Source organism: Paraburkholderia sp. (assembly GCF_004298475.1).
GTDB classification, from domain to species: Bacteria; Pseudomonadota; Gammaproteobacteria; order Burkholderiales; family Burkholderiaceae; genus Paraburkholderia; species Paraburkholderia denitrificans.
This window is the reverse complement of the sequence record NZ_SCRP01000031.1, coordinates 1-57,671: the sequence shown is the minus strand read 5'-3', so window position 1 is coordinate 57,671 and position 57,671 is coordinate 1. Positions and strand designations below refer to the sequence as shown.

General features: G+C 62.6%; 48 protein-coding genes and 1 pseudogene (1 of these 49 running past the window's edge). 25 read left to right on the top strand and 24 right to left on the bottom strand.

The features are described 5' to 3' along the window. The 9 genes from EPN59_RS15180 to EPN59_RS15140 form a co-directional block, all read left to right on the top strand. Positions 1–3,487, top strand: partial view of a tetratricopeptide repeat protein gene (locus tag EPN59_RS15180; protein WP_293039012.1) — the 3' portion only. Its footprint begins 467 nt before the window's first position; 3,487 of the gene's 3,954 nt are visible here — the last part of the coding sequence; its start codon lies beyond the left edge, outside the window; its stop codon occupies positions 3,485–3,487. Between the two features lie 117 nt (positions 3,488–3,604). Then, positions 3,605–4,150 (top strand): penicillin-binding protein activator LpoB, encoded by a 546-nt coding sequence (locus tag EPN59_RS15175; RefSeq protein WP_293039014.1) that lies wholly within the window; start codon positions 3,605–3,607, stop codon positions 4,148–4,150. Between the two features lie 52 nt (positions 4,151–4,202). After that, positions 4,203–5,636, top strand: coding sequence for a PelD GGDEF domain-containing protein (locus EPN59_RS15170; protein WP_293046320.1), 1,434 nt, complete (start codon positions 4,203–4,205; stop codon positions 5,634–5,636). Continuing rightward, the gene (locus EPN59_RS15165; RefSeq protein WP_293046317.1) at positions 5,629–6,639 is read left to right on the top strand and encodes a hypothetical protein; all 1,011 of its coding nucleotides are present in this window, start codon (positions 5,629–5,631) and stop codon (positions 6,637–6,639) included. Before EPN59_RS15170 ends, EPN59_RS15165 begins: the two co-directional genes overlap by 8 nt. Further along, positions 6,636–8,330 carry a GT4 family glycosyltransferase PelF gene (pelF, locus tag EPN59_RS15160; protein WP_293034611.1) on the top strand — a complete coding sequence of 565 codons (1,695 nt, stop codon included), beginning with the start codon at positions 6,636–6,638 and terminating at the stop codon, positions 8,328–8,330. The genes EPN59_RS15165 and pelF overlap by 4 nt, the downstream gene beginning before the upstream one ends. Further along, positions 8,330–9,700: an exopolysaccharide Pel transporter PelG gene (gene pelG / locus EPN59_RS15155; protein ID WP_293034610.1), complete on the top strand. Its 1,371-nt coding sequence runs from the start codon at positions 8,330–8,332 to the stop codon at positions 9,698–9,700. The genes pelF and pelG overlap by 1 nt, the downstream gene beginning before the upstream one ends. A 52-nt stretch (positions 9,701–9,752) precedes the next feature. Beyond that, the gene (locus EPN59_RS15150; RefSeq protein ID WP_293046314.1) at positions 9,753–10,694 is read left to right on the top strand and encodes an endo alpha-1,4 polygalactosaminidase; all 942 of its coding nucleotides are present in this window, start codon (positions 9,753–9,755) and stop codon (positions 10,692–10,694) included. A 184-nt stretch (positions 10,695–10,878) separates the two neighbouring features. Beyond that, positions 10,879–12,480 (top strand): methyl-accepting chemotaxis protein, encoded by a 1,602-nt coding sequence (locus EPN59_RS15145; protein ID WP_293034810.1) that lies wholly within the window; start codon positions 10,879–10,881, stop codon positions 12,478–12,480. A 102-nt stretch (positions 12,481–12,582) separates the two neighbouring features. Further along, the gene (locus tag EPN59_RS15140; RefSeq protein ID WP_293034808.1) at positions 12,583–12,897 is read left to right on the top strand and encodes a hypothetical protein; all 315 of its coding nucleotides are present in this window, start codon (positions 12,583–12,585) and stop codon (positions 12,895–12,897) included. A 236-nt stretch (positions 12,898–13,133) separates the two neighbouring features. Here the strand turns inward: EPN59_RS15140 and EPN59_RS15135 are convergent, their stop codons facing one another. Beyond that, on the bottom strand, positions 13,134–14,036 hold the full coding sequence (locus tag EPN59_RS15135; protein WP_293034814.1) for a LysR family transcriptional regulator: 903 nt from the start codon (positions 14,034–14,036) through the stop codon (positions 13,134–13,136). Between the two features lie 103 nt (positions 14,037–14,139). Here EPN59_RS15135 and EPN59_RS15130 point away from each other — a divergent pair, with 103 nt between their 5' ends. The 5 genes from EPN59_RS15130 to EPN59_RS15110 all read left to right on the top strand — a co-directional run bounded on the left by EPN59_RS15130 (position 14,140) and on the right by EPN59_RS15110 (position 18,101). Continuing rightward, positions 14,140–15,342, top strand: a complete 1,203-nt coding sequence (locus EPN59_RS15130; protein ID WP_293034806.1) for an MFS transporter — start codon at positions 14,140–14,142, stop codon at positions 15,340–15,342. 32 nt (positions 15,343–15,374) lie between these two features. Beyond that, positions 15,375–15,710 (top strand): adenylate cyclase, encoded by a 336-nt coding sequence (locus tag EPN59_RS15125; RefSeq protein WP_293034804.1) that lies wholly within the window; start codon positions 15,375–15,377, stop codon positions 15,708–15,710. A gap of 23 nt (positions 15,711–15,733) precedes the next feature. Next, positions 15,734–15,988 carry a hypothetical protein gene (locus EPN59_RS15120; RefSeq protein WP_293034802.1) on the top strand — a complete coding sequence of 85 codons (255 nt, stop codon included), beginning with the start codon at positions 15,734–15,736 and terminating at the stop codon, positions 15,986–15,988. Between the two features lie 106 nt (positions 15,989–16,094). Beyond that, the gene (gene dkgB, locus EPN59_RS15115; protein WP_293034800.1) at positions 16,095–16,901 is read left to right on the top strand and encodes a 2,5-didehydrogluconate reductase DkgB; all 807 of its coding nucleotides are present in this window, start codon (positions 16,095–16,097) and stop codon (positions 16,899–16,901) included. 84 nt (positions 16,902–16,985) lie between these two features. Beyond that, positions 16,986–18,101 (top strand): alkene reductase, encoded by a 1,116-nt coding sequence (locus tag EPN59_RS15110; protein WP_293034798.1) that lies wholly within the window; start codon positions 16,986–16,988, stop codon positions 18,099–18,101. A gap of 53 nt (positions 18,102–18,154) precedes the next feature. On the opposite strand, the gene EPN59_RS15105 is transcribed toward EPN59_RS15110, so the two are convergent. Then, on the bottom strand, positions 18,155–19,102 hold the full coding sequence (locus EPN59_RS15105) for a GlxA family transcriptional regulator (protein WP_293034796.1): 948 nt from the start codon (positions 19,100–19,102) through the stop codon (positions 18,155–18,157). A 119-nt stretch (positions 19,103–19,221) separates the two neighbouring features. Here EPN59_RS15105 and EPN59_RS15100 point away from each other — a divergent pair, with 119 nt between their 5' ends. Beyond that, a complete protein-coding gene (locus EPN59_RS15100) occupies positions 19,222–20,031 on the top strand; it encodes an SDR family oxidoreductase (RefSeq protein ID WP_293034794.1) in 810 nt (269 codons plus the stop codon). A gap of 116 nt (positions 20,032–20,147) precedes the next feature. Here EPN59_RS15100 and EPN59_RS15095 read toward each other — a convergent pair whose 3' ends face one another. The 4 genes from EPN59_RS15095 to EPN59_RS15080 all read right to left on the bottom strand — a co-directional run bounded on the left by EPN59_RS15095 (position 20,148) and on the right by EPN59_RS15080 (position 25,229). After that, positions 20,148–21,473, bottom strand: coding sequence for an MFS transporter (locus tag EPN59_RS15095; protein WP_293034812.1), 1,326 nt, complete (start codon positions 21,471–21,473; stop codon positions 20,148–20,150). Between the two features lie 422 nt (positions 21,474–21,895). Then, on the bottom strand, positions 21,896–22,891 hold the full coding sequence (locus EPN59_RS15090; protein WP_293034793.1) for a hydroxymethylglutaryl-CoA lyase: 996 nt from the start codon (positions 22,889–22,891) through the stop codon (positions 21,896–21,898). Continuing rightward, positions 22,888–24,105 (bottom strand): CoA transferase, encoded by a 1,218-nt coding sequence (locus tag EPN59_RS15085; RefSeq protein WP_293034792.1) that lies wholly within the window; start codon positions 24,103–24,105, stop codon positions 22,888–22,890. The genes EPN59_RS15090 and EPN59_RS15085 overlap by 4 nt, the downstream gene beginning before the upstream one ends. Before the next feature lie 206 nt (positions 24,106–24,311). Beyond that, complete coding sequence (locus EPN59_RS15080; RefSeq protein WP_293034791.1) at positions 24,312–25,229, bottom strand: LysR substrate-binding domain-containing protein; 918 nt, start codon at positions 25,227–25,229, stop codon at positions 24,312–24,314. Between the two features lie 65 nt (positions 25,230–25,294). Here EPN59_RS15080 and EPN59_RS15075 point away from each other — a divergent pair, with 65 nt between their 5' ends. Continuing rightward, positions 25,295–25,630, top strand: coding sequence for a class I SAM-dependent methyltransferase (locus tag EPN59_RS15075; protein WP_293046310.1), 336 nt, complete (start codon positions 25,295–25,297; stop codon positions 25,628–25,630). 63 nt (positions 25,631–25,693) lie between these two features. Here EPN59_RS15075 and EPN59_RS15070 read toward each other — a convergent pair whose 3' ends face one another. The 9 genes from EPN59_RS15070 to EPN59_RS15030 form a co-directional block, all read right to left on the bottom strand. Beyond that, a complete protein-coding gene (locus tag EPN59_RS15070; protein WP_293034787.1) occupies positions 25,694–25,954 on the bottom strand; it encodes a hypothetical protein in 261 nt (86 codons plus the stop codon). A gap of 353 nt (positions 25,955–26,307) precedes the next feature. Beyond that, entirely contained in the window at positions 26,308–26,913 is a 606-nt protein-coding gene (locus EPN59_RS15065) for a nucleotidyltransferase family protein (protein ID WP_293034785.1), read from the bottom strand. 38 nt (positions 26,914–26,951) lie between these two features. Continuing rightward, positions 26,952–27,995: an XdhC family protein gene (locus tag EPN59_RS15060; RefSeq protein WP_293046307.1), complete on the bottom strand. Its 1,044-nt coding sequence runs from the start codon at positions 27,993–27,995 to the stop codon at positions 26,952–26,954. Further along, entirely contained in the window at positions 27,992–29,191 is a 1,200-nt protein-coding gene (locus tag EPN59_RS15055) for a VWA domain-containing protein (protein WP_293040487.1), read from the bottom strand. Before EPN59_RS15055 ends, EPN59_RS15060 begins: the two co-directional genes overlap by 4 nt. Next, positions 29,185–30,081, bottom strand: a complete 897-nt coding sequence (locus EPN59_RS15050; protein ID WP_293040485.1) for a MoxR family ATPase — start codon at positions 30,079–30,081, stop codon at positions 29,185–29,187. The genes EPN59_RS15055 and EPN59_RS15050 overlap by 7 nt, the downstream gene beginning before the upstream one ends. 8 nt (positions 30,082–30,089) lie before the next feature. After that, positions 30,090–30,704 carry an SRPBCC family protein gene (locus EPN59_RS15045; protein ID WP_293040482.1) on the bottom strand — a complete coding sequence of 205 codons (615 nt, stop codon included), beginning with the start codon at positions 30,702–30,704 and terminating at the stop codon, positions 30,090–30,092. A 30-nt stretch (positions 30,705–30,734) separates the two neighbouring features. After that, a complete protein-coding gene (locus EPN59_RS15040; RefSeq protein ID WP_293046304.1) occupies positions 30,735–33,149 on the bottom strand; it encodes an aerobic carbon-monoxide dehydrogenase large subunit in 2,415 nt (804 codons plus the stop codon). 17 nt (positions 33,150–33,166) lie between these two features. After that, a complete protein-coding gene (locus tag EPN59_RS15035; protein ID WP_293040476.1) occupies positions 33,167–33,697 on the bottom strand; it encodes a (2Fe-2S)-binding protein in 531 nt (176 codons plus the stop codon). Positions 33,698–33,716: 19 nt separating this feature from the next. Further along, the gene (locus EPN59_RS15030) at positions 33,717–34,595 is read right to left on the bottom strand and encodes a xanthine dehydrogenase family protein subunit M (RefSeq protein WP_293040495.1); all 879 of its coding nucleotides are present in this window, start codon (positions 34,593–34,595) and stop codon (positions 33,717–33,719) included. Positions 34,596–34,848: 253 nt separating this feature from the next. On the opposite strand from EPN59_RS15030, the gene EPN59_RS15025 reads away from it, so the two are divergent. The 4 genes and pseudogenes from EPN59_RS15025 to EPN59_RS15010 all read left to right on the top strand — a co-directional run bounded on the left by EPN59_RS15025 (position 34,849) and on the right by EPN59_RS15010 (position 38,143). Continuing rightward, positions 34,849–35,601 (top strand): LytTR family DNA-binding domain-containing protein, encoded by a 753-nt coding sequence (locus EPN59_RS15025; RefSeq protein WP_293046301.1) that lies wholly within the window; start codon positions 34,849–34,851, stop codon positions 35,599–35,601. A gap of 486 nt (positions 35,602–36,087) precedes the next feature. After that, positions 36,088–36,315, top strand: a pseudogene (locus EPN59_RS15020) (DUF2249 domain-containing protein); the annotation flags it as partial. Between the two features lie 599 nt (positions 36,316–36,914). Beyond that, on the top strand, positions 36,915–37,385 hold the full coding sequence (locus EPN59_RS15015) for an Rrf2 family transcriptional regulator (RefSeq protein WP_293040470.1): 471 nt from the start codon (positions 36,915–36,917) through the stop codon (positions 37,383–37,385). A gap of 239 nt (positions 37,386–37,624) precedes the next feature. Then, positions 37,625–38,143, top strand: coding sequence for a hypothetical protein (locus tag EPN59_RS15010; RefSeq protein WP_293046298.1), 519 nt, complete (start codon positions 37,625–37,627; stop codon positions 38,141–38,143). A gap of 71 nt (positions 38,144–38,214) precedes the next feature. Here the strand turns inward: EPN59_RS15010 and EPN59_RS15005 are convergent, their stop codons facing one another. Together EPN59_RS15005 and EPN59_RS15000 are read right to left on the bottom strand one after the other, a co-directional pair. Next, complete coding sequence (locus EPN59_RS15005; protein WP_293046295.1) at positions 38,215–39,519, bottom strand: hypothetical protein; 1,305 nt, start codon at positions 39,517–39,519, stop codon at positions 38,215–38,217. Between the two features lie 35 nt (positions 39,520–39,554). Beyond that, positions 39,555–39,788: a DUF2249 domain-containing protein gene (locus EPN59_RS15000; protein WP_293040461.1), complete on the bottom strand. Its 234-nt coding sequence runs from the start codon at positions 39,786–39,788 to the stop codon at positions 39,555–39,557. Between the two features lie 521 nt (positions 39,789–40,309). On the opposite strand from EPN59_RS15000, the gene EPN59_RS14995 reads away from it, so the two are divergent. The 4 genes from EPN59_RS14995 (at position 40,310) to EPN59_RS14980 (ending at position 45,780) form a co-directional block, all read left to right on the top strand. Beyond that, positions 40,310–42,598, top strand: coding sequence for a nitric-oxide reductase large subunit (locus EPN59_RS14995; protein ID WP_293040458.1), 2,289 nt, complete (start codon positions 40,310–40,312; stop codon positions 42,596–42,598). A 99-nt stretch (positions 42,599–42,697) separates the two neighbouring features. Beyond that, a complete protein-coding gene (locus EPN59_RS14990; RefSeq protein ID WP_293040455.1) occupies positions 42,698–43,036 on the top strand; it encodes an iron-sulfur cluster assembly protein in 339 nt (112 codons plus the stop codon). Beyond that, positions 43,021–44,184 (top strand): hypothetical protein, encoded by a 1,164-nt coding sequence (locus EPN59_RS14985; protein WP_293046292.1) that lies wholly within the window; start codon positions 43,021–43,023, stop codon positions 44,182–44,184. Before EPN59_RS14990 ends, EPN59_RS14985 begins: the two co-directional genes overlap by 16 nt. Before the next feature lie 273 nt (positions 44,185–44,457). Next, positions 44,458–45,780, top strand: a complete 1,323-nt coding sequence (locus tag EPN59_RS14980; RefSeq protein ID WP_293040452.1) for a galactosyl transferase GMA12/MNN10 domain protein — start codon at positions 44,458–44,460, stop codon at positions 45,778–45,780. A gap of 16 nt (positions 45,781–45,796) precedes the next feature. Here the strand turns inward: EPN59_RS14980 and EPN59_RS14975 are convergent, their stop codons facing one another. The 5 genes from EPN59_RS14975 to EPN59_RS14955 form a co-directional block, all read right to left on the bottom strand. After that, a complete protein-coding gene (locus EPN59_RS14975) occupies positions 45,797–49,123 on the bottom strand; it encodes a hybrid sensor histidine kinase/response regulator (RefSeq protein ID WP_293040449.1) in 3,327 nt (1,108 codons plus the stop codon). Between the two features lie 126 nt (positions 49,124–49,249). Then, entirely contained in the window at positions 49,250–50,389 is a 1,140-nt protein-coding gene (locus tag EPN59_RS14970; RefSeq protein ID WP_293040446.1) for a DUF2827 domain-containing protein, read from the bottom strand. Between the two features lie 198 nt (positions 50,390–50,587). Continuing rightward, complete coding sequence (locus EPN59_RS14965; protein WP_293040444.1) at positions 50,588–51,256, bottom strand: response regulator transcription factor; 669 nt, start codon at positions 51,254–51,256, stop codon at positions 50,588–50,590. Positions 51,257–51,641: 385 nt separating this feature from the next. Further along, on the bottom strand, positions 51,642–52,808 hold the full coding sequence (locus EPN59_RS14960) for a DUF2827 domain-containing protein (RefSeq protein WP_293040441.1): 1,167 nt from the start codon (positions 52,806–52,808) through the stop codon (positions 51,642–51,644). Continuing rightward, positions 52,805–53,950, bottom strand: a complete 1,146-nt coding sequence (locus EPN59_RS14955) for a DUF2827 domain-containing protein (RefSeq protein ID WP_293040438.1) — start codon at positions 53,948–53,950, stop codon at positions 52,805–52,807. Before EPN59_RS14955 ends, EPN59_RS14960 begins: the two co-directional genes overlap by 4 nt. A gap of 403 nt (positions 53,951–54,353) precedes the next feature. Between EPN59_RS14955 and EPN59_RS14950 the strand changes: the two genes are divergently transcribed. Then, complete coding sequence (locus EPN59_RS14950; RefSeq protein WP_293040435.1) at positions 54,354–54,926, top strand: hypothetical protein; 573 nt, start codon at positions 54,354–54,356, stop codon at positions 54,924–54,926. A 126-nt stretch (positions 54,927–55,052) separates the two neighbouring features. On the opposite strand, the gene EPN59_RS14945 is transcribed toward EPN59_RS14950, so the two are convergent. Together EPN59_RS14945 and EPN59_RS14940 are read right to left on the bottom strand one after the other, a co-directional pair. Further along, complete coding sequence (locus tag EPN59_RS14945) at positions 55,053–56,225, bottom strand: 5'-nucleotidase C-terminal domain-containing protein (RefSeq protein WP_293040432.1); 1,173 nt, start codon at positions 56,223–56,225, stop codon at positions 55,053–55,055. Positions 56,226–56,353: 128 nt separating this feature from the next. Continuing rightward, the coding region (locus EPN59_RS14940; protein WP_363928567.1) for a LamG-like jellyroll fold domain-containing protein at positions 56,354–57,671 on the bottom strand (1,318 nt) is incomplete at its 5' end.

The window sequence follows — 57,671 nt, the reverse complement described above, 5'->3', positions numbered from 1 at the left end:
CGTGAACGCACCGGCCACCGCCGCGCGCTACGACGAACGGCTCGTCGCGGCCGACCCCGCGCACAAACTGCACTGGCAACGCGAGGCGGCACGCTACGATCTCGCGACGGGTGCGTACCGCGAGGCGGCATCGGCTTACTTCGTCGCGCAAGACATGGCGTCGACCACGGACGAAGCCCGCCGCGACTTCATTGCCGCCCTGCGCGCACTCCAGGCAGGCAGTCTGCTCGACGACGCACTGACGCAGGGCGGCGCGCACATCGGCGCACTCGCCAAAGACCGCGCCACGCTCGAAGTCATGCTCGAACTCGCGCGCGCGGCCAATCGCCCGGAACTCGTCGAACGCTACGCGCGCGCACTCTTGCCGTTCGTCGTGCAACGTGCGCCCGAGGCTGGCGCGATCCGGCTCGTCGCCGCGCACATCGCGTCCGCCAGCCCCGGAACACAGCACTCAGTCTGGCTGCGGCTGCCCGGCATCGACCGCTTTGTGTCCGCGCCTGCGCACCGCGCAGCGGGCGGCATCGTCGAGATCGATTACGCGAGCGCGCAACGGCCACGGCTCATGCGGATAACGGCATCGGCACCCGCAACTGCCGATGAACCGCGGCAGAACGACAAGCTCGCCCTCACGCTCTATCAGTCCTTTCTCGAAGCGAACGATCTGGCCGACGCCGAAACCGTCGCGGCGAAGCAAGTCCAGCGCGCGGGCAGCGAGCCCGAATGGCGCAAGCGCCTCGCGCAGGTCCAGGAATGGCACAACGAGCCGATGGCGGCAATGCAATCGTGGCTCGCGTACGCCAAGGCAACCGACGACCCCGAGGGCTGGCGCAACGTCCAGCGCATGGCGCCCATGCTGCACGACGACGAAACCTACGTGCAGTCGCTCGTGCACGCGTCGGACGCCGAGCCCGCCAACCTGTCGCTGGTCGACGGCGTGATCGCCGCGTACGAGCGGCTCGGCCGCCCCGAGGACGGGCTCGCCTTCCTGAAAGCGCGCGCGCACGGCGCACGCACGGAGGACATCGAGCGCCGCTACGCGTGGCTGTCGCAGCGCAGCGGCCACTTCGACACGGCGCTCACGACCTACGAGGCGCTGCAGCAGGCCGTGCCGCGCAGCACCGAGTACGCCGAGCGCAGCGCAAACCTGCTGTACCAGCGCGGCGACTACGCGGGCGCACTCGCCGCGCTCAAGCGCGTGCCGCTGCCGGAGAGCGACGCCGACGCGCTCTACTGGCGCACCTACGCCCAGCTCGCGCGGCTGCTGGAGGACGACGCGGATGCCAACGTCGCCTACCGGCATCTGCTGCTGAGCCCCGGCACCACCGCCGACGATTTCACGGCGATGACCTTTTTCTACTACCCGTATCCGATCGATGCCGCGCGCACGGCAACGCGCAACTTCCGCTCGACGGGCGACGTCCAGGCGCTGCACGACGCGCTCACGTATTTCGTCGCCGCGCACGCACTCGATGAAGCGGGTGCGCTGCTCGCCTCGCTCACACCCGCGCAACGCGCGGCAGCCGGGCGCAACCCGGAATTTCTCGCCGCGCGCGCCGAATATGAGCGCCAGCTCAGCGACACCGGCGCGGCGCTCGCCGACCTGCGCCGCGCAGTGGCGATGCCGGGCACGAGCAACGATACGCGCGCGGCGTACCTGTGGATGGCGGTGGATGTGGGCAGCGTGGATGAAGTGCGCGCGGCGCTCGAGCGCTGGCGCGACCGCTCGCTCGAAGACGAAACGCTCTGGGGCCCCTATGCCGCCGGGGAAATGCAACTGAACCGTCCGGAAGCCGCCTTGCGCTATCTGCGCCGCCAGGCCGCCGCGAACCAGAACGATCCGCTGTGGCTGCTCACGTACGCCGACGCGCAGGATATGGCCGGGCACACGGAGCAGGCGTGGGCCGTGCGGCGGCGCGTCTGGCTCGCGCTGCTGCACGAGACGCGCGACGCAGGGAATCCAGGCGCCGGGAAACCAGGCGAAGGAAAGCCGGCGAAGAGCCTCACGACGCCAGCGCGCAACGAATGGGAAGCGCGCCAGCAACTCCAGGCGCGCCGCGCGCTGCTCGCGCAGGAATTCACCAACGGCGACGCCGCCGCACGGCTGCTCGACGCCCTTTCGGCGCCCGGCGCGAAAGCGCCCGACGACCCCTCCGCGGCCAGCCTGCTCGGCAATGCGAAAGGTGTCGCGCCGCTGCCCACGCCGAGCGAGCGCGACGCGCAGTACCAGCGGCTGCGCCACGCGGTGGCGCGCGACGTCGCCGTCGCGTGGGCGCTCTCGGGCGAGCGCAACGAGGTGGCCAGGCGCTGGCTCGCGCGCCGCTATGCAGCCGATCTCGCCGCCGACCGCAACGAGCGGCTCACGATCGCACTGGCCGAAGAAGACACCCGGCAGGTCACCCGGATTCTCGACACGCACGGTGCGGCGCTGTCGCTCTATTCGCGCATCGACGGCGAGCGCCTCGCCGACCGCGAGGGCGCCGCGCAAGCGCACGCGTTCGCCGGTCTCGACGGCGCGCCGGACGACACCCAGTTGCACACGCGCCTTGTCGACACGTCGCTCTTCTGGAATCAGTCGATTGGCGCATCCGTCGAAAGCTATGTCGAGCACCCGCTCGACTACGTGCAGCAGACCCTCGCGGCAAGCCTCAAGCTGACCGACCATTACCTGATCGGCTTGACCGCGCGCCAGCGTTTCCAGCACAGCACCGACGAGACGCAGCTCACCAACGTCGAAAGCGTGGACCGCGCGGCGGCGTTCTATCTGCGCCGGCAAACGCGCGATGCAACCGTGAATGCGGCCTTCGGGCGGCGCGACGGACTCGACTCGTTCTATACGTTCCGGCTCGACGGAACGACGGGCAAGGCGTCGTCGCTTACGCTCACGGGCTCGATTGCGCGCAACGCGCAAGCCGACGAAGTGCAGACGCTTCTCATCGGCGGCATGAAGGATCTGGCAACGGCCGGTTTCGCCTGGCAGATCGATTCGCGCTGGTCGTTCAACGCGAACGTCGAAGCCGACCGTTTCTACAGCCAGGCGCGCAACTTCGTCGGCACGGGCGTCGTCCAGCAGGCGGAAATCGACTACAAGATCCGCACCGATTACCCGGACTACACGCTGCGCCTTGTCGGCGCGCACGGCGGCTACAAGGACAGCGGCCATCCGGACGCCCTGCTTGCGCGGCTCGTGCCGCTCGGCGACGCCGGGCCCGGCGTCACGGCGTTCATGCCGAACAGCTACACGCAGTTCGCCCTCTACGCGGGTTTCGGCAACGATCTGGCCGAGCGCTACACGCACGCGTGGCGGCCGTATATGGACGTCGGCATCGTGCACGACACCGTCCAGGGATGGGGCGTGGACGCCAATCTCGGCATCGCGGGATCGGTGTTCGGCGGCGACCAGGCCGCGCTCTATTTCCAGCGTGAGCAAGTCGCCCAGAACGGAACGGCCGTCACGCTGCTCGGCGCGCGCTATCGCTGGCTGTATTGAAGTGCGATTTGAAGCGCGATTTGAAGCGCGATTTGAAGCGGCATGGCACACGCCGCCGGTATGACCCGACAGATAACCGACAATAGACAACTGACGAATCGAAAAGGAAGAACGCACATGAATGCAATCGCACGCATCCGCAGGAACTGGGCGCACGCGCTGGCCGCTGCATGCATGCTGGGCCTCGCCGCGTGTGCGAGCGTAGAATCGACGCCCGCACCGGCAATCGCTGCGCCGGACAGCGTCGCCGTGCTGCCGCTCGCGAATTTCACGGAGACGCCCGATGCCGGGCGCGCTGCCCAGGCCATCGCGGCGAACACGCTGCGCAAGCACGGCTTCGCGAATGTGGCGGCGATGCCCGCCGCCGACAACGGCGTCGCCTTCGACACCACCACGCAGCCGGGCATCGAACAGGGCCTCGAATGGGCCCGCGCGCACCACGCGAAATTCGTCCTGAGCGGCGCCGTGGAAGAGTGGCGCTACAAGGTCGGCGTGGATGGCGAACCTGTCGTCGCCTTGTCGTTCGAACTGCGCGAGGTGCCCTCGGGGCGCGTCGTCTGGAGCGCAACGGGTTCGCGCAGCGGCTGGAGCCGCTCGGCGCTCGGCGGTACGGCGCAGAGCCTGGTCGGCAAGCTGCTCGCGCCGCTCGGCGCGCATGGCTGAACGCGCCCAATACCGACCCATACCGCCCAATACCGCTCAATGCGAGACGTAGATGGACACGCAGACCGTTAGCCCCGGCGAAAAGACCGCGCGCAAAGCCGCCGGCCGGCGGCACCTGTACGAGCGCTCCCACGGCAACCCCGGCCGGCTGCGCAGCCTGCTCGCGCCGGTCGCGCGGCGGCGCTTCGCATGGGTCGAGGCCGCAGTCGTCACGATCGTGCCGCTCGCGCTCTCCTGGCTCGTCAATCGCGCCGACCCGCTCCTGCTGGGCCGCGGCTTCCCCTGGCTCTGGCTCGTTCCGACGCTCGTCGCGCTGCGCTACGGCGTCGCGCCCGGGTTCACGTCAGCCCTGTTGTTCGCCCTGACATGGGTGGTCTCGTACCCGGCCGGGACGCCGTGGCCTACGCCCTTCTTTGTCGGCGGCGGGGTCCTCGTGATCCTCACCGGACACTTCGCCGACACCTGGAACGTGCGCGCCGACCGCGCCAATGCGGTCAACGACTATCTGAACGAGCGGCTCACGGCGCTCACCGACAATCACTACCTGCTGCGGCTCTCGCACGAGCGGCTCGAACGCGACCTGCTCACGCGTCCGACCACGCTGCGCGACTCGATCCACGAACTGCGCCAGCTCGCGGCGGGCAACGCCGCCGACGCGGCCACGGGCGAGTCCGCCGCGCCCGCCGGGGCATCGTTGCCGGGCACGGCGCGGCTCGTCGAATTCATCGCACGGTCCTGCCAGATCGAGGTCGCGGCGCTTTACCCTGTGCACAACGGCAAGCTCGGACTCACGCCCCTCGCAACGGCCGGAGAGCCCTTCGATCTGGACGCCGCCGACCCGCTGCCCGCACTCGCCCTTTCGACCGGGCAGCTCGCCCATCTCAAGTCGGCGGACGGTCCCGTGCGCGACAGCCGGTATATCGCCTGCGCGCCGCTCATCTCGGCCACCGGCGAGACCCGCGCGCTGCTCGTCGTGCAGCGCATGCCGTTCCTGTCGCTCAATCACGACAACCTGCAATTGCTCTTCGTCCTGCTCGGCTACTACGGCGACGGGCTCGAATACGCCCGGGCAACGCGCGAACTCATCGAAGCCGTGCCGGGCTGTCCGACCGACTTCGGCCTCGAATACGGCCGTCTCGTGCGACTACACCGGCGCAGCGGCGTCGCATCGTCGGTGGTCGCCCTCGCCTTCCCGCGCGACGAAGAGCGCGACTCGCTGTTCGAGCACGTCCTGCGCCGCGGACGCTCGGCGGATCTCGCCTGGACGCTGCAAACGCCGCAACGCTCCGTGCTCCTGAACTTGATGCCGATTGCCGATGCGACCGGCGTCTCCGGCTATCTCAACCGCATCGAGTCGAACCTGCGCAACCAGTTCGACACCGATTTCGAGCGCGCGCACATCGGCGTGCACACGTTGTTCGTGACGGGCGATTCGGGGAACACGAATCTTGCCGAACTGCTGCAACGGGCGATGGGCCATGCTTAACGCGGTCGTGCTCCTTCTCGCCACGCCGGTTGCCGCGCTGCTGCAAGGCCTGGCCGTGTGGGGCGCGTTGCATCCGCCCGCCGGAATCGGCACGCTCGCGTACTTTTTGCTGCTCCAGGCGCCGGCCGCCGCCGCCGAGGCCGTCGTGTTCCGCCGCATGCTGCCCACCGCGAAGCGCGAACCACGGCGCGGCGCGCTCCTCCATCTCTGGGCCGTGTCGTTTTTCGTGCCGTGCGTGGGCGGGCTGCTCGAAGTGATCGCAAGCTACGCCGGGGCATGGCTGGCGATCGTGCGGCCGTCGCGCGCGCTCGACGTCGTGGGACGGCCCGAGTTCGTCTCGCACCTCGTTTCGCGCGTCTCGCACGCCGCAGGCGCGCGCGTGCAGGCGCGTCTCACGAACCGGCATGGCGCGACGGACGACCGCCTCGCCGCACTCGTCTCGATCCAGCAATTGCCGACCCGGACCACCGGCGCGCTGCTGCGCAATCTGCTCGCCGACCCGGTCGACGATCTGCGCCTGCTCGCGTACGGCATGCTCGACCAGGCCGAGAACGAGATCGTGAACCAGATCTTTGCCTGCCGCGACGCGCTCGAACACGAGCGCACCGAAGAGGAGCAGCAGGCACTGCACCGGCGGCTCGCCGAACTGCATTTCGAACTGGTCTATCAGCGGCTCGCGCAAGGCGATGTGTACCGCCACGCCATCGCCGAAGCCGAAAAGCACGCGCGCACGGCGCAATCGCTCGCCAACGGCGAGCGCGACGCCGCGCTCTGCCTGCTGCTGGCGCGCCTCGCGCTCGCGCGCGACCGCGCCGACGAAGCTTCACCGCTCCTCGAGCGCGCACGCGAACTCAACTTTCCGCGCGATCGACTGCTGCCGTGGCTCGCCGAAGCAGCCTTCCGGCAAGGACATCACGCCGAAGCCGCCGCTATCGTCGGTGAACTTGCGCGGCACGCCAGCACCCCGGCGCTCAAACCCGTGATCGATTACTGGACACGATGAACACCTCGCTGCAGCGCCGCGCCGCGCAAACCGATATCTGCCTGCTGCTCGAAGGCACGTTTCCCTACGTGCGCGGCGGCGTATCGAGCTGGGTCAACGACATGATCCGCGCCTATCCGCAGCGGAAGTTCGGCATCGTCTTTATCGGCGGACGCAAGGAGGACTACCCGAAGCCCGCCTACCCGCTGCCGGAGAACGTCGTGCACTTCGAAGAGCACTTTCTCTACGGCGCCGCGCCGGTCGAACCCAGGCGGCATCGCCGCAAGGTGCGCGGCGACCGCGAAGCCTTCGCACTCTCCGCCACGTTCCATGAGCTGCTGCGCGAGCGCGACCGGCAGCCGGAAATCAGCGCCATGATGGTGGAACTGATCTCGATGCTCGCGCAGGGCGGAAAACTCGACGCCGACCAGTTCCTGCACAGCCGCGAATCGTGGGAATACATCGAGCAGGAGTATCTCGAGCGCTGCACCGACCCGTCGTTTACCGATTACTTCTGGACCGTGCGCAACATGCACCAGCCGCTCTGGCAGCTTGCCAACGTGGCGGCCCAGACCGTGCAGGCCAAGGTCTACCACACGATATCGACCGGCTATGCAGGCTATCTCGGCGCGTTGCTGCATCACCGCACCGGGCGACCGCTCGTCGTCAGCGAGCACGGCATCTATACGAAGGAACGCAAGATCGACCTGCTGCAAAGCCGCTGGATTCGCGACAACCGCGGCGTGTTCGAGCGCGACATGTCGGACGTGAGCTATTTCCGCGACCTGTGGCTGCGCTTTTTCGAAGCGCTGGGGCGTCTTGCCTATGACGCCGCCGACGAGATCGTCGCGCTGTACGAGGGCAACCGCCAGCGCCAGATCGCCGATGGCGCGCGTGCGGCGCTGACCCGCACGATCCCGAACGGCATCGACGTCGATGCGCTGATGCCGCTCGTCGAACAACGCACGGCCCGTACGCGGCGCGTGGTCGCGCTGATTGGCCGGGTCGTGCCGATCAAGGACATCAAGACGTTTATCCGCGCGATTTTTATCGCCGCGCGCACGATGCCCGACATCGAAGGCTGGATCGTCGGCCCCGAGGACGAAGATCCGGACTACGCGCACGAATGCCACGCGCTCGCGCAAAGCCTCGGGCTGGAGCGCAACCTGAAGTTCCTCGGCTTCAGGCGCATCAGCGAAGTCCTGCCCGAGATCGACGTGCTCGCGCTCAGCTCGATCAGCGAAGCCCTGCCCCTCGTGGTGCTGGAAGGCTTCGCGGCGGGCATACCGGCGATCACGACCGACGTCGGCGCATGCCGCGAGCTGATCGAAGGCGGGCAGCCGGAAGACCGCGCGCTCGGCTCGGCCGGCGCGGTCGTGCAGATCGCCAATCCCGCCGGGCTCGCGAGCGCGGCAATCGACCTGCTGACCGACGAACCACGCTGGCTTGCGGCACAACGTGCCGGAATGGCGCGCGCGCAACGTTATTACCGGCGCAGCCAGATGATCGAGCGTTACGAATCCATCTACGCGCGCGCCAGCGCGCAACCGGAGCGCGCGCACGACGGACCTGCGGCGGTCGCCGGGTCGCCGCCGCCCGCTCATGCCGCGCGCGGCTGCCCGTTCCACGCAAAAACGCAAACCCTTGCACACGCAACGACGCGCGGCGGCACGCTTGCCGCGCTGCGCGCGCTCTTCACCCGGAGTCGCTGATGGCCGGTATCGGATTCGAACTGCGCAAGCTGATGGCCCGCGATACGCTGACCGGCGTCGCGCGCGCGTACCTCTATGCGGGCCTCATCAGCTCAGGGCCGATGATCCTTTCATGCTTCGGCATTCTGATCATCGGCACGCTGAGTTTTGCCGTCGTGATACCGACTGTGCTCATCACACAGTTTCAGGTATCGGTGACCTACATGATCGCGTTCAGCCTGATCGTGACGGGGCCGCTGCAACTCTCGTTCACGCGCTTCGTCTCAGACCGGCTCTACGAGCACCGCGACGACCTCGTGCTGCCGAATTACCGTGCGATCCAGCTCGTCTGCTCGGCCGTGTCGGGCACGATCGGCATCCTCGCGATGAGCTTCGGCTTCGACGCCACACCGCTCGCCTACCGGCTGCTGATGATCGCGGGCTTCGTGATTGCGAGCAATATCTGGATCGCCGTGATTTTCCTTTCGAGCATCAAGCAATACCGGCAGGTGCTGTGGTCGTTCGCGATCGGCTACAGCGCCGTGGTCGGTCTTGCGCTCGGGCTGAACCATTACGGGCTGACCGGCCTGCTCGGCGGTTTCGTCGCGGGCCACGCGTTGCTGTTCCTGTGCCTTTCGACGATCGTGCACCGCCAGTATCCGGGTACGCGCTACATCTCGTTCGAAGTGTTCGACCGACGCCTCCTCTATCCGAGCCTCGCCTGGGTCGGGCTGATGTTCAACCTCGGCGTGTGGATCGACAAGTTCGTCTTCTGGTTCTCGGACGTCACGGGCACGCGCGTGGTGGGCTGGTTCCACGCATCGGTCATCTACGACATTCCCGTGTTTCTCGCTTACGTGTGCGTGATGCCGGCCATGGCGGCATTCCTCGTGCGCATCGAAGCCGACTTCGCGGGCTACTACGACGCGTTCTACGACGCGGTGCGCACCGGCGCCACCCTGCAGCGCATCAACGCGATGCGCGACATGATGGTGCGCAGCGTGCGCACCGGTCTGGCCGAAATCGTCAAGGTCCAGATTGTCGTGGTGCTGTTGATGCTCGCGTTCGGCGCGCTGCTGCTCGGCGCGCTGCACATCTCTTCGCTGTACCTGCCGCTGCTGCTCGTCGACGTCATCGCCGCGAGCCTGCAGGTGCTGTTGCTCGGCCTTTTCAACGTCATGTTCTATCTCGACACGCGCCGCGACGTGCTGCGGCTCGCCACCCTCTTCATCGTGCTCAATGCGATCTTGACGATGGTGTCGATCCGCCTCGGGCCGGCCGCGTATGGTTACGGGTTCGCGGCGGCGCTGCTGATCGCGACGATCCTCGCCATACGCGCGCTCGACGCCAGGTTCGCCATCCTCGAATACGAAACGTACATGCTCCAATGAACGTTCAGCAGCTGAAAACACCATTCAAGCCGGCATACAAGGGCCTCTTCACATGAATAACGGCCTCGACAAGGCTCAAAACCAGCGGTCCGCGCGACGCCTGCTCTCGCGCGGCGCACGGTTGATCTCCGCCGTGTTGTGCGCATTCGGCACGGCTTCCGCCGCGCACGCGGGCACCGACGGCGACACAATCGCGCCCGATCTGCGCGTGGCGTTCTTCTACGGCACGACGCCGCCCACCGCGCTGCTCGCCCACTACGACATCGCGGTCCTGGAACCGGACAGCGGATTCCAGCCGGGCGAGCATCCGCTGCCCTGCACGCAGTGGTTTGCCTATGCGAGCGTCGGCGAGATGACCCCGCAGCGGCCGTACTTCGCGCAATTGCCGAAAGACTGGCTGAAAGGCCGCAACAACAACTGGGCGTCACACGTGGTCGATCAAAGCCGTGCAGGCTGGCCGGCGTTCTTCGTGCGCCACGTCATCGATCCGCTGTGGGCGCGCGGCTATCGCGGCTTCTTTCTCGACACGCTCGATTCGTACCAGCTCGTGACGTCGAGCGACGCCGAACGCGAACGCCAGCGCGACGGCATCGTGCGCGTCATCCATGCGATCAGGAAGAGCCACCCCGCGGCAAAGTTGATCCTCAATCGCGGCTTCGAATTGCTGCCGCAGATACACGACGACGTGAGCGCCGTTGCGTTCGAATCGCTCTATCGCGGCTGGGACCAGGCGCATTCGCGTTATGTCGATGTGCCCCAGGCGGACAGAGACTGGCTGCTGGCCATGGCGCACACGGTGAAGACGCGTTATGGCCTGCCGGTGATTTCAATCGACTATTGCGCGCCGGACGATGCCGCGTGCGCGCGCGAGACTGCCGCGCGCATATCCGCCGACGGCATCGTGCCGTTCATCACGGACGGCGCGATCCAGACGTTGCAGCAGGCAACGATTCCGCCGCTACGCGAATCGGCCGCGTGTGCTCCGGCCAGGTAGCAGCGGTTTATTTACCGTAAATGACAGCTCGAAAAATAAGCGACGCCTCAAAAGTTTGAGTTGTCGCTTTGCAATTCGCACCCGCCCAGCCTCAAGCCCCTGCTTCCAGCGCCGTAAACGACGGGTAGGCACATCGTCTCCATGGCCCCGTTCGCTCCACCGCCCCTTCAGTCAGGTATTCGTAATGTTCAGCAAAATCCAAGTGGCCGTCGGCATGCTATGCGTGCTCGCCGCTTTCTGCGTATTGCAACTGGTCACCGCCGGCCTGGGTTTCTGGTCGCTCGTGCGCACGCACGACGACGTCGGCGATCTGACGCGCGTCGCGCTCCGCCAGGAAACCGCAATTAACGAAACGACCCAGCATCTCATGGACGCGCGCATCAACACGTCGCGCGCGGGCACGCGGATGGTGCGCGGCGGCACCGAGCCCGCCGACATCGTCAACCACGCTCGCGAGCAATTGCAGCTCGCCGATCAGTCGTTTGCGAAGTTCGCGAACACGCCGCCCGTCAACGACGAGAACCGCGCGCGCATGGATGCGATTGCGAAGACCTATCGCGCCTATCACGATGCGCTCGTCGAACTGACCCAGTATCTCGACGCCAACAATATTCAGGCGTTCCTCGACCAGCCCACGCAGTCGTTTCAGGACGCGTACCTGAACGATCTGCACACGTTCGTGCAGTTCAGCACGGCTGCGAGCCGCGCCTCGCTCGATTCGATCGACAGCCGTCTCGCGGTCTTTCGCGGCGTTGGCATCGGCATTCTGGTCGTGCTGGTCGTGCTCGCGTTCAGCGTGTACCTGTCGCTCAAGCGCGGCGTCGTCGCGCCGCTCGAGGAAGCGGGCCGCCACTTCGAACGCATCGCGCGCGGACATCTGGACGAGCCGGTCGTCGCACACGGCGCGAGCGAAATCGGCCATCTGATGCGCGGTCTCGCACACATGCAAAGCAGCGTCGCGCGCACGGTGCAGACGGTGCGCGAATCGGCCGATTCGATCCACATCGGCGCGGACGAGATCGCAACCGGCAATGCCGATCTATCCGCGCGCACCGAGAACCAGGCCGCATCGCTCGAACAGACGACCGCGAGCATGGCCGAGATGACCGGCACCGTGCGCCGCAACGCGCAGCATGCAGGCGAGGCACGCGAACTCGCAAACGGCGCACTCGACGCGACCTCGCGCGGCAGCGCCGTGGTCAACGACGTCGTCGAGCGGATGCAGGCAATCGCGCGAAGCTCGAACAAGATCGCCGAAATTATCGGCCTGATCGACGGCATCGCGTTCCAGACCAACATCCTTGCGCTGAACGCGGCGGTCGAAGCGGCGCGCGCAGGCGACCAGGGCCGCGGCTTCGCGGTGGTCGCAGGTGAAGTGCGCGCACTCGCGCAGCGCAGCGCAAACGCCGCGAAAGAGATCAAGGCGTTGATCGACGATTCGGTCGATCAGGTGCGCGGCGGCTCGGAACGCGTCGAACTTGCGGGCGACGCGATGCGCGAAGTGTCCGAATCGATCTCGCGGCTCGCGCAGATGATCGGCGACATCAGCGATTCGTCGCGCGAACAGAGCACCGGCATCGAGCAGGTCAATCAGGCAATTGCGCAGATGGACCAGATGACCCAGCAGAACGCGGCGCTGGTCGAGGAAGCTGCGGCGGCCGCGATGTCGCTGCATCAGCAGACCCGGCAGATGAAGGATGCGGTGGCGGGCTTCCGGATCTCGCAGGCCGTGCTCGGCAGCGCCGAGCGCGGAGCCCATAAAAGCGATTACTTAAAGGATGCTTAAGAGACGGGGTCGTTACAAAAAATATAGATATCAAGAATACGATGGATGTAACCGTTATACGTGATGTCGTCGTATGACGACGTCCCACAAGGAGAAAACATCGTGTCAGTACAAGCAGTCAATAACCCGCAGATCAGTTCGGCTGCAACGGGTGTGAGCACGCAGGCACAACAGGCTGCACAATCTGCGCAGCCTGCATCGGCCTCGAAGACGAGCAGCACCACGTCGTCGGCACAGTCTGCTGCGCCGCAGGCTTCGTATACGGTCAAGATCAGCGCCGCCGCACAAGCCTTGCTCGCTGCGCGCGCTGAAGCGGCTGAAACCTCGGTGCAAACCGCGCAGGAAGCTGGACGCGGCGACCTGCAGGCTCAACGTCTGCTCGCGAAAGAGCACACCGCAAAAACCCTGAGCGCGTAAAGCGAGCCGGGGCACGCTCCCGCAGGTTTAACTTGCGCATCGACGTGCAATGGCTGCAATCGGAATGGCCATTGCACTGAGATTGAAGGCGTTGCTCAAAGCCGCAACAAGATAAAGCCACCTGCCCGGTTGAAAGGCGGGTGGCTGACACAGCGCCAATTCAATAAAAAACAGGCGCAACTGTAAATCGACCGTAATTTAGCTGTAAAGCGTGACTATAAAGCGCGACGGTGGATTTACCGTTCGAACTCCGTTCCGCGCACCGCTTCGCGCAGATAGTCGACGAAGGACGCAATCCGCGTGGAAATCGCGGTGTTCCGATAATAGACGGCGTTGATTGGCTGCCGCACATCCTGCGTCTGGCGGGCGAAAAGCTGCACCAGCGCGCCATCGCGGCGATCATGCGCCGTCATGAAGTCGGACAGGCAGACGATACCCGCACCCGCCAGCGCGAGCTGCCGCAACGTCTCTCCACTCGATGACCAGATGGCCGGGGCGATGCGATACGACTCGTTGTCCAGCCCCGTTACCGGCCAGACGTTGAGCGCCTCAGGCTGATTGAATCCCAGCAGCGTGTGCTTCGAAAGATCTTCCACGCGCTTCGGATGGCCATGAGCTTGCAGATACGCGGGGCTGGCAAGGATACGCAAGCGGCTGCGGCCTATCGGCTTGCCATGCAGCGTGGAGTCCTTCAGCCTGCCGATCCGCACGGCGACATCGGTACGACGCTCCAGCAGATCGATGATCCCTTCGTTGCTGTTGAGTTCCAGTTCGACTTGCGGAAAGCGCTCGCGATAGCCCTGCACGAGCGGCACGATCACATGCAGCATGAACGGCGTGGCAGCATCCACGCGCAGCCGCCCCGATGGCCGCTCGCGGCGCGCGGCCATCTGTTCCTCCGCGCCTTCCACCGATGCGATGATCGCGCGCGCGTCGCCAAGGAACGCGCGCCCTTCCTCCGTCAACTCCAGGCGGCGTGTCGTCCGGCGCAGCAGCGTGGTCTTGAGCTTGTCCTCCAGCCTTCCCAACGTGCGGCTCGTCGCGGAGATAGTCAGACCGAGTTGCTGCGCGGCGGCCGTAATGGAGCCGGTATCGACAACGCTCACAAACGCCTGCAGCTCGTCCAGTGTGATTTTCATTTTTGATTTCAAATCAAAACAATTTCCTTTATAAGCGACTTTTTCGGCAAAAGTAAAGGGCGCACACTCCGTCCCGTCTTCATCGAAGCCAGGACAGCACGTCATGCCCCTCGCCCTCCTCGCGCTCACCATCAGCGCTTTTGCCATCGGCACGACCGAGTTCGTCATCGTGGGTCTGATACCGACGATTTCATCCGATCTCGGCGTCAGCCTGCCCTCTGCCGGTCTTCTCGTGAGCCTGTATGCGCTCAGCGTCGCGGTCGCCGCGCCCGTGCTCACCGCGCTGACCGGGCGCGTGCCGCGCAAGCTGCTGCTCGCGGGACTGATGGCGCTGTTCACCGTCGGCAACCTCGTCGCCTGGCGCGCCCCGAGTTACGAGTCGTTGATCGTGGCCCGGGTCCTGACCGGCCTCGCACATGGCGTCTTTTTCTCCGTGGGCTCGGTCATCGCAACGACGCTCGTGCCGAAGGACAAAGCGGCCAGCGCAATCGCAACCATGTTCAGCGGCATGACGGTCGCCTTCGTCGCCGGTATTCCGCTCGGCACCTTGATCGGTCAGCACTTCGGCTGGCGCGCCACGTTCCTCATCGTCGCCGGCTTTGGCTTGATCGCGTTTGCCGGCGCCGTCGCCTTCGTGCCGCGACAACTCGCGCATACGCGTCCCGCAGGACTGCTCCGGCAGTTCCGCGTGCTCGGCGAGCCGCGTCTCGCGCTGGTTTATGCCATGACTGCGGTGGGTTACGGCGGTTCGCTCATCGCGTTCACGTTCATGGCGCCGTTGCTCGAACAGATTGCGGGCTTCACGCCCTCCGAGGTCAGCATCGTGCTGGTTGCCTATGGCGTGTCCGTCGCGGTCGGCAACATGTGGGGCGGCAAACTCGCCGACCGTGCGGGCCCGGTGCGGGCGCTCAAACTCATCTTCCTGCTGCTCGCCGCCGTGCTGTTCGCCCTGACGTTCACGGTACACAACCCGTGGCTCGCTGTGATCACCATGCTCTGCTGGGGCGCGGTTGCGTTCGGCAACGTGCCCGCCCTGCAGGTGTACGTCGTCAAGCAGGCGCGTCATTTCGCACCCGAGGCGGCCGACCTCGCATCGGGCTTCAACATCGCCGCATTCAATCTCGGCGTGGCGGGCGGCTCGTCGCTCGGCGGACTGATCGTTGCGCACATCGGCATCGGCCATACGCCGTGGATCGCCGCGGTCGTGACGCTCGGCGCATTCGCACTCACCGCGCTGAGCGGCCGTCTCGATCGGCGCGAAGGTCTGCCCGAGCGCACGGCCGAAATCGTGAAAGTCGCGCACTAAACCCTTTTCCCAGTTAGCAGGAGACCACCGGCATGAATGCATCGATTCACCCTACCCAGTCACGTCCCCCGTTCGCAGGCAAGTCCTTCGAAGTCCGCTACGACGGCCTCACGGCAATCAACGCCTATGCCGAGGACGGCATCCACATGCGCTACGAGATCACCGAAGGCGATTTCGCGGGCGCAACGGGCGAAGTCGCCTATACGTGGCAGCACGTCACCGGCGAGATCTATGCGATCTCGTGGCAGGAAGCCAACAGGGCGACAGTCGTGCATATCGACGACTTCGCGGCCGGTACGTCGCGATCGTTCTTCACCGCGCCGTCGCTCGACTTCTACCGGCTCGAAGGCAGTCTGAGCGCAGTCTGAAGAGACATGACGGAGAAAACGGCATGAACGCGGCGCAACTATCGAAGCCCGATCAGTCAGGGCAACCCGGCAGCGCATGGCTTTCGTTGCTGGCGCTCGCCATGGGCGCGGCGGCAGGCGGCGCGGCGATTTCCGCGGGCTTCAGTTATGCCGCGGTGCCCATCGTCGGCGCGCTGATCGCCGCATCGGGCCTCGCGCTGGTGTTCCTGCAGATCGCCCTGCAGCGCCGGTATCCACAGCGCAATTCGGCACGCGATCTTCCGCCGGTCAACATTTGATTTTTATTCAAATGTATTTAGCGTTTATCGATCTTTTTCGCATAGATCGGATTCAGCACAATTCCTCCATCGACATCTCCTTTCCCTCACTGCCCCGGAGAACCTCATGAGCAACATTCCCGCATTCGGCCTCGGCACGTTCCGTCTGCAAGGCCAGGTCGTTATCGATTCGGTGCGCAACGGTCTTGAAGCGGGCTACCGCGCCATCGACACCGCGCAGATTTACGGCAACGAAGCCGAAGTCGGCGAGGCAATTGCGGCATCCGGCATCGCACGCAAAGACCTCTTCCTCACGACCAAAATCTGGATCGACAACTACGCCCGTGAAAAGCTGGTGCCGAGCCTCAAGGAAAGCCTGAAAAAGCTGCGCACCGACGAAGTGGACCTCACGCTCATTCACTGGCCCGCGCCGAACAACGGCGTCTCGCTTGAGGAATTCATGAGCGCGCTCGCCGAGGCGAAGTCGCAAGGGCTCACGAAGCAAATCGGCGTGTCCAACTTCAATATCGAACTGACGAAGCAGGCAATCGCCGTAGTCGGTAAAGAGAACATCGCAACCAACCAGATCGAGCTCAGCCCGTATCTGCAAAACCGCAAGCTCGTTGAGTTCCTTCAGCACGAAGGCATTCACGTCACGTCGTACATGACGCTCGCGTATGGCAAGGTGCTCGGCGATCCGGTGATCCGCGAAATCGCCGGACAGCGCAACGCGACACCGGCTCAGGTGGCACTCGCCTGGGCGCTGCGCCTCGGTTATTCGGTCATTCCTTCGTCGACGAAGCGCGAAAACCTCGCCAGCAACCTGCTCGCGCAAACCCTGAAGCTGACCGACGACGACATGGCCCGGATCGCGGCGCTCGAACGCGGTGGCCGCGAAGTGAGCCCCGACGGTCTTGCGCCGCAGTGGGACTAATCCACCGAAACTCGTTTTGAACGTTCGCGGTAAAGAAATTGCAAACCCGTGCAAACCCGCGCAAACCCGATCAGGAAATACAGCATGAACCGTGATCCGCTTTTCCAGCCACTCAAACTCGGCGCGCTGACGCTGCCCAACCGCATCGTGATGCCGCCGATGACGCGCTCGCGCGCGAGCCAGCCCGGCGACGAGGCCAACGACCTGATGGCCGAATATTATGCTCAGCGCGCCGACGCCGGGCTCATCGTGGGCGAGGGTACGTATGTCGCGCCGCTCGGCAAGGGTTACGCGTGGACGCCCGGCATTCACACACCCGGCCAGATCGAAGGATGGCGCAAGGTAACGGATGCGGTGCATGCCAAAGGCGGCCATATCTTCGCGCAGCTCTGGCACGTTGGCCGGCTGAGCCATACGAGCCTGCTGGGCGGCCGGCAACCGGTATCGTCTTCGCCTCTTCAGGCCGAAGGCGTGAAGGTGTTCATCGCCAGCGCGGAAGACAGCGTGCCGGGTTTCGTGCAGGCCTCCGAGCCGCGCGCGCTCACCGTGGATGAAATCGGCGAAATCGTGAACCAGTACCGCGTGGCCGCGCGCAATGCCATCGAGGCGGGTTTTGACGGTGTCGAATTGCATGCGGCGAATGGCTATCTCGTCAACCAGTTCATCGATTCCGGCGCGAACACACGCACCGACGCCTACGGCGGATCGCTCGAAAACCGTCTGCGCTTTCTTGACGAGGTTGCGCACGCACTCATCGACGGCACGGGCGACGCGCACCGCGTCGGCATCCGGCTCGCGCCGCTCACCACGCTCAACGGCTGCAAAGATGCCGATCCGGAAACGACTTATCTCGCGGCGGCCCGGTTGCTCGGCAAAATCGGCGTGGCCTACATTCATATCGCGGAAGCCGACTGGGACGACGCCCCGCATATGGCGCCCGACTTCAAACGCAAGCTGCGCGCGGCCTATCCCGGCGTGCTGATCTATGCGGGCAGATACACCGGCGAACGTGCGCGTGAGGCCATCGAAGCGGGCTGGGCCGATCTCATCGCATTCGGCCGCCCGTTCGTCTCCAATCCGGATCTGGTGCAGCGTCTGCGCGTTGGCGCACCGCTCGCGCAACATCATCGCGAGACGCTGTTCGGCGGCGGTGCGAAGGGGCTCACGGATTATCCGGCGCTCGAAAGCGCTGCGGCCTGAGCGGCGTGCATCCGCATGTCGCTTAAATCGGCATAAAGCGCGACGCGTGAGGCTTAATCGGACTCACGCACGTCGCGCCGCACAGCCTGCGGCGGCCGTCCAAATCCACGCAGGAAGGCTTCACGCATGTGGCGACGATCGCGAAAGCCGGTTTCCGTTGCGATCACATCGAGTGGATGCCGGCTTTGTTCGATCATCAGGCGTGCCGCTTCAAGCCGTAGCCCTTCTATCGCCTTCGCGGGCGATTTGCCCGTTTCAAGCGTGAATACCCGGCTGAACTGGCGCGGACTCAGGTGCACCGACTCAGCCAGTTCCTCGACGCTCAGCGCCCGTTTCAGGTGCTTGCGCGCATAGTTCAACGCGTCCTGGATTCGGTCCGATTTCGGCGCAAGATCCAGCATTTCAGAGTGCTGCGACTGCCCGCCCGAGCGCCGCTGATTCATGACCAGCTTGTGCGCCACCGAGCGCGCCGCTTCAGCACCCAGATCCTTCTCCACCATCGCCAGTGCAAGATCGAGGCCCGCGGTCATCCCGGCGGAAGTCCAGATCGTGCCATCCACAATGTAGATGCGGTCGTCTTCCACGCGAATGTCCGGAAAGCGCTTCTGCAAGTCACGTGCGAAAGCCCAATGCGTCGTGGCGCGCCGTTTCGCGAGCAACCCGGCTTCGGCCAGCACGAACCCGCCCGTGCAGATGCCCGCGATGCGGCGGCTGCGTCCAGCCGCCTTGCGCAGAAACGCGAGCACGTCGGCAGGCGCGGGCGACGTGAGCGGATCGGTAACGCCCGCCACCATCCAGGTATCGACCGCAACGCGTATTCGCAACGGCCGCGTGCCCACGGTCATGCCAAGCGACGAACGCACGTCGCCGCCTTCGGCCGAAAAATTTTCGAGCTTGTAGAAGGGCTCGCCCGCGACCATGTTCGCGCACTCGAAAACGGTCTGGGTCGCGAGCGCCATGATCTGGAAGCCGTCGCTTAAAAGAAAGCCAATGCGGTGCACGTCCGCCTCCCGTGGAGGAATGACCTAAATCATGACCATATACGTCATTTCCGCCACCGTCAAACGAAGCCAGAATCGCTTCACGCAATCCGTGAAGATCTCTGAAAGGGAGTTACATCATGACGCAAGCTCACCAGGGTACGGCGCTCATTACCGGCGCATCGTCCGGCATTGGCGCTATTTACGCGGACCGGCTGGCGCGACGCGGCTACGACCTGATTCTCGTTGCCCGCAACCGCACGCGCCTCGCCGCCCTCGCGCGCCGCATCACCGACGAGACGCACCAGAACGTCGAGATCGTCGAAGCCGATCTGACCGACCGGAACGCCGTCCTCGCCGTCGAAGCAACATTGAAGCGCGACGCGAGCATCACTTTGCTGGTCAACAACGCAGGTGTCGGCACGCATCGTCCGCTGCTCGAAAGCGACGTCGATGCCATGAGCCAGATGATCGACCTGAACGTCACCGCACTCACGCGCCTCACGTATGCAGCGGTTCCGGGATTCGTCGCGCGCGGCAAGGGGGCCATCATCAACATCTCGTCCATTGTCGGGATCGCGCCGGAGATTCTCAACGGCGTCTATGGCGGCAGCAAGGCCTTCGTCCTGGCCTTCAGCCAGTCGCTGCATCACGAACTCGCCAGCAAGGGCGTTCAGATCCAGGCCGTCCTGCCCGGTGCGACCGCAACCGATTTCTGGCAAACCGGCGGCCTGCCGCTCGAACATCTGCCCCAGGAAATCGTCATGTCGGCTGAAGACATGGTCGACGCCGCGCTGACCGGCTTCGACCGCGGCGAGGTCGTGACGATCCCGTCGCTGCACGCAGTGGAGGAATGGGAGGCTTACGAGGCCGCGCGCCGGAACATGTCGGCGCACCTGTCGAGCAATGTCCCCGCGCCGCGCTACGCTGCAACGGCGCAAGAACGCTAAGCGGAATTCGGCAATCCGCTAACTGCGGATCGCACGTTATCCGCAACACAGTCATGCCGCCGCATGCCGCCATATGAACGGGCGGAATGCGGCGGCATGCGTCGTTTTTCGCACACTCAGTGGCTGATCTCTTCGAGGGCGAGGCCGCGAGTATTCGGTCCGAGCAGCGTCATCACGATCCCGACGAGCATCGCCATACCGATGAAAGCCGCCACGCCCGGCACACCGTAGTGATGCAACAGGATGCCGATTGCGAGACCGGCGAACGCCGCCGCAATCCGGCTCCACGAATACACGAAGCCGACTGCGCGGGCGCGTACGCGGGTGGGATAAAGCTCGGCCTGGTAGCCGTGGTAAGCGTAAGACATCACGTTCGCCGCCAGCGTGAAGATCACGCCGAGCACGATCAGAACGGACGGCTCCGAGGCCTGCGAGAAGAGTGCGATCACAACCGCCATGATCGCGAGGCCGCCGACGATCTGCGTCTTGCGTTCGACCTTGTCCGCGAACCAGACGCCAAGCAGCGGCCCGAACGGGTTGGCGATTGCAATCACGAACGCATAACCAAGGCTCTCCGTCACATGCACGCCGCGGCTGATCAGCAGTGTCGGCACCCACGCGGCGAATCCGTAAAAGCCGATCACCTGTGCCATGTTGAAGATCGAGAGGAGAACCGTGCGCCGCAGGTAGGGCGGGCGCAGCACTTCGATGAGCGAGCCATGGCCGCCCTTCTCGACCTTGATGAGCCCGGGCGGCGGCAGCGTGATTCCTTTTTCGGCGGCGACACGGCGCTCGATCTCCGCGACGATGCGCTCCGCTTCTTCAACGCGACCGTGGCGCGCGAGCCAGCGCGGGCTCTCCGGAATACTGCGGCGCAGAAACCACACGACGATTGCACCCACCGAGCCGATGAGAATCACGACGCGCCAGTAATCGAGGCCGATTGGGTGCGTGTTCTTCAAAATGAACGCGAGAAACGCCACCACGGGCACCACGCTGAACGTAATGAGCTGGTTGACCGCATAGGCACGCCCGCGTTCGGCATTCGGAATCAGCTCGCAGATATACGTGTCGATCGTGACGAGTTCGATGCCGATGCCGATACCGGCCACGAAGCGCCAGATATTCAGCGCTTGCCCGGTCGTCTGGAACGCCATGATGGCCGTGCACGCGATGTACCAGATCAGCGACCACGTAAAGATGATGCGGCGCCCGAAGCGGTCGGCCACCTGGCCGAACACGAGCGCGCCGATCCACAGCCCGGCGAACGTCGAAAACACGAAGGTGCCGAAGCCCGCCACCTTGAGTGGCCCGAGCGCCGAGAAAAAGCCGAGCGACTCGGGCGTGAAGAGCCCCGAATGCACCATGCCCGGCGCGACATAGCCGGTAAAGAACAGATCGTAGAACTCGAACACGCCGCCGAGCGAGAGCAGGATCACCATCGACCAGACGGTGCGCGACGGCGGCAGCCGGTCGAAGCGGGCGGCAATTTCCGCGGACTTTTCAATGGACATCGTGATGCCTCATTACATGTTGTGAGATATGAATGCGATGGATGACCGATGCGGCGCGCGCTCGCAAGGCAACGCAAATCGCCACGCGCTGTATCGGCAGGCATTGATACGCGACACAGCATGCAGCTTATCGGAGCCGACACGGCGAGGCACTTCGTTTAAACCCAGATAAGCGAATGCTTGCCGCGGCATCGAGCGGGCGCTGCCCGCTTCGGCTTTCAACCGGGTGAGGTCGTGCCGTTATATGCGCTATGCGCGCTTGCGGCGGAATGCGGCGGCTGAGCGCCAGAGGTGGTTTGCATGATGTCGTCTCCTGATTGATGTTCGATGTTTTTTATAAATAAAGCACGTCAGCCCTGCAGGCGAGAAACGGCTTCGCGCTCGATGGCCCGCGCGAGGATCGCGTCGAAATCCGCAGGCCGAGGATGCAGATCGAGCCGCCGCCCCGCCTTTGCGATCTGGCCGGGCGTGTCATGCCCGATCAGCGCGGGCAGGCGCTTCGACGCCGCGAGGAGCGCGCCAAGATCGACGCCCGTGTCGTAGCCCATCAGTTCGAGCGCGTGCACGATTTCCTCGCTGCAGACATTACCGCTCGCGCCCGGCGCATACGGGCAACCGCCAATGCCGCCGAGCGACGCGTCGAAACGGGTTGCGCCCGCATCGATCGCCGCGAGCACATTCGCGAGTCCCATGCCGCGCGTATTGTGGAAATGCAGCGTGAACCCGGTCTCCGGCCAGCGCGCGATGCACTGCGCCGTGAGTCTTTCGACCTGCTGCGGATACGCCATGCCGGTCGTGTCGCACAGCGTCACGCCGTGCGCGCCCGCTTCCTCGACGAAACGTTGCACCCACAAGAAAACCTCGGCATCCGGTACGTCGCCTTCCATCGGGCATCCGAAGGCGCACGAGAGCGAGATGTTAACCGCAATCCCCGCATCGCGCGCGAGCGCGGCAACCTGTTTCAAGCCGCGAAAAGACTGTTCGCGCGTCATGCGCAGATTGGATACGTTGTGGCTCACGGTTGCCGACATCACGAGGTTCAGCTCGTCCGCGCGCGCCTCGATCGCGCGTTCGGCTCCACGCACGTTGGGCACGAGCGCCGTATAGACGACACCCGGCACGCGCTCGATCTCGCTGAGCACGACTTCTGCATCGCGCAAGGCCGGAATCGCCTGCGGCGAGACAAACGCCGTCACTTCGATCTTCGATACTCCGGTATGCGACAGCGCGTTGATCAACGCGATCTTTTCGTCCGTCGCAACGAACGTTTTTTCTGCCTGAAAGCCGTCACGCGTACCGACTTCCTGCAGATGGACGCGCCGCCGTTCACCGTTCCAGATCGTCATGCGATAGCTCCCTTCGCGCGCAGTTCGGCAATCCGGCTCTCCGCCAGTCCCATCTCGCGCAGGATCGCGTCCGTATCGTCGCCGAGCTTCGGTGCCGACGTGCGCACGGAACCCGGCGTTGCCGCCAGCTTCGGCACGATGCCCGGCACGTCGATGTCGTAGCCGTCGCGCGTGGTCTGCCGCAGGATCATGTCCCGCGCGCGGAAATGCGGGTCCTCGGCGATATCGCGAGCCGTGTAGATCTTGCCCGTCGGCACGCGCGCGGCGCTGAGCGCGGCGAGCACGTCCGCGCTCGAACGCGGTGCGGTCCAGGCTTCGATGGCGCGGTCCAGTTCCTCGACGCGCGCCACACGGCCGGCGTTGTTGGCGAGCGTGGGATCGTCGGCGAGATCGCTGCGGCCGATCGCCGTCATCAGCCGCCTGAAGATGCTGTCGCCGTTGCCCGCGATGAGCACAAAGCCGTCGGCGCAGCGATACGCGTTGGACGGCGCGATGCCGGGCAGCGCGCTACCGGCCGCTTCGCGCACCGCGCCGAACGCGCTGTACTCCGGAATCAGGCTTTCCATCACGTTGAAGACGGCCTCGTGCAACGCAACGTCGATGACCTGCCCCTGGCCGCCATTCGCATCGCGGTGATAGAGCGCGGTCAGCACGCCGATCACGCCATGCAATGCGGCAAGCGTATCGCCGATAGAAATGCCGCAGCGCACCGGCACACGGCCAGGCTCGCCGGTCAGATGACGCAGCCCGCCCATCGCCTCGCCGATCGAGCCGAAGCCCGGCAGATCGCGATACGGCCCGGTCTGACCGTACCCGGAGATGCGCAGCATGATGAGCCCGGGGTTCAGCGCGGCCAGTTGCTCATAACCCATGCCCCAGCCTTCGAGCGTGCCGGGACGGAAGTTCTCGATGAGCACGTCGGCTTCGGCGATCAGCTTGCGCGCGATGTCCTGCCCTTCTGCTTCGCGCAGGTCGAGCGCCAGCGAACGCTTGTTGCGCGACTGCACCTGCCACCAGACCGATGTGCCTTCCTTCATGAGACGCCAGTTGCGCAGCGGGTCGCCCGCGCCAGGCGGCTCGATCTTGATGACCTCGGCGCCGAATTCGCCGAGCGTCTTGCCGGCGAACGGGCCCGCGATCAACTGCCCCATTTCGATCACACGCACGCCCTTGAGCGCGGAAGGCGTTGCCGCAAAGGAAGGCTGGCCGCTCATGGGGAGAACTCCTCGATATAGGGCGAAAGACGGAGAAGACTGCAGACCGCGTTCTTGAGCCTCATCCGCAAAAAATCGCGGAAAAATCGGGGGGAAAGATGCGGTTGATGTAGACGCATTCTCCACACACAGTCGCGTACATGGAATGCAACAGTGCGGAATCGAGCTTTCGCGAAATGCGAAAGCTCGACAGAACCCAGGGTAAATCAGGATGTCGTGAGCGTATCTTGCGCGTCGCCCGTCAAATGCCTGACGAGCAACCGCGCGGGCTTCGGCAGCGCACTGAGATCGCGCGCGCAGATGAGCAATTCGCGCACGGCCCAGTCTTCCGTGAGGCTGATCTTGCGCAGACCCATCGAGCGCAGATGCGGGCGCACGGCGGCATCGGGCAGCACGGCGATGCCGAGTCCGGCCGCCACCATCAGGCACATCGCGTCGAAGCTGCGCACCTGGATGCGCAGCTTGAGTTGACCGCCCGTAAACGCGGTAGCGGCATGAAGGCGCCTTGCGAGCGAGGTGGTGCGTGAGAGGCTGACGAAGTCGAATTCCAGCGCGTCGGCAAAAGAAACCGAACTTCGCTGCGTCAACGGATGGCCGGCGGGAACGACGAGAACCAGCCGGTCGCGCCGGTATGGCAGGGTTTGAAGGCCGAACGTCGGCATCTGGTCGGCCATGATGCCAAAATCGGCTGCACCGTCCACCACCGCCAATGCAACCTGTTCGCTGTTTTGCTCTTCGAGTTCGATCCGTATTTCCGGCCGCGCGGCGTTGAACGCGGCGATGTCCTTCGGCAAAAACTGCGTCACGGCCGATGTGTTCGCCCAGAGCCGCACCACGCCCACGACGCCCGCCGCATATTCGGACATGTCGGCCGTCATCACGTCGACGTCGTTCAGGATGCGCTGCGCGTGGCGCATGAGCGCCTCACCGGCTGCGGTCAGCGTAATGCCGCGGGAATGGCGATCGAACAACGCGGTGCCGATGGCCGTTTCGAGATCCGCGATGCGCCTGCTTGCGGCGCCGACGGCTAGATGTGCAAGCTCGGCGCCCTTGCTGATGCTGCCGCTGCGAACGACGAGTGCGAAAAGCGAAAGAGAAACGAGATCGAGACGATGGAGGTTCATGGCCTGGCCCGGCTACAGTCATGGCGCCATTATGTGCAAAGACTGGACGGCAAGTCATCGGCCGTTTGCAAACCTGCGCCCTCGCCGAGGGGCGCGTACGGCTCACGCTCGGTTCGGCCGATCATCTGCAGTTCGCAGACAATTCGTTCGACAAGGTCTATTCGATCAACTGTATTTACTTCTGGCCCGCGCCCGCGCGTGGATTGAGCGAGTTATACCGTGTCGTCAAGCGTGGCGGCCTTGCAGCCGTCACGGTGCGTGACAAGGAGCGCCCGCCCTACGACGCCTTCCGGCCCGAAAAGCTGACGAATAGCCTGATTGAAGCGGGTTTCTCGTCCGTTGCGATTAACCGCAACGACGTTCCTTCGCATCCGCTCATTTGTGCCGTTGGCACGAAGTGATATTTCCGGCTGTCGATTCCGGCGATGCGCCAGGCGTCCGGCGCGTTGACAGCCTGGAGAGCCTCAAAGATCGTCCAGCCAGCCCCAGATCGTCCCGACGCCTTTAGCAGCGAAAAAGCCTGCAAAAAGCGGTGCGCCCGTTGCGACGATGAGCGGCCCCGAAGCCACGACGACTGCCACGGCGACTGCGGCAAGCGCTCCCGCGACATTCTGCATCATCCGCTTCGCGTCCATATCGCTGTAACCCGTGCATACGAGCGGGAGATCGTCTGGTTCCAAAGGCGTTTTGAGTGACATGTCTTTTGGTCCGTAAAGCATGGTCAAGATGATAGTTTTGTCCGCATTCTTCCCTGGAAACGCCGTTTGCGCAGCGCATTGCGCATGCATATCTTGACGTTCGTCATGGCGGCATGCATCTAAATGAGGATATGTAGCACGTTGCGCCACACAAATTACACAAACCTTCCTGACTGTATGGTCTCAAACGCACCGGGATGAGCGCCGCTTCCACTATCCGGCTGAAATGCGGCCCAAAATTGCCCGCGATCTTTCACGCGATGGCAAATCGAGCATGACCGGCGTCAATTGCGTCCGCAACGACACCATCGTGAGCAACCTGCGGCTTGAGGCGTCGGCTTACTGACTGGCACGAAGGGCGTCGCGCCCGCGCACGTCGATTAGCCCGCATCGGGTTCGATCCGCGCCACCATGCGCGCGTAATCGGCGGGCGTATCCATATCCATGCAGAAGCGGTCATCGGACGCCTCATGGATAGAGACTTTGTCGCCATGTTCGGCGATCAGCTTGCGGCAACCGGGATTCAATTCGCCGCTCACGACCTCCGATGCGTAGCTCGCCGCGAAAATAACCGGATTACCGCGCGTGCCCCTGAACATCGGCACCAGGATCGAACCGTACGGCAGCAACGCAAAGGCCTTGACCAGTGCCCGATAGTCGGCGGTCTCGAGCAGCACCTGGTCGGCAAGGCAGATCATCACCGCATCGCACGGTTTTTGCAGCGCGCCCACGCCAGTCGCCACCGAAGTCATCTGCCCTTCGCAGTAGTGCGCGTTGTTCTGGATGCGCACATCGAGGCCTTCCAGCGCCTCGCATACGGCGGGCGCGTTGAATCCGGTCACCACCACGACTTCCTGCGGCTGTGCAGCGACGATAGCGCGAACGACGCGCCGCACCGCCGGTTCGCCACCCAGTGGCAGCAACAGCTTGTGGCGGCCTTCCATGCGGGAGGAAAAACCCGCGGCCAAAACGACAGCTGAAAACAATAGGCTATCCATTATTTTTATCGGCCCCGCTCATGTCGTTAATCCGAACGTTGCGATGCGGCAGCGAGGTAGCGTTCGGGCGCACGCTCGAATTCAGCCTTGCAGCAGTCGCAGCAGAAATACACCTTTCGACCGGCATATTCGACCACGTGCAATGCCTTCGCGATCTCGATGCTCATGCCGCACACCGGATTGACGTAGCGCCCCGCATCAGCTCCGGTCGCGCCGATTGCCTCGCACGGCGGCAGCGGCGGCACGGCTTCCGTAGCGACCTCGCCTTGCCGCGCGAGCGCCGCAGCTTGCGCCAGTTCGTGCCGCAACGCGACAAGCCCGGCCACCGCGCCGAGCGCAATCTCCTGCGGCGTGTGCGCGTGAATTGCAGGCCCCGCTGGCGCATGCAATGCGGCCAGTCTTGCGTCGTCGATGCCGCGCAGGCGCATCGTCTCGCTCAGCCGTCCGGCCTTGCGGCGGCTCGCGATGAGGAGCACCGCCGATGCGCCGCTGCGCAATGCCGCTTCGAGCGCATCCTCGTCGCCGTCGCCTTGTGTCGCGATCAGGGCGAACGACGCGCCCGCCCGGTCCAGTGCCGCTGCGTCGTAGCGCGACGCGCCCTCACGCGCGATGTCGGCCGCGATGCAGGTCCGAAAGCCCACGCGTTGCGCGAGCACGCAGGCCTCCTGCGCAGCGGGCGTCGCACCGAACACGACCACGAGCGGCGCCGGAACGGTCGGCTGGATGAACAACTCCATCGCGCCGTTGCTCGCGCACGGCATGGCGTGCGCTTCGACGTCGGGATCGTGCGCGGAGGGCTCGTTGCTGATGCGCACGCGCCTCGGTTGACCGGCGCGCATCGCCTGGCGTGCGGCCTCGATCACGATTGCCTGCGAACAGCCGCCGCCGATCCAGCCATGCAAGGTCCCGTTGCCTTCCACCAGCGCTTGCGCACCGACCTGCGTCGAGGTCGGCGGCGAGACGCGGATCACGGTCGCCACGGCGAACGGTGCGCCCGCAACGATCAGTTGCTGTTCGAGCATCAGCAGGTCTTCTGTGCTCGTAACGGTTTCGGAAGTTTCGGCATTCATTGCAGCGCACCGAGGATGTGAGGAAAGACGCGTTCGAGGCTCGCAAGATCGCGCACGCCTGCGAACAGATCGAGATGCGGCAGCGCCGCCTGCATGCCCGCGCTGACCGGCGCGAACCCCGGGCGTCCGGCGAGCGGATTGAGCCAGACCAGCGAATGACAACGCCGCCGGATTGCGGCAAGCGATTCGCCGAGCAGCGCCGGATCGCCCGCGTCATAGCCATCGCTGACGATCACGACCGCCGTGCGCGCATGCAGCAGGCGCGGCGCGTAGCGCTGGTTGAATGCAGCGAGGCTCTCGCCGATACGCGTGCCGCCAGCCCAGCCCTCGGAAATCAGATGCAGACGTTCCTGCGCGCGCTGGGGATCGGGATCGCGCAGCGCCGCATCGACGCGGACAAGCCGCGTATGGAAGACGAAGCTGTGCACGTCGGGCAAGTGTTCGCCGAGCACACGCGCAAGCCGCAGCAGGAAAAAGCTGTAGAGACTCATCGAGCGGCTCACGTCGAGCATCAGCACGATACGTGGGCGCTGCCGCCGCTTGTGCCGCCAGCCGATGTCGATCGGCAGGCCACCGCGCGATACGCTGCGGCGGATCGTCCAGCGCAAATCGATGACCCGTCCTTCGTTCGCACGCTGCTCGCGGCGCGTTTCGATTCCGCGCAGGCGTCGCGCGAAACGGCGGATCGCGGCATCGATGGCGAAAAGCTCGGGGCGATCGTTCAGATGGCGGAAGTCCGCGCGCGCGAGCGCATCGGCCTGCGTGGCGCCTTCGTCGGCCGTCGCGCCCTCGTCCGGTGCGCTGCCGCATCCCGCGAGAGAGACCGGCGTGCCCTCGCGCGCGTCGGGCGGCGTGGATCCTGTCTCGTCGCGCGCGAGCGGCCCGGCGCCGCCCGCACGCACGTCAGCCAGGTCGTGCCGGTTCGGTGCACGGAAGTACGCATCGAACAACTCGTCGAAACGCCGCCAGTCCTGCGCACGCGAGCACAGCAGCGCACGCAGGTTCCAGCGCAGCAGATCGCGGTCGAACTGGCCCATGCGCCGGGCGATCTCCATCGAATCGGCAACGTCGGCGCTCGTCACGCAAAATGCGTTCGCGCGCAACCATCCCGCGAAGCCGGCATAGCGCTCGAGGAGCGCATCGGCGAGATCGGGAGCGTGCGTTTGAGCCGCAACGCGGTCGTGACCGCTCAGCATGATGCCACCAGCTTTTCGACGACAGGCCGTGTGAGTCCGTCCTGATCCTCGCGCGTTTTCACGAGTGCGGCGAGGGAATCCATGACGCGCTCGATGCCGTCCTCATCGAGCGCACTCACGCCAAGGCGCAACAGCGCCGCCACCCAGTCGAGCGTCTCGGCGAGACCAGGCTTGCGGTGCAACGCCATCTGCCGCACCGCGTGAACGAATTCGACGACCTGGCGCGCGAGCGCTTCCGGCGCTTCAGGGACACGGATGCGCACGATCATCAGCTCGCGCTGAAACGACGGATAGTCGACGTATTGATAAAGGCAGCGGCGGCGCAGCGCATCCGAGATTTCGCGGGTACCGTTCGAGGTGAGGATCACGTAAGGCCGTTCGGTCGCCTGGATCACACCGAGTTCGGGAATCGAGATCTGAAAATCCGAAAGCAGTTCGAGCAAATAGGCTTCGAAGGCTTCGTCGGTACGGTCGATCTCGTCGATCAGCAACACGGGCGCGGGCGTTGTCGTAATCGCTTCGAGCAGCGGGCGCTTGAGCAAATAGCGCTCAGAGAAAATGTCCTGCTCCTTGTCGCGCAGCGGCCGCGCCTCTTGCTCGAACAGCTTGATCGCCAGCAGTTGATGCGCGTAGTTCCACTCGTAAAGCGCCGTGTGCGCGTCGAGCCCTTCGTAGCATTGCAGCCGGATCAGCGGCGCATCGAGCAAGCGGGCAAGCGCCTTCGCCACTTCGGTTTTACCGACGCCCGCTTCGCCCTCCAGCAGCAGCGGACGGCGCATTTCCATCGTCAAGAGCAGCGCGGCCGCAAAACTGCGCTCGGCGATGAAGCCGTGATTCGCGAGCCTCGCCTGCAGCGTGACGACATCAGGCATGCGGTCGGTCGGCGTCATGATGTGATTCAACGCCCGGGCGCCTTGTGCGAGAAACGCCCGCGCAGCCAGTCGCGAATCATCGCCCAGAAGAACGCGAACCCGTTGAGTTCGGCGGGTTGCGCGGGCGGTACGAAGGGTGCAGCCGATGCGCCCGCATCCGTCGCGCCGGATGCGGGCTGCTGCGCCTTCATCGCGTCGAGCCGCGCCGCGAAGTTCGCGACGAACTGCTTGAGCAGTTGCTCGGACACCGGCCCCATGAGCCTGCCGCCGATTGCAGCCGCCTTGCCGCTCATCGTGACCTCGCTCTTGCCCGCGAGCGTGGATGTCTCACCCTCGGGCTGCACAGCGGCCGAGAGATCCATCGTTGCGGCCGAGCTGCCGGTCGCGTCCGTGCCCTTGCCAAGCAGGTGCAGGCTGCGCGTGACGGCATCGAGCGCAAGCACTTCGATATCGCCCTTGAACGCCATCGTCGCGGGTCCGAGCTTCACCGTGATCGTGCCTTTGTAATGCGTATCGTCGATGCGCTCGGTGATTTTCGCGCCAGGCATGCAACCCGCCACGGCTTCGATATCCTGCATCAGTTGCCAGGCGAGGTCCGCATCCGCCGCAAGCGGGAAGGCCCTGTCGAGTACGACTTTCATTCACGTCCCTCCCACGTGCCGCAAATCGTTTCAAACCGGTCGCGTCAAGCCGAGTTCGCGGCATTGCTGCCACACGCGGTACGCGCTGTGCGGCATGTCCATATGTGTGACGCCGAGATGCGCGAATGCATCGACGACGGCCGCCGTGAAGCACGGAATCGAGCCCACGTGCGGCGATTCGGCGACACCCTTCGCACCGATCGGATGATGCGGCGACGGCGTCACGGTGAAGTCGGTTTCCCAATGCGGCGTTTCCATCGCCGTCGGCACGAAATAGTCGAGCAGCGTCGCACCGAGCAGGTTGCCCGATTCGTCGTACGGCAACGCCTGGCCGAGCGCGACCGCAAAGCCCTCGGTCAGTCCGCCGTGAATCTGCCCTTCGATGATCATCGGGTTGATTCGCGTGCCGCAGTCGTCGAGCGCATAGAAGCGCCGCACGCGGATCTCGCCGGTGTAGCGGTTCACGTCGAGCACGCAGACGTAAGCGCCAAACGGGAACGTGAAATTCGGCGGATCATAATAGTCCACCGCTTCAAGGCCCATTTCCATTCCTTCGGGCACGTTGTTGTACGCGGCCCAGGCAACCTCTTTCACGGTCTTGAACTGGTCCGGCGACCCCTTCAGGACGAAGCGGTCCAGATCGAACTCCACGTCGTCGGGGCTCGCTTCGAGCAGATGCGCCGCGATCTTGCGCGCTTTCTCGCGAATCTTGCGCGAAGCGCGGGCGACGGCCGCGCCTGCCACCGGCGTCGAACGTGAGCCGTACGTGCCGAGCCCGTATGGCGCCGTAGACGTGTCGCCTTCCTCGACCGCGATCTGCGATGCAGGAATACCGGCCTCCGAGGCGATGATCTGCGCGTAGGTGGTTTGGTGCCCCTGTCCCTGCGTGATCGTGCCCATGCGCGCGATGGCCGAGCCGTCCGGATGCACGCGGATCTCACACGAATCGAACATGCCGACGCCGAGGATGTCGCACATCTTCGACGGCCCCGCTCCGACGATCTCCGTGAAGTTCACGACGCCGATGCCCATCAGCCACTCCGCGTCCGGATCGGCGCGGCGCTGTGCCTGCTCCGCGCGCAACGCGTCGTAATCGACCGCCGCTAGCACCTTCCTGAACGCGGTTTCGTAGTCGCCGGAATCGTATTCGAGGCCAAGCGGCGTGGCGTACGGAAACTGATCCTTGCGGATGAAATTGCGCAGACGAATCTCGGCCTTGTCGATGCCGAGTTTTTGCGCGAGCACGTCGATCATCCGCTCGATCACATACACCGCCTCCGTCACGCGGAACGAGCAGCGATAAGCAACGCCGCCCGGAAACTTGTTCGTGTAGACGCCGTCCACCGAAACGAACGCATTCGGAATCGCGTACGAACCCGTGCAGACATGGAACATGCCGGCGGGCCATTTCGTCGGATCGGCGCACGCATCGAACGCGCCATGGTCGGCCACCGCATGCACGCGCAGTGCCTTGATGTGTCCATCCTTGTCGGCGGCGAGTTCGCCGGTCATGTGATAGTCGCGCGCGAACGCGGTGGTGGAGAGGTTCTCGCTGCGCGACTCGATCCATTTCACGGGACGCCCGAGCACGATCGACGCGACGATCGAAGTCACGTAGCCCGGATACACACCCACCTTGTTGCCGAAACCGCCGCCGATATCGGGCGAAATAATGCGGATTTTCGATTCCGGAATCGAAGACAAAAGCCCGACGACCGTACGCACGACGTGCGGCGCCTGCGATGTGATGTAGACCGTGAGATCGCCGCGCACCTTGTCGTACGATGCGACGCAGCCGCACGTTTCGAGCGGACAGGGATGCACGCGCGGATACAGGATGTCCTGCTTCACCGTGACGTCGGCGCTTTCGAACACGCGATCGGTCTTGTCGCGGTCGCCCATCGTCCACGTGAAAATATGATTGGGATGTCTGCGCGCGCCATGTGCTCCGGTGTTCCTGTCGCGGATATCCTCGCGGATCACGGGCGCATCGGGTTCGAGCGAGCGCAGCGGATCGACGAGCGCCGGCAACGCCTCATATTCGACTTCGACAAGCTCGACTGCATCAGCGGCCACATAGCGGTCGTCGGCAACGACGAACGCCACCTCCTGATTCTGGAAGCAGACCTTTTCGTCGGCGAGCACGGCCTGGACATCGCCGGCAAGCGTGGGCATCCAGTGCAGCTTGAGCGGCTTCAGATCGTCGGCGGTAAGAACCGCGTGCACGCCCGGATGCGCGAGCGCACGCGATGTGTCGATGCGCTTTACGCGCGCATGCGCATATGGACTGCGCACCATCGCGCCGAACAACATGCCCGGCATGACGATGTCGTCGACGTACGTGCCCTTGCCCTGAATGAAACGCGGATCCTCGCGGCGCTTGCGCGAGCAGCCCATGCCTTCCAGCGCTGCAAGCCGGTCGAGATTGGCGTCCTGATCGCCCATGACGTTTCTCCCGGAGGTCACTGCGCGTGCGCCGCGTCCGCCGCGATCAGCGGATGCGAGCTTTCGACCGCTTCGCCGCGCAATTTGCGCGCCGCGTATTGCACGGCCTTCACGATGTTCTGATAACCCGTGCAGCGGCACAGGTTCCCGGCCATCCAGTAGCGAATCTCCGCTTCATCCGGATCGGGATTCTCCTGTAGCAGGCGGTACGCACGCATCAACATGCCCGGTGTGCAGAAACCGCATTGCAGGCCGTGCTCCTGCATGAAACCCTCCTGCAGCGCGTGCAATACACCGCCTTGCGCGAGCCCTTCGACCGTGCGGATATCCGCGCCTTGCGCCTGCACGGTCAACAGCGTGCACGATTTCACGGACATACCGTTGAAATCGACCGTGCATGCCCCGCAATGCGATGTTTCGCAGCCGATGTGCGGCCCGGTGTGCCGGCATTTTTCGCGCAGCGTATGAATGAGCAGTTCCCGCGGCTCGACGACAACATCGACTTCGCCGCCATTGAGCGTGAACGACACCATCGTCTTGCTGGCCATTTTGTGATCTCCTCGCCGCTCAGGGTCGTGTCGGGCCGATCGCACGCTCGTATGAAGTGTCGAGCGCCCTGCGGGTCATCTCGCCTGCCATCGCGCGCTTGTAGTCGGCGTCGCCGCGCAGATCGGGCGCAGGATTGCATGCTGCCATCGCGAGCCGGGCCGCTTCGTCGACCGCATGGGCGTCGAATGGCTTGCCGGTCATCGCCTGCTCGGCATCCAGCGCGCGGATCACCGTGTCGCCGACATTCGTCAGAGCAATGCGCACGTGCTCGACGTTGCCGCCCGCGACGCGCAACGTCACGGCCGCTGCGGCAGTGGCGAAATCGCCGGTCTTGCGCTTGAGCTTCGCGTAGCAATAACCGGTGCTGGCTGCGGGAACCGGAATACGGATGCCGGTCATGATCTCCCCGGCGGACAGCAGCGTCGCGTAGGCGCCGACAAAGAAACCGTCGGCAGGCACTATTCGCTCGCCGTCCGCGCCTTGCAGGACGAACGAAGCATCGAGGGCGATCATCAGCGCAGGATGATCGTTGGCGGGATCGCCGTGCGAAAGATCGCCACCCAGCGTGCCGCGATAACGAACCTGAGGATCGGCGATCTGCCTCGCGCCCTCGACGAGCAGCGGACAACGCGCCTGCAATAGTTCAGACCAGATCAGTTCGTTTTCGGTCGTCATTGCGCCGATCCACAGCGCGCCGTTCTCTTCGCGAATGCCTTTGAGTTCGGCAAGCCTGCCGAGATCGATCAGATGATCGGGCTGCGCGAAACGCAGCTTCATCATCGGCAACAGGCTGTGGCCGCCCGCGAGCAGTTTCGCCGTCTCGCCATGCTCGCCGAGCAATGCGAGTGCCTCGTGCAAGGTTTGAGGTGCGTGATAGTCGAAGGGTCGAGGAATCACATCAGCCACCTTGTTGTGATCCGCATGAAGTCGAGGATTTCACAATGCAATGCAGCAATTCAATGTGAATTCGCGAGCGGTCGTCTGCTGTCGCCGAACGCCGGAAAACTTGCGTGGAAAGAGGAAACGACATACAACGGAAGCACCGCCTCCCGCAGGGATGACGCCGTGCACAAAGCTACGAGCGCATCAGGGAGAATCCTGGATGAAGCCGCTCCCTCACACCCCGTCCACGACCGACGCACGCGGCGCCGTGACATTCCAGCACCGGCTGGAGCAGTTCAGTCCGGGCGTGGTATGGCTCGATGCAGAAAGACGCGTCAGTGCATTTAACGACGTCGCGCTGCGGATTCTCGGCACCGTAGATGCACAGTCGCCCGGCGTAGATCGCGACACGCTGTTCGGCATGGACATCGTGCAGTTACACCCGGCCCGAAGCCGCGCCAGACTGCGTGATCTGCTGCAGTCCAGCGACGCGGGCGGTCGCGAAGCAGATTCGCCGCTGCCCGCGGTGTTGATCAGCGTTGCCGGTCATGTCCTCATGATCAAGGCGTCGCACATGTCGGGCCTGCACGGCTCGTGCGGCACCTGCATGTTCTTCTACGATCTCACCGATCTCACGACGGAACCGTCAACGGGCGTGCTCACCGGCATGACAACACCGCCGCGACGCCTCTTCAAGATTCCAGTATTTCGCAAGAATCGCGTGATTCTGATCGATCTGAAGGATGTCGTGCGCTTCCAGGGCGACGGCCACTACACGACGATCGTTACGCGGAACGACCGCTATTTGTCTAACCTGTCGCTTGCGGATCTGGAATTGCGTCTGGACAGCAGCGTCTACCTGCGCGTGCACCGCAGCCATATCGTAAGCTTGCCGTTCGCCGTCGAACTGGTTAAAGCCGACGAAAGTCTGAATCTCATGATGGATGACGTTGAACGAAGCGTCGTGCCGGTAAGCCGCTCCCGGGCGGTGCAGTTAAAGGAACTGCTGGGGCTGATATGAAAGCGGCCGGGTTTAGCGGAGATGCGCGCGATGCGCCCGCAAAACACACGCATGACTCGATAGATGCATCCGCATCATTCAGACCCTTATGAAGCCTGCGCCACAGAAGTGGCCGGATTCGGCGGTTCGTCACGCTCGCACGCCACTGCGGGCATCTGTCCCACTCTCCTGTTTGCAACGAACGCACTTGTAATCTATGATCCAGGTTAACATGTACGCTTGATGAATGTTTTAATATGGCTTCCATCAGGCCAACGGATGGGCACTTTCCTGCAACTCGATGCTTTACAAGACCGTAGATGCGCCATGGGCACGCCGACCACGGGCATGTCCCAGGCCAAATTGACGCAGGGCAGCCGTGCAGCACCGGGCCCGCGACATCTTGAAGCAGTTCCGTTTCGCGAAACCCGCCCCCAACTTCCGTAACGCAGTCACTATTTTTTACGCAGTGCACAAATAAGCACTATTTTTTTCACCGGAGTCCCCATGACCGTCACCCAGCTCAACGTATTCCAGTTCGATGCCCGAGGCATTGCAAAGCGCTTCCGCCACGCTGCGATTTTTGGTGCCCTCGAATCGCTCGAGCAAGGCGACACGATGCGCTTCATCAATGACCACGATCCCCTGCCGCTGCTGAATCAGATCCAGCAGCGTTATGGCAATCAGGTGCGCATTCAGTACGTCGAGCGTGGCGCGCAAGGCGTCGTCATCGATATGGTGATCGCCGTCACCGGCGAGGAAGCCGCGACGTCCAGCCAATCGTCCTCTTCGGGCTCCGGCTGCGGTTGCGGCGCTGGCGGCGCAGGTTGCGGCAGCTAAATCGGCAACAAGATAGATGTTGAAAGCGCCGGGTCGACTCATCGGCAGAAGGTCGATTGAAGATACCCGGTGCCTCGTAAACAAGCTGGGGTAAACGTGTACTTCCCCTGAACGCAAGAACGAGGGAAGACAGATTCCAGTTGTGTTGTGTCTAGCAGGAAACCTGCGCCGATCGCCAACAACGCGATTGCACAGGTGAAGTTCATTGACCACTTCCATACTCGTGGTTCGCGCGATTGAATCGATTTCTGTTCTGGACGGCATGGATACCGAAATGCTGTGCAGCAATCGAATGTGATGGCAACTCACGTAGGAGCAGTGAATCGCTAAACCCGAGCGAGTCGTAGAAATTTTGGCTCAAGAGGGGAGCAAAGCGCGAGGCAGTCCATTTCCATGGGAGCACAGTGGCTACGCAGACATGGAAAGACAGCCCAACCTGTCTTGTTCAAACACACGAAAACTGTTGCAAACAGGACGCTTTCATAAGGTGATTCATGAGACTGACTGATTTTACCGATTACAGCCTGCGGGTTCTGACCTATGTCGCAGCACGCGGCGAGGAGCTCGCCACGATTCAGGAATTGACCGACTCGCTGGGCATTGCGCGCGGCCACCTTGGAAAGATCGTTCATACGCTCGGCCGCGCCGGTTATCTGAGCACGACGAGAGGCCGTATGGGCGGCATGCGTCTGGGGCTTCCGGCCAACGAAATTACCATTGGCTCCGTCGTGCGCGCGACCGAACCGGACTTCCGCATCGTCGAATGCTTCAATGCCGCAGAAAACAAATGCACCATCACACCGGCTTGCGGTTTGCGCGGCATGCTGGAGCGTGCATCGCACGCATACATGGCCGTTCTTGACGAATATACCTTGGCGGATCTTGCGATCGAGCCACACACACTGGCACGCCTGCTTTCAGGGGCGCCAACGATTATTCCACTGGTGCCGCTCACGCGCGGGTAAGCATCGGGTTGAACTGATCGAGGTTTGGTAACGGCAGGTGGTAGTTTGGCGGCCGTTCACCGCTGAAGGCCGGTAGGCCAACAAAAACAGATAGCAATACTAAAAACCGTCGCAATTCTAATTTGATACGCGTGCGACGGACTTTCGAGTAAACGACAATGCGACGGCTACACGATCAACCCCATGTCCGTGGCGTTTGGGAGACGCACTACGTTACACCACTCGCTCATTTCAGAAACGTGCCCGGGCAGCAGCTGCCGTGCGGCCCAGTTTCCGACGACGGGAGCTACTACTACCTTGAAGCGCTGCCACGCGAAGGCGGCACGGCGGTTACGTTCTTCGCGGAGAATCACTGTGCGGAAAAGATACTGCGCGGGTTCGGCAGACCTCTGTTGCCCATTTTTGATCCGTTCGTGCGCTCGCGAGCGGCCAGACGCGCTCCAGTCGATCCTCGCTCGGACATGATCGGTCTCAATGCCGATCTCTATGACGCGATTCACATGCTATGTCTTGCCTTCGGCTTCATGCCGAAAAACGGGATATCGCGCACACTCGAATCGCTGCGAACGGAGCCGGACCGAAAGGTAGAACGTCACGAAATTGTCCGGTTTGCGCAGGCCTTGGCGCGATACGAGAATTTGAATCCACTCTCGCTTGCCATTGACTCGTTACGTCGAGCCAATGCGCGCCTTCGCGAGTTTCCGTTCATATTTCTTCGCGCGCGGCTGCGACACGAACACTTGCCGGACTGCCTTTAATAGAAGGCAAACTGAAAGCGAATTAGCCTGCCGGAATTCATTTCCAGGCGGGCAATCTGGTTACGGCATCCCTATTCCGGACGGTGTGCATCTGCAGCCGGCCTGGCAAATTTTGATTCGATAAGAAGGCTGACGCGCCGATAGCCCTTGAGCGCGTTCACGATAACCACGCCTAGCCATACCGCCGATACGATCAACGCAAGACCCGCTACGCGTGCAAGCGGCGCCGGCCATTGACTTGCCGCGACGAGTAGCAGCACGGCAACGAGGTGAGCGGCGAATTGCCGTTTCCCCGTGCGGTCCTCAATGATGTCCTTTACTTTTGGCACGATGTTCATCGGCATCGGCAATGACGCCTGCAAGTGGTACCAAAGCAGGAACGGCAGGATCTTGTAGAGCATGCCGTTGACGGCAGACCACGCAAAACCCACCAGTACGAGTACGCCGAACGTCACGAACCAGGCGGGGCGACCGGTATTGACTGCGAGAAACCACGCAGGCCAGCAACAAACGAGACTCGCCATGGAAAGACGCCAGAACAGCGTCGTGGCGTCCGCCTGCGCGCGCTTGCGTGTTGCCAGCAGATAGAGCGTCACGCCGCCCAGCGCCGTGAATGCCGCACCCAGCGCATTGCCGAAAAGAGGCTGCACAAAAGTTGCGCGATCGTCCGGCAAGAAGCCGGCCGCGAGCGACAGCACGAGAACCAGGCCGAATACACCCGGGGCAAACCACCGCGTGAATGCAAGCGGATACGGCTCGGTCACGAGAAACATCGGGATAACCTGGTAGGCAATGCCCGCCACGAGGAGCCCGATCCAGCCGGACAATCCCCAGAGCACATGAATATGGGTGACGCGCTGCAGTGGAAGCGTGTAGGCACCCGACATCGCGCCCGCGAGCATACCGCCGACGACAACGGTAACGAAGAGCGAGCCGAGGGCAAGCCGCGTCGACAGCAGGACATCCCCGGATCCTTTCTGGCGGTTTTTACGGGTCAGAAAGAAGCCGATGACGAACGCTGTGAGGAACCAGAGAAAAGCGCCGACGAGCACAACGGCACTTAAGGCGTAAAGCGCCGGTACCGACAATACAAAAGCGGTGGAAAGCGAGAGCGCGCCAATCGTAAGCAAAGCATGTACTACGGTGGCGGTGACGACGGGGCGGTAAATATGTATACCCGTCGCCACGGGCAGAATCTGGACGAGCGCGCCGAGCATCGCGTTACCTAACGCGCCCAGCGTAAAGAGGTGCGTGAGCGCGAGCGCGAATGGCGACCAGCGCGACGCCAGCGCAAGCGGCCCGCTCCAAAGCAGCAGGCCGCCCGCGATCAAAACGTAGATTGGCGCACTAACGAAGAATCGGAGCGGCGCCGACAAAGACGGCGAACTGTCGAGCGATAGCGCACGTCGCATCAGGCATTCCGCCAGATGCGAATTTCAAAGCGATGAGCGTCGAACGCACGCGTACTGTGTTCGTAACCGCTTCGCTCAAGTATTGAGTAGAGGGGAAAAGGCTGGCGATCGATGATGACACGCAGATGCCACCCATGCTCGAGTGTGCCCAGCGCCGACATGATCTGCTCCATCGGCTCGGGTGGTTGCAGTCCGCAAACATCGAGCACTATTTCACGCGCTTCAGGTTCCATGTTTTGCTGCATCCGCTAATGCGTTCCGCCGAAGTCGAAGTATGCGGCGCCTGAAGAGAATAGCAGACGCGAGCTTGAATTCCGCCTATAACCTTGCTCGCATTATTCACATCAATCGCCCCGCGGGCGTCAATTGTCTGACTTGAGGTTAGCGAAGGCCACTCCCGCCAGTAGCAGCTTGCCGATGCTTCACTCCAACGCCCGGCTGATGCCTCAGAGACGCGCTGCCGGGAATGCGTTTGCGCAGGGTTCTGGGCACGAAGCTTTATAAAGCCATGTGGCGAATTGGCACAGCCGGTGCGCAGTCAACCATCCAGGAGGCTGTAACCGTTTGTTTTATTTAATTTTTGCTGTCTGCGGGGCAGTGCCGGGGATGAACGGTTCCTTTGCATATAACGCGTCTACGTCTTATCATGTCGTTAAACATGCATTCGACGTACATGTTTAACGACATCGCAGGCCGCTACGGACGTACACAACTTTCCTGCGATCCAATCCCTTCAAACAGCGGAAAGAGGACTATGCACTCAACACGTCGCTTATGGAAATGGCTCGGGCTAATCTGCCTGCTGTCATTTGGCACCCTGCTCTGGCTGGGCAGGGATATCTATCTGGCTCAACCTCCCATCCCGAGCCAAGTCGTGAGTGAAAACGGCAACGTTTTGTTCACGGGTGATCAAATCCAGCGCGGCCAGCAGGTTTGGCTGGCAGCCGGCGGCCAGCAGGTTGGCACGGTCTGGGGTCACGGCAGCTACGTTGCTCCGGACTGGTCTGCCGACTGGCTGCACCGCGAAGCAGTTGCGTTGCGCGAGTCGTGGGCTCAGCAGGAGTTCCACAAGTCGTATGACGCACTGACCGTGGATCAGCAAGGCGCGCTTGACGCACGCCTGAAGCACGAAATGCGCGCCAACCGCTACGACGCCGCAACCGGCCACGTCACGGTGACCGATCAGCGTGCGAGCGTAATCCTCGACATCGCCAAGCATTATGAATCGCTGTTCGGAACGGATCCCTCGTTCGACAAGCTGCGCGACGACTATGCGATGAACGCAGGCTCGGTGCCCGATGCAAGTGATCGGACCGCACTTTCCGCCTTCTTCTTCTGGTCGTCGTGGGCTGCCACGACCGAGCGTCCGGGACAAACGGGTCAAACGTATACGAACAACTGGCCGCATGAGCCGCTCGTCGACAATACGCCGACGGTCGCCAACGGCATGTGGTCGATTGCGTCCGTGATCCTGATGATCGCTGGTATCGCCGGCATGATCTGGTATCACACCGCGCACGGCGAAAGCGAAGAGCACGAACCCGCCACGCCGGGCGAAGACCCGCTGTTCAACGTCAAGCCGACGCCGTCGATGCGCGCCACGAAGAAGTACTTCTTCGTCATGATCGGTCTCCTGCTCGCACAGGTCGCCATGGGCTCGCTGAGCGCCCACTACGCCGTCGAAGGTCACAGCGTCTTTGGTGTTCCGGTTGCTGATGTTCTCCCGTGGGTTGTGAGCCGTACCATCCACACGCAGTTCGGCGTTCTCTGGATCGCTACCGCGTGGCTTGCGACGGGTCTCTACATCGCCCCGCTGCTCGGCGGTCGTGAACCGGTCCTGCAGAAGCTCGGCGTCGACGTTCTGTTCTACGCGCTGCTCTTCATCGTCGTGGGCTCGACGGCCTGCGGCTGGCTCGGCTCGATGCAGCACCGCGGCACGTCGTTCGCCTTCTGGCTCGGCAATCAGGGTCTCGCCTATACGGCCATGGGCCGGGTCTGGCAGTTGCTGCTGTTCGTCGGTCTGCTGTTCTGGGTGTTCCTGCTTGGCCGTGGTCTGTGGCCGGCACTGAAGGACCCGAAGACGAAGGGCCGCAGCCTGATCGCCATGGTGTTCCTGTCGGCAACCTGTATCGGCCTGTTCTACGCATCGTCGCTCGCCTGGGGTCAACACACCAGCTACTCGATGATCGAGTACTGGAGATGGTGGCTGGTGCACCTGTGGGTTGAAGGCTTCTTCGAAGTGTTCGCCACGGCTGTCATCGCGCTGATCTTCTCGCGCCTTGGTCTGATCGGCATCGAAAGCGCAAATCGCGCAATCGTGATGGAAACGATCGTGTTCCTCTTCGGCGGCATTCTCGGTACGCTGCACCACCTGTACTTCACGGGTACGTCGACGGCAATCATCGCTTTCGGCGCAGCGTTCTCCGCGTTCGAAGTCGTGCCGCTCGCACTCATCGGTCTGGAAGGCTGGCACACCTATCGTCGCACCCAGGCTGCTCCGTGGGTTCAGAACTACAAGTGGATGATCATCTGCTTCGTGGCGGTCGGTGTGTGGAACACGATTGGCGCGGGTCTGCTGGGCTTCTCGATCAACCCGCCGATTTCGCTGTACTATGTGCAAGGTCTGAACATGACCCCGGCGCACGGCCATGCTGCACTGTTTGGCGTGTACGGCATGCTCGGTATCGGCCTGATGCTGTTCTGCCTGCGTGGTCTGACCTCGCGTGACGCATGGGATGACTCGCTGATCAAGCCGGCATTCTGGTTGCTGAACATCGGTCTGGCCATGATGGTGTTCATCTCGATCCTGCCGTCGGGTATCTACGAAGCGTATGAAGCTGTCCACACGGGTCTCTGGTACGCACGTTCGGCTGAGGTCATTCACTCGTCGGTCATGACTGCGCTGGTTTGGGCACGTGTGCCGGGCGACCTGGTGTTCGCTGCAGGCGTTCTGTACCTCGGCTGGTTTGCACTGCGTCTGCTCGGCGGCAAGCCGACCTCATCGCAGGCTGCAGTCAGCAAGCAGATGAAGCACCGCGTTTAATCGCAGTAGCAGTATCAGTATCAGTAGCAATAGCAAGAACGAACCGCTGGCCGGCACATGCCGACCAGCGGTTTTTAACGGTTGGCAGGAGAAACAACCATGACGACCAACACTACAAACACTCCGCTGTCGCAAGCTGAAAATGAAGTCCTTGCAGCCCTGCGGTATGTGATCGATCCTGAGGTTGGCGTCAACATCGTTGACCTCGGGCTTGTTTATCGCGTGGATGTGCGCCCCGATGTACTGCGTATCGAGATGACGATGACTTCGCCGGCCTGCCCGATGGGCCAGGTCATCATGGACGACGTCAATCAAGTGCTCGATGCACTCATACCACCCGGCACGGAACTCGATATCGAGCTGGTCTGGGAACCGCCCTGGAACCCCGACATGATGAACGACGCAGCTCGCAAGGTGCTCGGATGGCCGGACGAATGACACACTCCGCCGCTTCCACGGCCGCCGGACAACGGACGAGCCAGACGAAGCGCCCCCGCCCTTCCCCTCTGCGATTCGCAGCCCGCGCATTACTCGGTGCGGCCATCGTCGCATCGCTCCTTTGCGGCCTTGCCGCCGGACTCGCCCGACTGGGCGTACCGTTGCCAGCCCACGCCGTCTCCAGAGCAGCGTGGCATGGCGTCCTGATGATCCCCGTATTCTTTGGCGCCGCCATCAGTCTCGAGCGTGCCGTCGCAATCGGTTCCGCATGGTGCTTTTCCGCACCGGCCGCAGCCGCGCTTGCGGGCGTACTCTTGCTGGCCGGCGCACCTGTTCCACTCGCACAAGCCGCAGTGCTGATCGGCGGAGCCGTTCTGCTCGCGGGCAGCATTGTCGTGCTGCGCAAGCAGCTTGCACTGCACCTTGCAGTCCTTGCCATTGCAACGGTCTGCTTGAGCGCGGGCAATCTCGCCTGGATCGTTTTCGGCGATCCGTTGGCTGCCGTGCCCTACTGGCTCGCGTTTCTCGTCCTGACGATCGTCGCCGAACGACTTGAATTGACGCGCATGCGGCCCATGCGGCCCGCAACGCATTACCTTTTCTACGGCTGCGTCACGCTGTTGCTGGCGGGACTCGTCATCGCGCTTTGGCAACCGGACCTCGGAATTCGCATCTTTGCCGCGAGCTTCGTCCTGTTGCTGTTCTGGCTCGCCCGATACGATATCGCTCGCCACACAGTGCGCCAGCGCGGCCTGACGCGATTCATCGCCGTCGCGCTGCTATCCGGCTACGGCTGGCTCGGCGTAAGCGGCTTGCTGGGAATGGATGGTGCGTTCGCAGCCGGACATCCCTGGCACGACGCAGCGCTGCATGCGCTGACGCTCGGCTTCGTATTCTCGATGGTGTTCGGCCACGCGCCGATCATCCTGCCCGCAGTCACCGGCTTGCGTGTGCGCTACAGCCCGCTCTTTTATCTGCCGCTCGTTCTTTTGCATACAGCAGTCGGGCTGCGGATAATCGGCGTATTGACGGGCGACTTCAACCTGAGACGTTTTGGTAGTGAAGCCGCTGCCGTTTCCTTGCTGGTGTTCATGCTTACGGTTTTGACCGCAGTGTTGTCAGCGCGGCGAAAAGCCGGCAGCAATTGATTTCACAGGAGCGGTGCTTTCTCACGCACCGCTCCGTTTCGACGATCAAATCGGCGCACGCTGAGGTAAGATCATCGTCTCGCGCCATCAATCCGGCTGGAAAAATACCCACATTACTTAGTTAACCGAATCTATCCAGGCACCCGCGATCTTTTTAGGTGGAGAAGTCTACGCTATGGGTTACGCGCCAGCACGAAACAGAACCATCCCGTCTCAATCATCTGCGGGCTGGACATTATCCGAGACTCCGCATAAACGCACGGCCCGTCTGCCATGATCGTGCTCAGCCACTTTCGGCACCGCGCCGCGCCCAGTCTTGCAAATCATCGACACTACGCGCGGGTGCGCGGCTATCGTCACGAGATAATCGACGCTTCGGAAATGCCTCAGGCGCTTCCGTTGCGCGCACTCTACCGTTACGAATCGCTCCTGAATACGCTGCGCCGCGCGGACCACAACGAACTCATCCTTTTACTCAGTGAAGATGCGGCGATCATCGAGCCGGTTGCGCTGGAGCAGCTCATGGCCGATCGCGACGTGCTTCTGGTACGCGCATCCACGCATGCCTTGCCGCAAATCGACGTCCAGATCTGGCGGAACACGAATGCCGTACGCGAGACCGTGTTACAGATCGTGAAGCGATGCAGAATCGACTTCACCGACCGGCTGCCCTCCGAGGCCGCCGTATTCGCCGGTTTCGAGTCTGAACACTACATGACGTTGTCCAACGGAATGTGCCCGGTCATGCCGACCGGATACAACTATGATCCCATGTGGAGCCGCGTGCCGACGTTCGCCATCAGCATTGACGATGCGCCACAATCGCCGGAACGGAAAGGCACTACGCCGCGCTTCAGGGATGCACTCATCGCGCACATAAACCACACGCGAGCAGCCGGGTTGCCCATGTTTTCATTTCCGCAATATGCTGCGGATTCCTCGAATGAAACGGCGGATCGTAGTGCGTACAACCTCGGCAAAGCAGTTGCGGTAGTCACCCTCTATACACCCAACATCGAAAGCTACGCTCGCATTGCGGAAGGCAATTTCCGTCGCTACTGCGAGATGCAGGGTTATACGTTTTATGTACACCGCGATATTCCGCACGAAATCGGCTTGAACGCATCCGGCAACTGGTTCAAGCCGTGGTTGTTGCACGGTTACCTGCAACATCACGAGTGGGTCATCTGGCTCGACGCCGACGTGCTTGTCGCCGATCAGCAGCAAAAACTGGAGCCGTTGCTCGAGGGACGCGATTACCTGCTCGCACACGATGTCGGGCAGTGGCCTTTTAACTCCGGTGTGATGGGTTTCCGACGCACGGCGCACAACGATGCGATGTTGCAAGATCTTATGGCGAGCGTTTCGGCGTTGCCCGATAAATCGAGAGTCTATTCCAGCGATGGCGATCAGCTTCAGTTCATCAACGCGATGAGAAAAAGCGGAGCGCTTCAGGATGAAGCGCTATCAGATATGGTCTGCTTCAACACGCCCTGGCTATTTCGCCGCCCGGATAGCTTCATCGTGCACTATTACGGAATGTGGCAGAGCATGCGGACGCTGATGATGGCGCACGACAACGCGCTCCTCGCATAAGCCGGCGCAACGACGACTACGCATCGGCAACAAGCATTTCCCGCAGAGAACGCGTGAGCACGTCCAGATCGTCCGGCAATGGCGTGCCCGTATCCCGATTGATTACCGCTTCCACCCGCGCGCAATCCGCCGCCAGCGACGCCTGACCGAACACCGCCAGTGCGCCGCGTATCGAGTGAAGCTGCGCCAGGACGGCGTCCACGTCGCCCGCCGCCTGAGCGGCTTCCATGGTCGATACCGCTTCCGCCGTCGACCGGATGAACGTCTCCCAGAGCTGTTTCGGCATGGTGCGGCCACGAAACTTCGCTTCGTCCGAGTTGGACACGCTGATCAGCTTCACGCCCCGCTCCGCGGCAATCGCTCCCATCACGTCGTTGAGTTGCTGCCGCGAAATCGGCTTGGTCATCACCTGGGTCATGCCGGCCGCCTCGCAGCGCTGCCGCTCTTCCTTCGTGGCGTGCGCCGTGATCGCCACAATCGGTAAAGCAGGCTTGCGTGCGCGCACAGTCTCAGCCAACTGGTAGCCGCTCATGCCCGGCATGTTCAAGTCGGTCAGCAGAACGTCCCAGTCGTCGTCGTCGAGCCGTTCGAGCGCCTGCCGGCCGTTCGCTGCGGTCGTGACGCGGCAGCCGAGCGACGTGAGCTGCTCTGCCAGCAGCATACGGTTCGCTTCGTTGTCCTCGGCCACCAGCACGTTCAAACCGCGCGAGGACGCTACCGTATCCGCGCGAATCACGCCGGCCGTCGCAGCCGATGGGCCCGGCAACGGCTCACCCAGCAAAGTCGCACGCATGCTCGCCGCGAGTCCGCTCAGACTCAGGCACGACACGCTCACGATCTTGCCCGTACAAATGGCGTTCGCCGGGCCGCCCGGATAGCCGTCGACGACCCATGCCGCGTCTTCGACGAGGCGGTTCTCGTCATCGGCTCGCCATTGCTCGCGAGCGCCCCAGATCACCAGCACGGCGGCGGCTTCGAGATCCGACTCCTTGATGGTTGCCGGATGCCGGTGCACATTCACCTGCGCACCCCAGTGTTCGAGATGGGGAACCGCAAACTCGCACCATTCCCGTGCCGAACTCAGGAACAGCACACGTGCCCCGTCGACGATACGCGGGTCGCTGCGCACCGCGATTGCGTCGCCGAGCGGCAGATACACCGTAAAGCGACTGCCGACGGCAGGCGTGCTCGACACATCGATGCGCCCGTGCATGGCTTGAACGAGCCGCTGGCATAACGCGAGCCCAAGCCCTGTGCCGCCGAAGCGCCGGTTAATCGAAGCGTCAAGCTGCGAAAACGCCGTAAAGAGCTGTTCCTGATGCTGCTGTGAAATGCCGATGCCGGTATCGACAATCGCCAGAACCAGTTGCTGCTTGCCGTCGCGGGCCGTCTCGAGGCTCACGACCACCGTAACGGAGCCGTATTCGGTGAATTTGATTGCGTTGCTCAGCAAATTATTGAGCACCTGCCCGACGCGCGTCGGATCGCCCCACATGGTCTGCCCGGCGGCGATGTCGATGCGTGCATAGAGGCCGAGTCCACGCGCCCGCGCGAGCGGCTCGAAAATCCCCAGCACGCATTCGATCTGCTCCAGCACGTTGAACTCGATTTGCTCGAGCGTCATTTCACCGGCTTCGATCTTCGAAAAATCCAGAACATCGCTGATTACCGCGAGCAAGCCGGCGGAAGCGCCGCGCACGGTGGCAAGCCGGTCGTGCTGCACGCTCGTCAAGGGCGAGTGCGCAAGCAGTTCGAGGTTGCCGAGGATCGCATTGAGCGGCGTGCGGATTTCGTGACTCATCGCGGCGAGAAAGGCCGACTTGGCCTGATTCGCCGAATCCGCAGCCTCCAGCGCCGCATTGAGTTCACGCTGCAGACGCCGCCGCTCCGTCACGTCGATGAAGACCGCAACCAGCACGTCAATGCCGTTATATCGCGCTTGCGAGGCGCTGCAAGCCAGCTCGACGTGGCCGCCGCCTTTCGTGGGAAGAACGACGTCCTGGCGCAGCACGGCAACCGGCTCGCCCGGTGGATGATCGCGCTCGAACGCGTCGTAGCACGCGACCAGCGCATCCGCGAGAGCCGCCGCTCCGCGCTCGATCCGCGACCCGAGTTCCTGAACGACCGGGCTATCCAGCAGCCACTCGCGGGACTTGAGCGAGATGAGTGCGAGACCGACTGGAACGGTCTGGACCACCGTGCGGCTCAGGTTCTCGCTTTCGAATACGCGCTCTGAGCGGCGCAGCAAGGGGGCGAAGACGCGGCTGCGAAAACTCAGCAGCAGCGCCCACACGACGCCGAGAATCACGGCCATCGCCACTGCCGCCGTGCGCGCCTGCGGCGCGATGCCGGCTGCGACGTCGTCCCATGAAAAGACATGAAGCAGTGTCCAGTCCGTGCCTCCGATCGGCTCCTCGATCACGAATTTCCCGCCGCCGTAACCCACATCGCCGCCAAGAAACGCCGGATGCCGCAGTTGCCGCCACCCTTGCTCCTGCGCCTCGGCGGCGTTCTGGTTATCGCGGCTCGCAATAATACGCCCGGCGGGTCCGGCGATCAGGTAGGTGCCCTCCCCACGCGTGGACACCGCACGCAGAAAGGTTTGCAGATCATATTCGATGGCGATTACCGCGAAAGGCTCGCCCTGGCTGCTCGCCTGCGAAACGAGCCGTACGCGCGTGCTGCCGGTAAGCGGATCGGTGAATGGCGGCAGCCAGTACACAGCGCGCCGGAAGCCGCCCGGGCGCTGTTCGGCGGACGGCGTGAGCCTTGAGAGGTCGACCTTGAGCGTCTTGATGAGTTCGGCCACTTGAGGACGTGTCGCAAGCGGCACGACGGACGCCGGCATGACGATCAGCTCGTCATGCGGGCTGTAGATATACCCGGAGATGTCCAGGTTGTTGGCGACCGACGCCGACGCGTTGCTCAGCGCGAACAACTGTGCGAGCGCGAGATAGCGGCGCACGAGGGATGGGTCGTCGAGGGCTTTAATGGAGGCGGCGAAATAGACGTCGCTCGATGTCGAGGGACTCTTGATGAAAAGCTGGTTGCCGTTGCGCAGGAATGCCTCATAGGCCGATCCGTCGTTTTGCGGCAACGTCGGCCATGACAGTTCGAAAAGGCTAACCGTGCGGCGCAGCGACGTTTCCACTGCCTGCACCAGCGTCACGACCTGGCCTCTGTCCTCCGCAAGATTTTGGCGCTCGACCGCCACGAACTGACGTATCGCGTAAACGCATGTGACTGCGAACATCAGGAACGCCACCAAGGTAATCACGACACCGCCGCCCAGAAGCAGCAAGTCCTGGTAGCGCCGCAGACGTCCTAAAGGCGTGAAAGGCATGCTCGTGTTCCCTCATTTTTTGCTCAGGCAGCTAACGCAAGTCTAAACACCTGCACCCGAACGCGCAGCGCGCGTCGCAACCGCTTGCTCCGCCGCTTGCTCCTTCATTTGCCCTGTCGTTTCCTGCTAGGCGCTCGCGCCGCGCACCGGACGGCTCAACAGTTGATCGAGCAGCGCCTGATAGGTGCGCACGACTGCCCGATTACCGGGCGCATAGCGGCCAATCAGCCGGCGCTGCCAGGTACGGTAACTCTCCACATGGAGATCGTGATAGTCGATTGCTTCGATGAGGCGCGCCGCCCCGCGTTGCGCATTATTGCCCTCGTAGTAGTAGCCCAGATCCGGACACAGCGACGCGTTATGGACGAGCGGGTAGCCTTGCCAGCACACTTCGAGATAGAAGTAGTTCAGCGGATTTTCCATCTGGTGAGAAATCACGATGTCGGTGTTCTGCGCAAGGAACGTCGGCGTGTCGTGATGGCCGGTAAACACCGCTTTGTGCTCGCGCACGATATCGAGCTGATTCATCAGCGCGATGAAATCGACGTGCCCCTGCGCCAGCGACAAAGCGTTGGCGACCTGCACGAGATCGATAGCGCCAGGCCGCTCGCGATAGACCAGTTCGGCGATCAGGATCGGATAGAGGCAAAATTTGACGACGTCGATATTCGGCTCCATCACCGTGAGCCGGCGAGAGCCAACGTGCGGACGATAAATGCCGTTGTGCGGAAATTCGCGGCTGCGGGCCTCGATAAATTCCGGGCTCCACACGAACGGGACAATGCGCCCGCTCTGCCGCCGCATGACCTCCAGATAGCTTTGGCTGTTGCCCGCTACCTGCGGAATGACCCACAGATCGTCGTACCGGTCGTTGACGAACAGGTTGCCGCCCCAGAGCGATTTGCCGAATATCATCGCTTCGGCTGCGTGAATATACTCGAAGCCGCAGCAATAGGATACGAGCCGCACCCCGCGCGCCTTGAGATATTCGGTGCGCGCGCTATCCACCTGGCCACCGAGTTCGATGACGAGGTCAAGCTGGTCTTTCGCATCGTTGAAGTCGAGCGTCGGATGACGCGACAGATCCCACGGCAGCGCCGACGTCAACGGCACGGATGTGGTGTTGACGAGCACGACGCTCGCCACGCTCGGGCAATGACGCAAGGCGTCGGCGAGAAACACGGCATTTTGCTTGATGCCGTTATTCCAGAGCGTTTCGTCGGGCCGGTGCAGGCCGATGGTGATGCCAATGCGCTGGCGCTTCATAACAGCTGCTCCAGGGATGGACGCTTGCCGGGCGGCGCGCCGGCTGTGGGATATTGCCGTTCGATTCAGGCAGATGACGCGCCAGGCCGACAATGCCGCCAACGATGCAATCGCGCCAGTATTGCAATGCGGCCAGCCCTTCGATATCAGACCGATACTAAAGCCAGCCCCCGGCAGCCAGGACATGTCCTGGTCTTCTCACAGATCACTTCGGGGGCGTCCATCGACAATGAGACCGCACTCCCACGCGTACCGGAACAACTCCGCGTCGCGGGCAATGCCGAGTTTCTTCATCGCCATCTGCTTCTGCGTGCTGACCGTCTGTACCGCACGATTCAATCGCTGCGCGATTTCGCTGATCGATACACCCGCCACGTACATTTGCACGACTTCCTTCTCCCGCTTCGACAGCGCCACCTGATTCTGTGCGCCACCATTGAACGGCCGCAGCGATTCCTCCGACCGCGAAGCCGCACCGGGAAAGTAGATCATGTGGTTGAACACGGCATGAACAGCCATGACGAGATTTTCGAGGCTGTCAGATTTGCGGATGTACGACTGCACGCCGAGCTTCGCGACTTCACGCACGATTCCGGGGTTATCGATCATCGTGAGCACGACAATCTTCAGATCGGGCCACTGACGCCGCAGATACGACAAAAGCGCGATGCCATCGCGGTGCTCGCCGTTGGGCATGGAGAAGTCGGTCACAAGCACGTCGCAAGTGACATCGTCGAGCAGGTCGATCAGTTCCGTCGAACTCGCCGCCGTACCGATTACGTCGATTCCCCGGGTGGACTCCAGCGTATATCTGACGCCGGCCAGCAACGCGGGATGGTCGTCAGCAAGAATGACGTCGATTTTCATGGTTCCGGCTCTGGAGAGAAGACTTTCGGACAACGAAAATGTAGTCGCCTAATCCGGTTTCTGGACCTTGTCCAAATCATTGTCCGAATAAGAGACGCACGCAGTTGGGATCGGGACTGCGTGCTCAATGTGTGAGTCGAAACCCCCGAAACAACGCGTGGGGATATCGGATCGGGTGGCATGCCAGCCACCCATGCAACGTTCGGCAGATAGTAACCCAACAATCAAAACATTACAATCTCATAACAAGTCGCTGACAAACTCGTGGGTTGCCATCAGTTCTACTATTTGACTTCCTGGAAAAACTTCATCGCCTGCGATATACCTGCTGTCCGGAAACGCCTCACTCAGATGATTTACCCGAACGATGCGCGATGCGTCCCTGTCATGCCCGGTTTCCGTTGTCGAATAATGCCCCAATGGCTTGCCCGTACGCTTGCAGGTTGGCCTCGTGATCGGGATAAAGCGTCGCGAGGAACGCTTGCGACTTGCGCCGATAGGCGTCGAGATTACGGTCGTGTTGCGAGAACGCGTCCAGAAGCGCCCGTCCCCCCTCTTCGCAGTCGAAATCGCGATAGCGATAGCCGCAATCCGCGATCAAATGGGAGTTGTGAATCAACGGATAGCCTCCGTGCAACGCCTCGTAATACACATAGTTTTGCGCGTTTTCCCATTGATGCGTCACGACTGCATCCACATAGGATGCCATCACCTGATAGAACGGGAACCGGCCTTCGAACGAAGCCAGGCCGTGGCGCACGATGTCGAGACTTCGTGCAAATACGCCAAACCCGCCATGCTCTTTGAGCTTCATCGCGTTGTACACCCACACGTGCTCAAGTATGTCGGCGTTTGCGCGATGCGCAACCTCGCAGCACAGCATCGGTAACGGACCCGTCTTGACCATGCAGATATTCGGCTCGAATATGCCGACCCGCCAGCGGCGGCGGCCTGGCCGGTAGCCGAACGGCGTATCCGCGTCCAGCTTCGCCGCCGCCCGGTCCAGAACCAACGGGCTCCACAGATGCGGCACGATGCGAACGGGCGCGCGCATTGCGCTTCGGAAGTACGGCCTGCAACTGTGCTCGTACTCCGGCAGCGTCCAGATTTCGTCGTACGCCGCACCGCTGATCAGCAGCGCATGAGGCTTGTCAAAGATCATGCGTTCGATGTCGATCACGTAGTCGTTGCCGACGCGCATCGACACAACCCGGCCGCCGCGTTCGCGAAACCGCGCAATCCACTCGCGGTCGAGCTGCGCACTCATCTCGATCATCAGATCGAGCCGGTTGGCGGCGTCGCTCATATCGATCATCGGCGCGGGCGATTCTTCGACGAAACGTCGCGCGTCATCCAGATCGCCGTCGCCGCCGCCGGCCACAAGATAGACCTCGCTCACTTGCGGCAAGCGCTGCAGCAACATGACGAGGAAGAGGCAATTCTGGAAGATGCCGTTTTCCCACAACGATTGTTCCCCCTTGCGCACGAAGAGCGAAACGCCGACCTTCAGCTCGCGCCCCACGGGGCGCGCCGTTTTTGCATTGTCATTCACGCCGCGTTCTCCCACGCCTTGTTGCCTGCCAGCGCCTGCAGACGCATGGCGTAAGCCTCCAGATTGGCCTCGTTGAACGGATTGACGGCTTCGAAAACAGCCCGCGAACGCGACCGGTAATCGTCGATCCCCGCATCGTGATGGCGGACGGCCTCCAGCAGTTGTGACGCACCCGCCAGCGCGTCGAAGCCCGGATAGTAGTAGCCCGCATCCGCAAGCCAGGGCGAATTGTGTATCAGGGGATAGTCGCCGTAGAGCGCGTCGAGATAGCTGTAGTTCTGGTCGTTGCCCCATTGATGCGCGACCACCGCGTCAGCATGTTGCCCCATGAAGCCGACGATGTCGTGGCGGCCATGAAACGTGGCCCGATGCTCGCGCACGAGGTCGAGCGAATTCGCCAGATACAGCATGGTCCGATGATCCTTCATGTGAAACGTGTTCAGCGCGTGCATCGCGCTCACACTGCTGCGGTCGGCACGATAGGCCTCGTCGCAGATCAACATCGGAATACTCGACGCCTTCACAACAGAAATATTGGGCTCGAAAATCGCCACGCGCAGGCCGCCGCCGAGCTTTTCGCGCGCTTCCCGGCCGGAATCGTAGCCGTATCGCACACCGTAGCCGGCCGCCTCGGCGATACGAACGTCGAGAAACCCCGCATGCCAGATGAATGGCACGACATGCACGGGACAACGATGCATCGTGCGCATCATGGGCTGCATGAGGTGATCCTTCGGAAGCAGCCACACCTCGTCGCAGCGATCCGGGCGCGTTGTGCTCACTTGCCGCTCGAACACCGCCGACTCGACCAGCGCCACGTAGGGCTGGCCGCAGCAGAAATAGACGACCTTGCGGCCGCGCGCGCGCATCAGGTCGAGCCATTCGTTGTCGAGCGCACCGGCCATTTCGACAATCACGTCGACCTCGTCGGTTGCCTCCTGCTGGGTCAAGATGCGCACGCCTGCCGCAAACCGTTCAAGATCGCACGGCAGCTTGCGCTCGCTTCCGACGTCGATCAGCACGACTGATTGCACAAATGGCAGACGCAGCAGCAATTGCGCGAAAAAAATTACATTCTGACCGAGCCCGTTTTGCCAGATGCTCTGGCCCGCGCGACTCAGCGCCGAGATTCCGATTCGCATTATTCACCCCAATAAACGACAGAATCGGCCTGCCCTTTTGAGGAAGGCCGAACGTGTCGCACGATACGATACGGTGAACTATCGATCAATAGTTGCGGTGCGGCGAGTGCGGATTTCGCATCGCCTGCGGCACTTTCAGCACCGTCAGTGCGCTTACTGCTTCGTTTTTCAGACTAGTCCCATGCAGCCGATGTTCGCACCCACCTATACTGAGACAGCAGCCAGATACCTCCCATTCTGGCTGGCTACGAGTGCGTACTCATGGAGTTTGCCGCCCCTCCCCGGGGCGGTCTTTTTTTGTGGCTCAATATCTGAAGATCAGAAAGCGCATACTGTAGCGCGCAGCCGGAGTCCTGATCCGTTTAGTCCGGCATCCTCGCGACAACAATAATGAACCTGCGACATGATCGACAGAACGACAGATGAAGGCCCGCTCGGCACCGAGTTTCTGCCGTCTTACTGCTTTCACGAACGACACGACTCGCGACCTTTATGCGCCACTCCGGCAGAGATCATTGCGGCCGTCGAAGCAGTCGAAATGCAAGACGATCGCGTGACGCGCGCGCTACTGGCGGTGCGTCAGTTGCCCGCACGACTGTACGGACGTGGTGATTCGAAGGAGATGGAACGGTTCGGATTCTCGACGTTTACGCCGTTGCGCCGGACGCAGCGCGAACTGTCGCTCGGCCTTGCGGGCCAATTCTGGCGCGTCGGTATGCGACTCGCAACGCTACCCGACGCAGATGCGTTCTCTCGCTTCGTTACGCCGGGCAACGCGAAACTTGTGTTGCGGTTTCTCGTGTTTGACCGGCCAGACGGCTTGCGCACGCTGCGCACGGAAACGTTCGTTCATTGTCCAGACTCGCAGACCCGGAGGCGAATGACGCCCTACTGGTGGGTGATCCGGCTGCCGAGCGGCTGGATACGTCGCCGAACACTGGCAGCGGTGCACCGAATGCTGCGGCCACGCATTTAACCTGACACGACCGGTCATGTCGCCACCGGCACCCGGATTAAAACGCCACAGGAAAACAGAGATTCCTCAAGCGTTCAGGGGCGGCATTGAGCCGCCCTTGAACGTCATGGCTTACCGCATCCCGGGCTACTTTACACTTTTAATTCTATTCAACGCAGGTTTAGCGACGATACCCTTGGCCTTGAAATAAGCGGTCGCAATGTCCAGGTCGATCCCGCCTTGCTGCAGGTTGGCGCCTTCCAATAGCACAGTGAAATTGCTGCCACCGGCTGCAAGGTAATCATTGACGGCCACGCGATAGATTTTGTCCATTTCGATCGGCGCACCATTCAACTTCATCGACCCGGTGACGACGCGCTCACCCTCTCCAGGTGCAGCGCCCGCTGGCTTACTTTTGGCCCAGGTATAGGTGAATCCATCCGAGACCTGGAGGACGCGACCATTACCGGAATATTGCGGCTTCTCCCACTGCTGCTCTAACAATCTCAGCAATTGAATTCCTGTCAAATCCATCAAAACGACGCTATTGCTGAACGGCAGAACGTTATACAACTCGCCTAAAGTCACGTCCAGTTCTTTCAAGTCGCTACGGAGACCGCCACTGTTGGTGAAGGCGATTTGTGCCGGTTTGTCGAACGAAGCGTCTGACGTACCAAACAGGTAGGCATCCGCTATAACATCGCCAAGCGTCGACTCGCCCGCCGGACTGCGTGTTGTATCAAGAGGTTCAGAGATTTTGCCGACCACCTCTCCAGCCATCGGGGCAGCCAGTTTTTCGTAGTTCTGCACGAACGCGTCGATTTCACTGTCTTTAGCCAAAGGAACGACACCGTCGGGAAGGGTTCCACCAGACAGTATTCCGACATCGTTGACTGCGACGATGTTATTGGCATCCTTCTTGAGGACAGTCCTGGTGACTGGATCGATAGTCAAATCGACTTTTGTTGCGATTCGCCCATACGATCCGGTTTGCGTCAGCAGCTTCCCATTTCTTGTGCAGACATATTCTTGATGAGTATGGCCACTGATGACGACATCAACCGCCGGATCGAGCTTGTCGACTATTCCAACGATGTCGCCGTTCAACCCGGGACAAGTCTTGTCGTTGACTACGGTAGCCGCGGTGCGACCGCCCTGGTGGAGCAACACGACGATGGCAGAAACACCCTGCTTCTTGAGTTCTGGAACAAGGTTATTGACGGTTGTGATTTCATCCAGGAATCGCAGGCCCGCCACGCCAGAGGATGTCACCACCGTAGGCGTTTCTTCCAGCGTCAAACCAATGAAGCCGATCTTCACACCGCCTACCGTACGAACTTCATACTCGACTAAACGCGAGAACCGCGCACGCCCACAGGCCATGCCTTAAATGCGCCCGGCCGTCCACCAAAGAGATTCCATTCGACGGCCAGGCGCCCGAAAATACGTCAACTACGTCGCGCCGTGAGCCACTGCTCCGGCGTCAGCGGCTTGCCGACCACGCGGATCTCGCTGATGTTGCCGAAGAAACCGCCCTTGCGCGGCATCGTCCCATGCCCCGCACCGACGACCCACGGCATGGCGTCGCCCAGCGTATCCACGCCGGGGGCATTGCTTACATTGCGCAGCACCGGGGCACCTTCGACATAGAGGATGGTTTCGTTCGTGCTGTTGTCGCCGACGATGGCGATATGCACCCACTTGTCAGCCATGATTTCGCCGGACCAGTTGGTCTTTGCAGTGCGCTCGCCACGCTGCGCGGGCACGACTTCCCACTGGATCTCACGCAGCTTGGAAACGGCGAACACCATCGGCGAGTCTTCCGGGGCGCGCCCTTTGAAGCCATCCAGGCTGCCGCGCGCGCCATCGCGCGTCATGATGTTCATCCATGCGTGCTTACCGGCATCCCAGTCCTTATCGATTTTGACGATGGCTTCGACGGTGTAGCCATTGGCCAGGGTTTCGGCGTTGATCGGCGCTGCGGCGTCGGTCAGAAAGTAACTCAGGCGCAAGAGGCCCGTGTTACGGAACTGCACGGAACCCGGTACGGCCGACAGGTGGTGGCGGTCATCGGACCAGACGAGATCGTCAAGCTTGGCGCCGAACACGCCACCACCGCTAAGCGCACCACGGCGGATGGGGTTCTGGCCAGCCTCGTCGGGGACGGTCTCGCCTACCTTGACGGCCTCGCCCACCGTGCCGCCAACGAAGCGCCAGTGCGCCAGCGTCCCGACAACGTGCGGATAGTCTTCCGGGTCGGCTGCGGGCTTCTGCTCCACAGGCTCCGGGTCCTTGTAGTTGGCAAGGATCATGGCCGTGGCCTTGTCCACCAGCGAGGTATGGGACGGTTTGCCCGCCTGGAAGTCCTTATTGAAGCCCGCAAAGCGCTTCGCGAAATCCATTTTGATGACGAACTGCTCGTTCGGTGCGGTCAACACTGCCTGGTCGAACGCGTTCAGCGTGTCCGTGGGCTTCTGCGGCACCCACGGCGAGAAGGAGATCACCTTGATCTCGTTGTTGCTCAGATCGAACTCGTACAGGCGCATCAGGCCGTTGCCGCCCTGGTAGGCCATCTGATAGTCCACCACCATCTGTTCGACTGCGTTGCCGTACTCATTGGGTTTGGGGAGTCGCGCAGCGCCGTGGTAGTGGCCGTTCAGCGTCATGAAGATCTGATCGTTGTTTTTGATCAGCTTGTCCCACAGCATCTTCCCGTAGGGCACCTCAAGCGGGCTCTCGCCGTCCTTGCCGATGTTGAGGAGCTGG

Coding starts and splice junctions, on each gene's coding strand:
- EPN59_RS15015 (WP_293040470.1), top strand. CDS start 36,915: ATGAGACTGACTGATTTTACCGATTACAGCCTGCGGGTTCTGACCTAT.
- EPN59_RS15175 (WP_293039014.1), top strand. CDS start 3,605: ATGAATGCAATCGCACGCATCCGCAGGAACTGGGCGCACGCGCTGGCC.
- EPN59_RS14980 (WP_293040452.1), top strand. CDS start 44,458: ATGATCGTGCTCAGCCACTTTCGGCACCGCGCCGCGCCCAGTCTTGCA.
- EPN59_RS15135 (WP_293034814.1), bottom strand. CDS start 14,036: ATGAAAATCACACTGGACGAGCTGCAGGCGTTTGTGAGCGTTGTCGAT.
- EPN59_RS14975 (WP_293040449.1), bottom strand. CDS start 49,123: ATGCCTTTCACGCCTTTAGGACGTCTGCGGCGCTACCAGGACTTGCTG.
- EPN59_RS15045 (WP_293040482.1), bottom strand. CDS start 30,704: ATGAAAGTCGTACTCGACAGGGCCTTCCCGCTTGCGGCGGATGCGGAC.
- EPN59_RS14995 (WP_293040458.1), top strand. CDS start 40,310: ATGCACTCAACACGTCGCTTATGGAAATGGCTCGGGCTAATCTGCCTG.
- EPN59_RS14950 (WP_293040435.1), top strand. CDS start 54,354: ATGATCGACAGAACGACAGATGAAGGCCCGCTCGGCACCGAGTTTCTG.
- EPN59_RS15050 (WP_293040485.1), bottom strand. CDS start 30,081: ATGACGCCGACCGACCGCATGCCTGATGTCGTCACGCTGCAGGCGAGG.
- EPN59_RS14985 (WP_293046292.1), top strand. CDS start 43,021: ATGGCCGGACGAATGACACACTCCGCCGCTTCCACGGCCGCCGGACAA.
- EPN59_RS15150 (WP_293046314.1), top strand. CDS start 9,753: ATGAATAACGGCCTCGACAAGGCTCAAAACCAGCGGTCCGCGCGACGC.
- EPN59_RS15120 (WP_293034802.1), top strand. CDS start 15,734: ATGAACGCGGCGCAACTATCGAAGCCCGATCAGTCAGGGCAACCCGGC.
- EPN59_RS14970 (WP_293040446.1), bottom strand. CDS start 50,389: ATGAAGCGCCAGCGCATTGGCATCACCATCGGCCTGCACCGGCCCGAC.
- EPN59_RS15100 (WP_293034794.1), top strand. CDS start 19,222: ATGACGCAAGCTCACCAGGGTACGGCGCTCATTACCGGCGCATCGTCC.
- EPN59_RS15130 (WP_293034806.1), top strand. CDS start 14,140: ATGCCCCTCGCCCTCCTCGCGCTCACCATCAGCGCTTTTGCCATCGGC.
- EPN59_RS14990 (WP_293040455.1), top strand. CDS start 42,698: ATGACGACCAACACTACAAACACTCCGCTGTCGCAAGCTGAAAATGAA.
- EPN59_RS15085 (WP_293034792.1), bottom strand. CDS start 24,105: ATGAGCGGCCAGCCTTCCTTTGCGGCAACGCCTTCCGCGCTCAAGGGC.
- EPN59_RS15170 (WP_293046320.1), top strand. CDS start 4,203: ATGGACACGCAGACCGTTAGCCCCGGCGAAAAGACCGCGCGCAAAGCC.
- EPN59_RS15110 (WP_293034798.1), top strand. CDS start 16,986: ATGAACCGTGATCCGCTTTTCCAGCCACTCAAACTCGGCGCGCTGACG.
- EPN59_RS15060 (WP_293046307.1), bottom strand. CDS start 27,995: ATGAATGCCGAAACTTCCGAAACCGTTACGAGCACAGAAGACCTGCTG.
- EPN59_RS15090 (WP_293034793.1), bottom strand. CDS start 22,891: ATGACGATCTGGAACGGTGAACGGCGGCGCGTCCATCTGCAGGAAGTC.
- EPN59_RS15035 (WP_293040476.1), bottom strand. CDS start 33,697: ATGGCCAGCAAGACGATGGTGTCGTTCACGCTCAATGGCGGCGAAGTC.
- EPN59_RS14955 (WP_293040438.1), bottom strand. CDS start 53,950: ATGCGAATCGGAATCTCGGCGCTGAGTCGCGCGGGCCAGAGCATCTGG.
- EPN59_RS14965 (WP_293040444.1), bottom strand. CDS start 51,256: ATGAAAATCGACGTCATTCTTGCTGACGACCATCCCGCGTTGCTGGCC.
- EPN59_RS15125 (WP_293034804.1), top strand. CDS start 15,375: ATGAATGCATCGATTCACCCTACCCAGTCACGTCCCCCGTTCGCAGGC.
- EPN59_RS15040 (WP_293046304.1), bottom strand. CDS start 33,149: ATGGGCGATCAGGACGCCAATCTCGACCGGCTTGCAGCGCTGGAAGGC.
- pelG (WP_293034610.1), top strand. CDS start 8,330: ATGGCCGGTATCGGATTCGAACTGCGCAAGCTGATGGCCCGCGATACG.
- EPN59_RS15095 (WP_293034812.1), bottom strand. CDS start 21,473: ATGGTGATCCTGCTCTCGCTCGGCGGCGTGTTCGAGTTCTACGATCTG.
- EPN59_RS15165 (WP_293046317.1), top strand. CDS start 5,629: ATGCTTAACGCGGTCGTGCTCCTTCTCGCCACGCCGGTTGCCGCGCTG.
- EPN59_RS15145 (WP_293034810.1), top strand. CDS start 10,879: ATGTTCAGCAAAATCCAAGTGGCCGTCGGCATGCTATGCGTGCTCGCC.
- pelF (WP_293034611.1), top strand. CDS start 6,636: ATGAACACCTCGCTGCAGCGCCGCGCCGCGCAAACCGATATCTGCCTG.
- EPN59_RS15055 (WP_293040487.1), bottom strand. CDS start 29,191: ATGCTGAGCGGTCACGACCGCGTTGCGGCTCAAACGCACGCTCCCGAT.
- EPN59_RS15080 (WP_293034791.1), bottom strand. CDS start 25,229: ATGAACCTCCATCGTCTCGATCTCGTTTCTCTTTCGCTTTTCGCACTC.
- dkgB (WP_293034800.1), top strand. CDS start 16,095: ATGAGCAACATTCCCGCATTCGGCCTCGGCACGTTCCGTCTGCAAGGC.
- EPN59_RS15000 (WP_293040461.1), bottom strand. CDS start 39,788: ATGGAACCTGAAGCGCGTGAAATAGTGCTCGATGTTTGCGGACTGCAA.